The sequence below is a fragment of the Parasphingorhabdus sp. genome, from assembly GCF_036963705.1.
In the GTDB taxonomy this organism is placed as follows: Bacteria; Pseudomonadota; Alphaproteobacteria; order Sphingomonadales; family Sphingomonadaceae; genus Parasphingorhabdus.
In genome coordinates this window covers 8764-63126 of sequence record NZ_JBALUT010000004.1, presented here as the reverse complement: position 1 = coordinate 63126, position 54363 = coordinate 8764, and the positions used below count along the sequence as shown (strand labels likewise).

At 57.0% G+C, this 54363-nt stretch carries 60 protein-coding genes (1 of these 60 only partly in view); 36 read left to right on the top strand and 24 right to left on the bottom strand.

Features of this window, described 5'->3' with window-relative positions; all coding sequences use genetic code 11:
* On the top strand, positions 1-947 hold the 3' portion of the coding sequence (locus V7680_RS01750; protein ID WP_335651560.1) for a GNAT family N-acetyltransferase. 211 nt of this gene lie to the left of the window's left edge; 947 of the gene's 1158 nt are visible here — the last part of the coding sequence; its start codon lies beyond the left edge, outside the window; it ends in the stop codon at positions 945-947.
* On the opposite strand, the gene V7680_RS01745 is transcribed toward V7680_RS01750, so the two are convergent.
* Together V7680_RS01745 and panC are read right to left on the bottom strand one after the other, a co-directional pair.
* A complete protein-coding gene (locus V7680_RS01745) occupies positions 944-1240 on the bottom strand; it encodes an SEL1-like repeat protein (protein WP_335651586.1) in 297 nt (98 codons plus the stop codon). The two genes, V7680_RS01750 and V7680_RS01745, sit on opposite strands and share 4 nt — an antisense overlap.
* A 174-nt stretch (positions 1241-1414) precedes the next feature.
* Positions 1415-2254, bottom strand: a complete 840-nt coding sequence (gene panC / locus V7680_RS01740; protein ID WP_335651559.1) for a pantoate--beta-alanine ligase — start codon at positions 2252-2254, stop codon at positions 1415-1417.
* Positions 2255-2355: 101 nt separating this feature from the next.
* On the opposite strand from panC, the gene V7680_RS01735 reads away from it, so the two are divergent.
* The 4 genes from V7680_RS01735 to V7680_RS01720 all read left to right on the top strand — a co-directional run bounded on the left by V7680_RS01735 (position 2356) and on the right by V7680_RS01720 (position 5594).
* Entirely contained in the window at positions 2356-3180 is an 825-nt protein-coding gene (locus V7680_RS01735; RefSeq protein ID WP_335651558.1) for a division plane positioning ATPase MipZ, read from the top strand.
* Between the two features lie 3 nt (positions 3181-3183).
* Positions 3184-3621, top strand: coding sequence for a J domain-containing protein (locus tag V7680_RS01730; RefSeq protein WP_335651557.1), 438 nt, complete (start codon positions 3184-3186; stop codon positions 3619-3621).
* A gap of 88 nt (positions 3622-3709) precedes the next feature.
* Complete coding sequence (gene pgmG / locus V7680_RS01725; protein ID WP_335651556.1) at positions 3710-5119, top strand: phosphoglucomutase/phosphomannomutase PgmG; 1410 nt, start codon at positions 3710-3712, stop codon at positions 5117-5119.
* 61 nt (positions 5120-5180) lie between these two features.
* The gene (locus V7680_RS01720; RefSeq protein ID WP_335651555.1) at positions 5181-5594 is read left to right on the top strand and encodes a DUF1801 domain-containing protein; all 414 of its coding nucleotides are present in this window, start codon (positions 5181-5183) and stop codon (positions 5592-5594) included.
* 4 nt (positions 5595-5598) lie between these two features.
* Here V7680_RS01720 and V7680_RS01715 read toward each other — a convergent pair whose 3' ends face one another.
* Entirely contained in the window at positions 5599-6690 is a 1092-nt protein-coding gene (locus V7680_RS01715) for an AI-2E family transporter (RefSeq protein ID WP_335651554.1), read from the bottom strand.
* Positions 6691-6877: 187 nt separating this feature from the next.
* On the opposite strand from V7680_RS01715, the gene V7680_RS01710 reads away from it, so the two are divergent.
* From V7680_RS01710 to V7680_RS01695, 4 genes are all read left to right on the top strand, one after another.
* Entirely contained in the window at positions 6878-9490 is a 2613-nt protein-coding gene (locus V7680_RS01710; protein ID WP_335651553.1) for a ligase-associated DNA damage response DEXH box helicase, read from the top strand.
* A gap of 60 nt (positions 9491-9550) precedes the next feature.
* On the top strand, positions 9551-10501 hold the full coding sequence (locus V7680_RS01705) for an aspartyl protease family protein (RefSeq protein ID WP_335651552.1): 951 nt from the start codon (positions 9551-9553) through the stop codon (positions 10499-10501).
* 120 nt (positions 10502-10621) lie between these two features.
* The gene (locus V7680_RS01700) at positions 10622-11551 is read left to right on the top strand and encodes a retroviral-like aspartic protease family protein (protein WP_335651551.1); all 930 of its coding nucleotides are present in this window, start codon (positions 10622-10624) and stop codon (positions 11549-11551) included.
* A 184-nt stretch (positions 11552-11735) separates the two neighbouring features.
* Positions 11736-12545, top strand: coding sequence for a transporter (locus V7680_RS01695; RefSeq protein WP_335651550.1), 810 nt, complete (start codon positions 11736-11738; stop codon positions 12543-12545).
* A 15-nt stretch (positions 12546-12560) separates the two neighbouring features.
* Here V7680_RS01695 and V7680_RS01690 read toward each other — a convergent pair whose 3' ends face one another.
* On the bottom strand, positions 12561-13211 hold the full coding sequence (locus tag V7680_RS01690; RefSeq protein WP_335651549.1) for a glutathione S-transferase: 651 nt from the start codon (positions 13209-13211) through the stop codon (positions 12561-12563).
* A gap of 5 nt (positions 13212-13216) precedes the next feature.
* Positions 13217-14155: an oxygen-dependent tRNA uridine(34) hydroxylase TrhO gene (gene trhO / locus V7680_RS01685; RefSeq protein ID WP_335651548.1), complete on the bottom strand. Its 939-nt coding sequence runs from the start codon at positions 14153-14155 to the stop codon at positions 13217-13219.
* An 80-nt stretch (positions 14156-14235) separates the two neighbouring features.
* On the opposite strand from trhO, the gene pdeM reads away from it, so the two are divergent.
* Genes pdeM through V7680_RS01660 form a run of 5 tightly spaced genes read left to right on the top strand, consistent with a single transcriptional unit; the run spans position 14236 to position 19908 of the window.
* Positions 14236-14964 (top strand): ligase-associated DNA damage response endonuclease PdeM, encoded by a 729-nt coding sequence (gene pdeM / locus V7680_RS01680; RefSeq protein WP_335651547.1) that lies wholly within the window; start codon positions 14236-14238, stop codon positions 14962-14964.
* 17 nt (positions 14965-14981) lie between these two features.
* Positions 14982-16124 carry an 8-amino-7-oxononanoate synthase gene (locus V7680_RS01675; RefSeq protein ID WP_335651546.1) on the top strand — a complete coding sequence of 381 codons (1143 nt, stop codon included), beginning with the start codon at positions 14982-14984 and terminating at the stop codon, positions 16122-16124.
* The gene (bioD, locus tag V7680_RS01670; protein WP_335651545.1) at positions 16121-16750 is read left to right on the top strand and encodes a dethiobiotin synthase; all 630 of its coding nucleotides are present in this window, start codon (positions 16121-16123) and stop codon (positions 16748-16750) included. The genes V7680_RS01675 and bioD overlap by 4 nt, the downstream gene beginning before the upstream one ends.
* Positions 16747-18012 carry an adenosylmethionine--8-amino-7-oxononanoate transaminase gene (locus V7680_RS01665; RefSeq protein WP_335651544.1) on the top strand — a complete coding sequence of 422 codons (1266 nt, stop codon included), beginning with the start codon at positions 16747-16749 and terminating at the stop codon, positions 18010-18012. The genes bioD and V7680_RS01665 overlap by 4 nt, the downstream gene beginning before the upstream one ends.
* Before the next feature lie 57 nt (positions 18013-18069).
* A complete protein-coding gene (locus tag V7680_RS01660; protein ID WP_335651543.1) occupies positions 18070-19908 on the top strand; it encodes a cation:proton antiporter in 1839 nt (612 codons plus the stop codon).
* Here the strand turns inward: V7680_RS01660 and V7680_RS01655 are convergent, their stop codons facing one another.
* Entirely contained in the window at positions 19909-20598 is a 690-nt protein-coding gene (locus V7680_RS01655; RefSeq protein ID WP_335651542.1) for a YggS family pyridoxal phosphate-dependent enzyme, read from the bottom strand. It abuts the gene before it with no gap.
* Positions 20599-20684: 86 nt separating this feature from the next.
* On the opposite strand from V7680_RS01655, the gene V7680_RS01650 reads away from it, so the two are divergent.
* A complete protein-coding gene (locus V7680_RS01650) occupies positions 20685-21209 on the top strand; it encodes a thiamine phosphate synthase (RefSeq protein ID WP_335651541.1) in 525 nt (174 codons plus the stop codon).
* A gap of 7 nt (positions 21210-21216) precedes the next feature.
* Here the strand turns inward: V7680_RS01650 and V7680_RS01645 are convergent, their stop codons facing one another.
* Complete coding sequence (locus tag V7680_RS01645) at positions 21217-21897, bottom strand: hypothetical protein (protein WP_335651540.1); 681 nt, start codon at positions 21895-21897, stop codon at positions 21217-21219.
* A gap of 414 nt (positions 21898-22311) precedes the next feature.
* Between V7680_RS01645 and V7680_RS01640 the strand changes: the two genes are divergently transcribed.
* From V7680_RS01640 to holA, 4 genes are read left to right on the top strand one after another with little or no spacing between them, the layout of a single operon-like run.
* On the top strand, positions 22312-22761 hold the full coding sequence (locus tag V7680_RS01640) for a DUF3576 domain-containing protein (protein ID WP_335651539.1): 450 nt from the start codon (positions 22312-22314) through the stop codon (positions 22759-22761).
* A gap of 27 nt (positions 22762-22788) precedes the next feature.
* Positions 22789-25317: a leucine--tRNA ligase gene (gene leuS / locus V7680_RS01635; protein ID WP_335651538.1), complete on the top strand. Its 2529-nt coding sequence runs from the start codon at positions 22789-22791 to the stop codon at positions 25315-25317.
* Complete coding sequence (gene lptE / locus V7680_RS01630) at positions 25314-25835, top strand: LPS assembly lipoprotein LptE (protein WP_335651537.1); 522 nt, start codon at positions 25314-25316, stop codon at positions 25833-25835. Before leuS ends, lptE begins: the two co-directional genes overlap by 4 nt.
* Positions 25832-26860: a DNA polymerase III subunit delta gene (gene holA, locus V7680_RS01625; RefSeq protein ID WP_335651536.1), complete on the top strand. Its 1029-nt coding sequence runs from the start codon at positions 25832-25834 to the stop codon at positions 26858-26860. Before lptE ends, holA begins: the two co-directional genes overlap by 4 nt.
* Position 26861: 1 nt before the next feature.
* On the opposite strand, the gene V7680_RS01620 is transcribed toward holA, so the two are convergent.
* Positions 26862-27368 (bottom strand): DUF4402 domain-containing protein, encoded by a 507-nt coding sequence (locus V7680_RS01620; RefSeq protein ID WP_335651535.1) that lies wholly within the window; start codon positions 27366-27368, stop codon positions 26862-26864.
* 154 nt (positions 27369-27522) lie between these two features.
* Between V7680_RS01620 and msrB the strand changes: the two genes are divergently transcribed.
* A complete protein-coding gene (msrB, locus tag V7680_RS01615; protein ID WP_335651534.1) occupies positions 27523-27921 on the top strand; it encodes a peptide-methionine (R)-S-oxide reductase MsrB in 399 nt (132 codons plus the stop codon).
* Positions 27922-28010: 89 nt separating this feature from the next.
* The gene (locus V7680_RS01610; protein WP_335651533.1) at positions 28011-30125 is read left to right on the top strand and encodes a transglycosylase domain-containing protein; all 2115 of its coding nucleotides are present in this window, start codon (positions 28011-28013) and stop codon (positions 30123-30125) included.
* A 9-nt stretch (positions 30126-30134) separates the two neighbouring features.
* Here the strand turns inward: V7680_RS01610 and V7680_RS01605 are convergent, their stop codons facing one another.
* Genes V7680_RS01605 through V7680_RS01595 form a run of 3 tightly spaced genes read right to left on the bottom strand, consistent with a single transcriptional unit; the run spans position 30135 to position 31934 of the window.
* Positions 30135-30881, bottom strand: a complete 747-nt coding sequence (locus tag V7680_RS01605; protein ID WP_335651532.1) for a M48 family metallopeptidase — start codon at positions 30879-30881, stop codon at positions 30135-30137.
* Entirely contained in the window at positions 30868-31314 is a 447-nt protein-coding gene (locus V7680_RS01600; RefSeq protein WP_335651531.1) for a YcgN family cysteine cluster protein, read from the bottom strand. Before V7680_RS01600 ends, V7680_RS01605 begins: the two co-directional genes overlap by 14 nt.
* Entirely contained in the window at positions 31302-31934 is a 633-nt protein-coding gene (locus V7680_RS01595) for an SCO family protein (protein WP_442954955.1), read from the bottom strand. Before V7680_RS01595 ends, V7680_RS01600 begins: the two co-directional genes overlap by 13 nt.
* Positions 31935-32029: 95 nt before the next feature.
* On the opposite strand from V7680_RS01595, the gene V7680_RS01590 reads away from it, so the two are divergent.
* Positions 32030-32683 carry an ankyrin repeat domain-containing protein gene (locus V7680_RS01590; protein WP_335651529.1) on the top strand — a complete coding sequence of 218 codons (654 nt, stop codon included), beginning with the start codon at positions 32030-32032 and terminating at the stop codon, positions 32681-32683.
* A 10-nt stretch (positions 32684-32693) separates the two neighbouring features.
* Here the strand turns inward: V7680_RS01590 and V7680_RS01585 are convergent, their stop codons facing one another.
* The 11 genes from V7680_RS01585 to V7680_RS01535 all read right to left on the bottom strand — a co-directional run bounded on the left by V7680_RS01585 (position 32694) and on the right by V7680_RS01535 (position 39849).
* Positions 32694-33209 carry an MmcB family DNA repair protein gene (locus V7680_RS01585; RefSeq protein ID WP_442954954.1) on the bottom strand — a complete coding sequence of 172 codons (516 nt, stop codon included), beginning with the start codon at positions 33207-33209 and terminating at the stop codon, positions 32694-32696.
* Positions 33210-33289: 80 nt separating this feature from the next.
* Positions 33290-33997: a cell wall hydrolase gene (locus tag V7680_RS01580; RefSeq protein WP_335651527.1), complete on the bottom strand. Its 708-nt coding sequence runs from the start codon at positions 33995-33997 to the stop codon at positions 33290-33292.
* 204 nt (positions 33998-34201) lie between these two features.
* On the bottom strand, positions 34202-34540 hold the full coding sequence (locus V7680_RS01575) for a DUF1491 family protein (protein ID WP_335651526.1): 339 nt from the start codon (positions 34538-34540) through the stop codon (positions 34202-34204).
* On the bottom strand, positions 34533-35012 hold the full coding sequence (locus V7680_RS01570; RefSeq protein ID WP_335651525.1) for a PaaI family thioesterase: 480 nt from the start codon (positions 35010-35012) through the stop codon (positions 34533-34535). Before V7680_RS01570 ends, V7680_RS01575 begins: the two co-directional genes overlap by 8 nt.
* A 7-nt stretch (positions 35013-35019) precedes the next feature.
* Positions 35020-35487, bottom strand: coding sequence for a PTS sugar transporter subunit IIA (locus V7680_RS01565; RefSeq protein ID WP_335651524.1), 468 nt, complete (start codon positions 35485-35487; stop codon positions 35020-35022).
* Between the two features lie 124 nt (positions 35488-35611).
* A complete protein-coding gene (hpf, locus tag V7680_RS01560) occupies positions 35612-36184 on the bottom strand; it encodes a ribosome hibernation-promoting factor, HPF/YfiA family (protein WP_335651523.1) in 573 nt (190 codons plus the stop codon).
* Positions 36185-36256: 72 nt separating this feature from the next.
* Positions 36257-36952, bottom strand: coding sequence for a DNA polymerase III subunit epsilon (gene dnaQ, locus V7680_RS01555; RefSeq protein WP_335651522.1), 696 nt, complete (start codon positions 36950-36952; stop codon positions 36257-36259).
* A 27-nt stretch (positions 36953-36979) separates the two neighbouring features.
* A complete protein-coding gene (coaE, locus tag V7680_RS01550; protein ID WP_335651521.1) occupies positions 36980-37594 on the bottom strand; it encodes a dephospho-CoA kinase in 615 nt (204 codons plus the stop codon).
* Positions 37591-38409: a shikimate dehydrogenase gene (gene aroE / locus V7680_RS01545; RefSeq protein ID WP_335651520.1), complete on the bottom strand. Its 819-nt coding sequence runs from the start codon at positions 38407-38409 to the stop codon at positions 37591-37593. The genes coaE and aroE overlap by 4 nt, the downstream gene beginning before the upstream one ends.
* Positions 38406-39002, bottom strand: coding sequence for a Maf family protein (locus tag V7680_RS01540; RefSeq protein ID WP_335651585.1), 597 nt, complete (start codon positions 39000-39002; stop codon positions 38406-38408). Before V7680_RS01540 ends, aroE begins: the two co-directional genes overlap by 4 nt.
* 1 nt (position 39003) lies before the next feature.
* On the bottom strand, positions 39004-39849 hold the full coding sequence (locus V7680_RS01535) for a pyruvate, water dikinase regulatory protein (RefSeq protein WP_335651519.1): 846 nt from the start codon (positions 39847-39849) through the stop codon (positions 39004-39006).
* A 301-nt stretch (positions 39850-40150) separates the two neighbouring features.
* Here V7680_RS01535 and hemE point away from each other — a divergent pair, with 301 nt between their 5' ends.
* From hemE to V7680_RS01505, 6 genes are all read left to right on the top strand, one after another.
* The gene (hemE, locus tag V7680_RS01530) at positions 40151-41185 is read left to right on the top strand and encodes a uroporphyrinogen decarboxylase (protein WP_335651518.1); all 1035 of its coding nucleotides are present in this window, start codon (positions 40151-40153) and stop codon (positions 41183-41185) included.
* Positions 41182-41625 carry a CopD family protein gene (locus tag V7680_RS01525; protein WP_335651517.1) on the top strand — a complete coding sequence of 148 codons (444 nt, stop codon included), beginning with the start codon at positions 41182-41184 and terminating at the stop codon, positions 41623-41625. Before hemE ends, V7680_RS01525 begins: the two co-directional genes overlap by 4 nt.
* Before the next feature lie 145 nt (positions 41626-41770).
* Entirely contained in the window at positions 41771-43027 is a 1257-nt protein-coding gene (rho, locus tag V7680_RS01520; protein ID WP_335651516.1) for a transcription termination factor Rho, read from the top strand.
* Positions 43028-43045: 18 nt separating this feature from the next.
* Positions 43046-43345 (top strand): antibiotic biosynthesis monooxygenase family protein, encoded by a 300-nt coding sequence (locus V7680_RS01515; RefSeq protein ID WP_335651515.1) that lies wholly within the window; start codon positions 43046-43048, stop codon positions 43343-43345.
* On the top strand, positions 43338-44066 hold the full coding sequence (locus V7680_RS01510) for a YjbE family putative metal transport protein (RefSeq protein WP_335651514.1): 729 nt from the start codon (positions 43338-43340) through the stop codon (positions 44064-44066). The genes V7680_RS01515 and V7680_RS01510 overlap by 8 nt, the downstream gene beginning before the upstream one ends.
* Positions 44063-44515, top strand: a complete 453-nt coding sequence (locus tag V7680_RS01505) for an AAA family ATPase (RefSeq protein ID WP_335651513.1) — start codon at positions 44063-44065, stop codon at positions 44513-44515. Before V7680_RS01510 ends, V7680_RS01505 begins: the two co-directional genes overlap by 4 nt.
* Before the next feature lie 80 nt (positions 44516-44595).
* Here the strand turns inward: V7680_RS01505 and V7680_RS01500 are convergent, their stop codons facing one another.
* Both V7680_RS01500 and V7680_RS01495 read right to left on the bottom strand, forming a co-directional pair.
* A complete protein-coding gene (locus tag V7680_RS01500; RefSeq protein WP_335651512.1) occupies positions 44596-44997 on the bottom strand; it encodes a nuclear transport factor 2 family protein in 402 nt (133 codons plus the stop codon).
* Complete coding sequence (locus V7680_RS01495; RefSeq protein WP_335651584.1) at positions 44994-45692, bottom strand: dienelactone hydrolase family protein; 699 nt, start codon at positions 45690-45692, stop codon at positions 44994-44996. Before V7680_RS01495 ends, V7680_RS01500 begins: the two co-directional genes overlap by 4 nt.
* A gap of 132 nt (positions 45693-45824) precedes the next feature.
* Between V7680_RS01495 and V7680_RS01490 the strand changes: the two genes are divergently transcribed.
* The 8 genes from V7680_RS01490 to V7680_RS01455 all read left to right on the top strand — a co-directional run bounded on the left by V7680_RS01490 (position 45825) and on the right by V7680_RS01455 (position 53575).
* Positions 45825-46097, top strand: coding sequence for a DUF6489 family protein (locus tag V7680_RS01490; RefSeq protein ID WP_335651511.1), 273 nt, complete (start codon positions 45825-45827; stop codon positions 46095-46097).
* Positions 46098-46112: 15 nt separating this feature from the next.
* A complete protein-coding gene (gene mnmE / locus V7680_RS01485) occupies positions 46113-47411 on the top strand; it encodes a tRNA uridine-5-carboxymethylaminomethyl(34) synthesis GTPase MnmE (protein ID WP_335651583.1) in 1299 nt (432 codons plus the stop codon).
* Between the two features lie 73 nt (positions 47412-47484).
* On the top strand, positions 47485-49350 hold the full coding sequence (gene mnmG, locus V7680_RS01480) for a tRNA uridine-5-carboxymethylaminomethyl(34) synthesis enzyme MnmG (protein ID WP_335651510.1): 1866 nt from the start codon (positions 47485-47487) through the stop codon (positions 49348-49350).
* The gene (gene rsmG / locus V7680_RS01475; RefSeq protein WP_335651509.1) at positions 49347-49964 is read left to right on the top strand and encodes a 16S rRNA (guanine(527)-N(7))-methyltransferase RsmG; all 618 of its coding nucleotides are present in this window, start codon (positions 49347-49349) and stop codon (positions 49962-49964) included. Before mnmG ends, rsmG begins: the two co-directional genes overlap by 4 nt.
* Positions 49965-49992: 28 nt before the next feature.
* Positions 49993-50775: a ParA family protein gene (locus V7680_RS01470; RefSeq protein ID WP_335651508.1), complete on the top strand. Its 783-nt coding sequence runs from the start codon at positions 49993-49995 to the stop codon at positions 50773-50775.
* A complete protein-coding gene (locus V7680_RS01465; protein ID WP_335651582.1) occupies positions 50775-51740 on the top strand; it encodes a ParB/RepB/Spo0J family partition protein in 966 nt (321 codons plus the stop codon). Before V7680_RS01470 ends, V7680_RS01465 begins: the two co-directional genes overlap by 1 nt.
* A 265-nt stretch (positions 51741-52005) precedes the next feature.
* Entirely contained in the window at positions 52006-52497 is a 492-nt protein-coding gene (locus V7680_RS01460) for a DUF4402 domain-containing protein (RefSeq protein WP_335651507.1), read from the top strand.
* A gap of 301 nt (positions 52498-52798) precedes the next feature.
* Positions 52799-53575: a fimbrial biogenesis chaperone gene (locus tag V7680_RS01455; protein WP_335651506.1), complete on the top strand. Its 777-nt coding sequence runs from the start codon at positions 52799-52801 to the stop codon at positions 53573-53575.
* Positions 53576-54363: the final 788 nt, after the last annotated feature.

Sequence of the window (54363 nt, the reverse complement as noted above, 5' to 3'; positions counted from 1 at the left end):
TCTCCGCTTGCCTGTCCAGCTATCTGAAATCGCACAGCCAGGGCGAATATATATTCGATCAGCAATGGGCCCATGCCTATGAGCAGGCTGGAGGCCAATATTATCCGAAAATCCAGATCGCCGCCCCTTTCTCGCCAGTGCCCGGGCCTCGCTTGCTGCTGCGCGAACCCGCTCTGGCTTTGCCTCTGCTAAAAGCAGCCGAGCAACTCGCCCAAAACAACGGCATTTCGTCGGTTCACGCGACCTTTGTCAACGAAGACCAACTCGACTATTTTCGTGAAGCCGGCTGGATGATCCGTACCGACAGCCAGTTCCACTGGCGCAACGACGGCTATCATAGTTTCGATGATTTTCTCGCCGCACTGTCTTCGCGGAAACGCAAGGCGATCCGGCGGGAACGGGCCAAGGCTCAGGAAGAAGTGGAGATCATCCATCTTTCGGGCGATGAAATCCAGCCTGAACATTGGGACTATTTCTGGGAATTTTATCAGGATACCGGGATGCGCAAATGGGGTCAGCCCTATCTGACCCGCGACGCCTTTGATCTGCTGCACCAGAAAATGGCAGACAAGTTGCTGCTGATTTTTGCGAGGCAGGACGGCATTCCGGTGGCCGGCGCGCTGAATGTCATTGGCGAAGAGACGCTATACGGGCGCTATTGGGGCTGCACGCGCGATATCCCGTTTCTGCATTTCGAGATTTGCTATTATCAGGCGATTGACGCAGCCATCGCACGGGGATTGAAGACGGTAGAAGCAGGAGCGCAAGGCAGCCACAAGCTAGCGCGGGGCTATCAGCCGGTGCCGACCTGGTCAGCCCATTATATCGTCGATCCGGGATTTCGTTCGGCGATTGCCGATTATCTCGAACGAGAGCGGCAGGCGGTTGCTGCCGACATTGAATTTCTGGCCGAAATGGGGCCGTTTAAAAAACCAAATTCAGCTTAGGCGGCGCGGCGGCTATTATCCTGGAGCCAGTTGCGTGCTTCGCGCTGGGCTTCGGCAATTTCACGAGCCGTCATTTCCAGCGATATTTCTGCACGGCAGAGTTTGCTTTCATCATGACCCGACAAAGCGGCCAGATTGAACCATTTATGGGCTTCAACCAGATCAACATCGACGCCCTCTGATCCGGTAGAATAGATCACACCCAGATCAAAATACGCGTTGCTGCTGCCTTGTGCTGCCTCGGAGAGGCGGCTTTCGATCAGAAAGGCGGCGCTTTTCATGCTGTTGCCCATATTGTCAGTCCCTGTTTTTGTTGCCGCGATTACTGGCGACAGGACGACTTTCACCGCAATTTCCTAAAGGAATGGTTAACGCAAGTTGCAGAAAATTAAACATATCTCGGGAAACGGCCATAATATCGGCCAATTTTATACGATAGCATGGTTAACGGACCGGCAGCGCAGCCCCTAGGAAACGGGGATATTGTCAATCAGGCGGGTTCGACCGATATGGGCAGCCGCAAGAAGACGGGCAGGTCTTGTAAATTCATCCAAGAGCACCAACGTATCGGCGTCGCGTAGTTCGAGATAGTCGACTTTGTGAAATCCTGACCCCAGCAATCGGCCCTTTGCATCCGCCAATGTCGCTGCAACCGGTTTGCCCGCAGCTATCGCTGTCGCAGCCTCCTGCATGGCTCGAGGGAGTGCTACGGCATTGCTTCTTTCCTCAGCAGTTAGATAGGCATTGCGCGACGACAAGGCGAGCCCATCGGCGTCGCGAACGGTCGGGACACCGACAATTGCATGGGTAAAATCGAGATCGCGCGCCATCCTTCGGATGACCGCAAGCTGCTGATAGTCTTTCTCGCCAAAAAAGGCAGCATCCGGCCGGACCTGGTTGAACAGTTTCGCGACCACAGTGGCGACACCGTCAAAATGACCGGGGCGCGCCGCGCCACAAAGGCCGTCGCTGATCCCGCTCACGCTGACATTGGTGGCATAGCCTTGCGGATAGACCTGATCCGCGGTCGGTGCCCATAGCAATTTCACGCCCGCTACCTCCAGCAACGCCGCATCGGCGGCTTCCTGACGCGGATAGGCATCGAGATCCTCTCCCTCGCCAAATTGGGTCGGGTTGACGAAAATCGACGCAACTACAGCATCGCATTGTTCTTTCGCCACTTCTACCAGCCGCATATGCCCCGCATGCAGAGCTCCCATGGTCGGGACCAGCCCGATTTTATACCCTGCTTTGCGGAATTCCGCCAAAGCGTCCCGCAGCGGGTCAAGCTGTCGAACAATTTGCATGGATCACTCTTTGCTTTTAGATTTTTCTATCAGGCTCTGATAAGCTATGCGACGGTGAACCGGCCTTCGCAAGGGGCAAGAACAGGGATATAGATCAACACGTGACCAGCAGTGCGCATCATATTGTCTTCGCCAATGAAAAGGGCGGGACCGGAAAGTCTACCACCGCAGTACATGTCGCGGTGGCGCTGGCTTATCAGGGCCACAAGGTCGCGATCATCGATCTCGATCCCCGCCAGCGGACATCTTATCGCTATCTGGAAAACCGCGACGCGACGATGAAGCGGCTGAATATTGATATTCCGCAGCCATTTTACGATGTCTTTGACGGTGACAGTATAAAAGGGCTCGAACTGCTGATCGAGCGGATGTCCGCCGGGGTTGATTTTCTGCTCTATGACACGCCCGGCCGCGATGATAAATTCGCCCGTTATGTCGCGACCCGAGCGAATACGCTGGTGACGCCGATTAACGACAGTTTCGTCGATTTCGATCTGATCGGACAAGTCGATCCGGAAACCTACAAGGTCCGCAAGTTGAGCTTTTATGCCGAACTGATCTGGGACGCGCGCAAGGAACGAGCCAGAGTTGACGGCAATACAATCGACTGGGTCCTGCTGAGAAACCGGACGCAATATGTCGAAGCGCATAATATGAAGCGGATCGTCGCCGCCCTGACCGAATTGTCGCGGCGCGTTGGTTTCCGGATCATTCCGGGCCTCAGCGAACGGGTCATTTATCGCGAGCTTTTCCCATCAGGCCTGACGATGCTCGACAAGAAGCATCTCGGCCGTCTGGCGACCAGCCATCTGGCGGCGCGTCAGGAATTGCGCGAACTGATCAAGCATCTTGCCCTGCCACAATTCCCGGCACAGCTGCCCGACGCCGAAGAATCGGCCCGTGCCAAGCCCCAGCTGGTGGCCTGACCGATGATAGCATTGCTCATATTCGGCGGCGCAATTCTGGCCTGGCTAGTATTGTCGGGCAAGGCAAAGGCGATGACTCCCAACCAGTGGCTGGCTCTGGTCATGGCGCTGGTCGGTGCGAACTTTCTGCGTGGTGGCGGATGGATCATGGGCGGAGCGATGATTGCCGGGGCAGCCTTTCTGAGCGGTTGGCGAATATTGATACCGGCCCGCGACGAGGTTGAAGAACCCAAGCGCAAACCGCGCAATTTCGAACTCGACCGGGCGCGATCCCTACTGGGCGTGAGTCATGACGCCGGATTTATCGAAATCAACGCCGCGTGGAAAGAAAGGCTGGCCGAACATCATCCCGACAATGGCGGAGACGAGCAGCTGGCCAAGATGATCAACCGCGCGCGCGACCTGTTACTGGAAGACTTGGAAGCATCCAGCCGCCGGTAACCATGGTGACGCATATCGACGGTAACACTGGATTTATAAGCATTTGCCTCTTACAAAACGGCAAATCCAACAATCCGGGACTTCCATCATGACTTCACCATCCACCCATGACTTTCACCCCTCTTCGCTCCGCGAATATGATATTCGCGGGATCATCGGAGAGACGCTGGGGGCGGACGATGCTTATGCTATCGGCCGGGGTTTCGGGACTTTGATTGCCCGCGATGGCGGCACTGCAGTGGCAACCGGATTTGACGGCCGGACCAGTTCCCCCATGCTCGAGGAGGCGCTTGTTCGCGGTCTCAATGATGCCGGAATCAATGCCATTTCTGTCGGAATGGGCCCCACTCCGATGCTTTATTATGCCGAAGCTATACTGGATCAGGTCCAGGGCGGCATCATGATTACCGGCAGTCACAATCCGGCCAATTATAACGGTTTCAAAATGGTGTTCCAGGGTCGCCCCTTTTTCGGCGCCGACATTCTCGGCCTCGGAACCATGGCGTCAGACGGTGACTGGGATGTTGGCACCGGCTCGCTCGAGCGGATCGAGATCATCGACGAATATGTCGAGCGCTTGCTGAAAAACTTCTCCGGCAACGCCTATAAGGTCGGCTGGGACTGCGGCAACGGAGCCGCCGGGCCGGTGACCGAGAAACTCACCAAATTGCTAACCGAGCGTGGCGCGGGAGAACATCATCTTCTCTACACCGATGTCGATGGTTCGTTTCCCAATCACCACCCCGATCCCACCGAGGAAAAAAATCTAGAGGACCTGAAGGCTTTGGTCGCCGAAAAAGGCCTTGATTTCGGCGTGGCGTTTGATGGCGACGGCGACCGCATCGGCGCGATTGACGGCCAAGGCCGGGTGATCTGGGGCGACCAGTTGCTGCAGATCTATGCCGAGGATGTGTTGAAAAGCGTGCCCGGCGCTACCGTCATCGCTGACGTCAAAGCGTCGCAGGCCTTATACGACCGGATCGCCGAGCTCGGCGGCAAACCGCTGATGTGGAAGACCGGCCATAGTCTGATCAAATCGAAAATGAAGGAAACCGGTTCGCCGCTGGCCGGCGAGATGAGCGGCCATGTGTTTTTCAAACATGATTATTACGGCTTTGACGACGCGCCTTATGCCGCGATCCGCCTGATCCAGGCGGCAACCAATATTGGCAAGAGCGTAACCCAGCTGCGCAGCGACATGGTCGAGATGATCAACACCCCGGAAATGCGCTTTCAGGTCGATGAAAGCCGCAAATTCGCGGTGATCGACGAAGTGCTCGAACGGCTTTCAGCCAGCGGCGCGGAAGTCAACGACACCGATGGCGCGCGGGTCAATACCGAAGACGGCTGGTGGCTGCTGCGCGCGAGCAATACGCAGGATGTGCTGGTCGCCCGGGCCGAAGCGAAATCGCATGACGGGCTCGACCGGCTGATGGCCCAGATTGACGAGCAGCTGGCCCTGTCGGGTCTGGAGCGGGGCGAGCAGGCGGGGCATTGATTTCCGGCGCGCAAGCTCTGGAGGCGTGACAAAGCCGCACACCTGCTGATAACAGGCGGGGATGATGGATAAAGTTCCTCAACCGACGCTTGCCGCATGGGAAGGCCTTCCCGAGCCCTTGGCGGAAAAGCTGATCGCGCTGCGCAAACTGGTTCTGGAAGTCGCTGGAGACAATCCGGCCATCGGCCCGCTTGAAGAAACGCTGAAATGGGGCGAGCCCGCGTTTCTGACGTCAGCCACCGGAGCAGGGACGACGGTCCGGATCAACCGTCATCAGAAAAATGACGACAAATATGCTTTCTATGTCCACTGCCAGACCGATCTGGTCGAGCGTTATAAGCAGCTATATCATGACAGGCTGGAGTTTGACGGCAATCGCGCGGTGATATTTGATGTGCAGGACGAACTGCCCATTGATGCGGTCAGCAACTGCATCGCCATGGCCCTGACCTATCATTTGCGCGCTTCCCGCTGAAAAGCTATTCCTCAACCTTGACGATCTCGCTGCTATCCTGATTCATTTCCGAAAAAATGCCCCAGATGGCAATGAACAGTGCCGCCACCAGCGGGCCGATCACGATTCCGTTGATCCCGAATAGCTGCAACCCGCCGAGCGTCGAGATCAGCACCACGTAATCGGGCATTCGCGTGTCGCGGCCGACCAGCATTGGCCGGACGAGATTGTCGGCCATGCTGATCAGGAACACACCGCACAGCACCAGCACGATACCCTGCCAGACAGCGCCGGTAACGAACAGAACCAGCGCAACCGGAACCCAGACAAAGCCTGTACCAATTGCCGGAATCAGCGAGAATATCCCCATGAGCACAGCCCATAACAGGGCTCCGCGAATATCGAGCGCCCAGAAAACCAGACCGCCAAGACTGCCCTGGATGATCGCAATGATCAGGCTGCCCTTGATCGTCGCACGGATGACGACAAGGAATTTCTCCATCAGAATTTCGCGTTTTTCCGCGCTCAGCGGAATGATGTCTTCGATCCGGTCGGCCAGCGCTCGCCCGTCACGCAGCAGGAAAAAGGTCAGGTACATCATGACGCCAAGACTCAACAGAAACTGGAAGGCACCCTGCCCGACGCTCAGCAACCGGCTGACCAGAAACTCGAGAATGGCGGAAATCGACTGTTCTATCTCCGCCCTGATGCTCGCAAAATCGCCATAGCCATAAGCGGCGAGCTGGTTCTGTACCCATTGCGGCAGGGAATTTTCAAACGCCTCGAAAACCGCACCGAAGTCTATTTCTCCGTCCTGAATTCGCACATAAATACTCGTCGCTTCCTCAGCCAGCGCCATACCGAGCAAGATCGTCGGGACCACCACCAGCAGTAATATCAGGATCAAGGTGATCGCCGCGACCAGATTGGTCCTGCCCGGCAGATAGTCCAACAGGCGGTCATAGACCGGACGGAAAAGTACCGCGACAACGACGCCCCAGACAATGGCGCCGAAAAACGGTTCGATCAGGACCCCAAATGCCAGCGAGATAATCACAAGAAGCGTGATCAGAAAGCCCCATTCGACACGCTTTTTCGATGTTTCCCGATTGTCCATATCATGTCGCTCTTATTGGGTCTGCTCGCGCAACCGTGTTCAATCTTGTCTGGCCAGCGAATACGGCAAGATTCGAGATCGGGCAAGGATCAGGCGTCATTGCCAGTCGAGATATCTGCACTATCTATAACGGACAGGAAACGCGAAAGCGTATCGACGGGGGGTAAAACGGAGAACGATCAGCGCAATGGCCGACGACAATATTCCGCCAATTCTGGCCAACTGGTTTGCCTCGCGCGGCTGGGCAGTGCGCGAGCACCAGCTGGCAATGCTCGCGGCGGCCCGGGCGGGACGCAATGCCTTGCTGACGGCGCCAACCGGTGCAGGCAAGACTTTGGCGGGGTTTTTGCCGACTCTTGTTGATCTTATTGACGGCGGGGACAAGACATCCGTTGGTGCTGAGTCTGTCGAAAGATCGAGACCCGCGCAACCAGCCCTTCGACAAGCTCAGGACGAACGGATGGGGCTTGGTGCCACGACGAATGAAAGGACCGTTCGTGCTGAGCCTGTCGAAGCATCTGGCCAGACACAAGCTAGCCTTTCAGAAACTCCGGGCAGACGGAGCGCGCTCCACACGCTTTATATCTCGCCGCTCAAGGCCCTCGCGGTGGACGTCCAGCGCAACCTGCTGACGCCGATCGAGGAAATGGGTCTGCCGATCACGGTCGAGACCCGCAGCGGCGACACGCCGGCCAGTCGCAAGGCGCGCCAGCGGGTCAAGCCGCCGCAGATATTGCTGACCACCCCTGAATCGCTCAATCTGCTACTCAGCCAGCCAGAAAGTTTCGCTCTGTTCGCCGGTCTCAGGCGGGTGGTGATCGACGAGGTCCATGCCTTCGCCACCGGCAAGCGCGGTGACCTGCTAGCGCTCTCGCTTGCGCGGTTGCAGAAAATAGCGCCGGAGATGCAGCGGGTCGCCTTGTCGGCGACGGTGGCCGAGCCGGACGATTTTCGCGCATGGCTCGCCCCTTATGGTGATATCGACACGGTGACCCATGTGCTTGGCGCGGAGGGCGCGCCGGCCGACGTATCGATCATGCTGCCCGAAACACCCGAAGGCGAGCCGGTGCGCGTGCCCTGGGCCGGCCATGCCGGGACCTATGCGATACCGCAGGTGATGGAGCAGATACGCAAGAACCGGATGACATTGGTCTTCTGCAACACGCGGTTTCTGGCCGAATATACTTTCCAGAAGCTGTGGGACATCAACGAAGATAATCTCGCGATCGGTGTCCATCACGGCAGTCTGTCCCGGGAAGCGCGACGCAAGGTCGAGAACGCCATGGCGTCAGGCAAGATGCGCGCGCTCGTCTGCACCGCTTCGCTCGACCTCGGGGTCGACTGGGGCGATATAGATTGCGTGATCCAGATGGGCGCGCCGAAAGGATCATCGCGCCTGCTACAACGGATCGGCCGCGCCAATCACCGGCTGGATGTATCGTCCAAGGCTTTGCTGGTGCCCGGAAACCGTTTTGAATATCTCGAGGCGCAGGCGGCGCTTGATGCGGTCAATGAAGGGCGCCGCGATGGCGAGCCGTTTCGTGCTGGTGGTCTTGATGTGCTCGCCCAGCATGTGATGAGCTGCGCCTGCGCCGGACCGTTTCAGGAGGATGATCTGCTCGACGAAGTGCAGTCCGCCCTGCCCTATAGCGCCCTGTCGAAAGAGCAGTTCGGGCGGGTGCTCGATTTCACCCGCGACGGCGGCTATGCGCTCAAGGCCTATGACAAGTTCAAGCGGTTGCGGCGGGATGCGAAGGGCGTATGGAGCCTGACCCATCCGAAATTTGCCGCCCAGCACCGGCTCAACGCCGGGATCATCGTCGACGGGGCGATGATGAATGTCCGGTTCAAGAATGGTCGCAATCTCGGCAAGGTCGAGGAAGGCTTTGCCGCGATGCTGTCGATTGGCGATACGTTTTTCTTTGCCGGGCTGAGCCTCGAGCTGATCAAGATGGATGCCAGCGATGTCATCGTCCGCGCGGCCAAGAAAGCGGCCATGATCCCGAGCTATGGCGGAGCGCGGCTGCCGCTGAGCACCCATTTGTCCGACCGGGTACGCGCTTTTCTGACCGACCGCGCGGGCTGGGCGCGCTTCCCCGACGATGTCCGTGAATGGCTGGAGATGCAGGACCATCGTTCGGTCATGCCCGAGCCGGGGCAATTGCTGGTCGAGACTTTTCCGCACAAGAAGCTGCATTATATGGTCTGTTACAGTTTCGAAGGCTGGAACGCCCACCAGTCGCTCGGCATGTTGCTGACCCGGCGGATGGAGGATCGCGGCCTCAAACCGGTCGGCTTTGTCGCCAATGATTATGCGCTGGCCTGTTACAGCATCGAGCCGGTGACCGATCCCGGCGCTTTGTTCAGCGCCGACATATTGGAGGATGAATTTTTCGACTGGGTCGAGGGCTCCCATCTACTCAAACGCGCCTTCCGCGAGGTCGCGGTGATCAGCGGTCTGGTCGAGCGCCAGCATCCGGGCAAGCGCAAGACCGGCAAGCAGGTCACCTTCTCGACCGATCTGATCTTCGATGTATTGCGCAAATATGAACCGGACCATCTGCTGATGCAGGCGGCCTGGGCGGACGCGCGGGCGCGGATGACTGATGTCGGCCGACTCGGCGATCTGCTCGACCGGGCGGCGGACTCGATCATCCATGTCGAGCTGGAGCGGGTCAGCCCGCTCGCGGTGCCGGTGCTGGTGATGATCGGCCGCGAACATGTCGCGCAAGGGGCAACCGACGATGCGCTGCTGATCGAGGCGGAAACGCTGATCAACGAGGCGATGAAAGTGGATTAGCGCCCGACGTCTCATCGCGCGGGATTAGGAAGGATGCGGTTTTTAGCGTAAGGTGAGCAAATGGCCTGCCCGACAATCCTGCTTCCCCTCTGCGCGTCGCTATTCGCGACCCAGCTTGCAGTGGCCATTCCGGTCGAACCGGAAACCGAAGCCTATATTGCCGATACCATGCCCGGGCAGTTTCTCGATCCCGATGCCGAACAGATAGCGATCGCACAGGACCGGGTCGAACGGATGACCGTATCGGTCAGCATCGCCCAGGACGGTCCTTATCAATTCATCATCGATACCGGCTCGCAGCGTACCATATTGTCCAAGGAGATTGCCGGCGCGCTGGCGCTCGATCTGGAAGACGAGGTCAAGATTGTCGCTCTCGCCGGCACGACTGTCGTGCAGACCGTCTATGTCCCCAGCCTGACTCTGGGCAAGCGCAGCTATGACAGCCTGGTTTCGCCGATATTCCGGTCCGCCAATCTCGGGGCCGACGGCGTCCTCGGGCTCGACAGCCTGCAAGGGCAACGGATATTGTTCGATTTTGTCGGCAAACAAATCTCGGTCGGCGATACCGGCGAAAAACTGCGCAGCCAGTCGCGCCGCGAGATCGTGGTGACGGCAAGACGCCGATCCGGGCAGCTGATCTTCACCAACGCGACGATCGCCGGGGTCAAGACCAGCGTGATTATCGATACCGGCGGCGAGCTGTCGATCGGCAACAAGGCGCTGCAACGGCGATTGCGGCTGAAATCCTCCGCGCTGGAGCAGACCAATTTGATCGATGTCACCGGCCGTTCGGTGGCCGCCGATTATGGCATCGCCGAGGAATTGCTGATCGGCCGCGCCCGCTTTGGCGTAATCCCGATAGCCTTTGCCGATATCGCGCCATTCAAGGCCTTGAAGCTGGACAAGAGGCCGGCGCTGTTTCTGGGCATGGATGCGCTGCGCAAATTTGACCGGGTGGCGATAGATTTCGCCAACCGGAAAATATATTTTCTGCTGCCGGAGGGAGTCTAGCAATGTTGTTGGTCGAGGCCAGACAGCAGTTCATGCCATCCCTGTGGCAAGCCCCAAGCCGGAGCCTAGACTGAAGCTGCCCGGAGCGAACAGATCGGAGATATTATGTCGGCCTTTTTGATGAGCATGCCCGCAATTTTGGCATCGGCCCTGACGTTCGCCTATCCCGTTCCCCTCGGCCAGACGGTAACGCCCGGCAGCTTGACCAATCCCGTGGGCGAAATTGTCGATATCGACGCAGACCGAGCAAAGCGGATGACCGTGCCGGTCAGTATCGAAGGCAACGGGCCCTTCTCCTTCGTTATCGATACCGGCGCCGAACGGACCGTGATATCGCGCAGGATCGCAGATAATCTGGCATTGGAAGGCGAAGAACAGGCGCAGTTGATGAGCATCGCCGGCACCTCGATGGTCGACATGGTGTTTGTGCCGAGCCTGACTCTGGGCCGGAAAAGCTATGGCGGCCTGATTTCCCCTGTCCTGTCGGCGCAGCATATCGGGGCAGATGGTATATTGGGCCTCGACGGTTTGCAGGACCAGCGAATCCTGTTCGATTTCCTCGCCGATCAGATCATCATCGAGGATGCTGAAAATGCCCGCGACCTGCCACGGTCTCGCGAAATCGTGGTCACCGCTAAACGGCGTTCGGGCCAGTTGATTTTCACCGATGCGACGATATCGGGTGTCGAGGTCAACGTCATCATCGATACCGGAGCCCAGGTCTCCATCGGCAATATGGCGCTACAGAAGCGACTGCGCAAACGCGCCAGGGAATTGGGCGATGAAAACCTGTTGATCGCGGTTACCGGAGAAACTTTGGGGGTAGAATTTGGCCGGGTACGCGAATTTCGCATCGGCCGCGCCCGCTTCGCCAGCCTGCTGGTAGCATTCGCCGACGCGCCGCCGTTCGAACGGTTCGGACTGGCCAACAAGCCGACCCTGTTGCTGGGGATGGACGTATTGCGCAAATTTGACCAGGTCGCGATCGATTTTCCAAAACGGAAAATCCATTTTCTCGCGCCGAGGACCGCCCGGTCCTACGCTGACTAGGCGAGCAGTGGCTGGATCGAATTTTGCGCATGCTGAAAGCCATGTTTCCCGCAAACCGTACCGGCTTAAATCGCTTTTTGGAAAATAATATGGATTAAACCAGCTCTCGGCTTCGTTGCCTCCTCACACAGACAAGCATCCGCCTCACGGTCGCGTTGCTTTATCTTCCAGGAGCGAACCAACCATGCGTATCTTTCTTACTCTACCGATAATCCTCGCCGCCGCCAGCCCGGCCCTCGCTCAGGATAGCAGCGATCAACAGAATATCAGCCCGCAAGACAAAACCCAGTTCCGGCTTCTCGCCGGCGTTGACCATGTCGAAGGAGATGTCGGCGAAGGTCTCGAATATCAGACCGTCTTTGCCACCACCGGCGTAGCGATGACCAAAGGCCGGTTCAGCGCGTCAGCCTCGATCCCCTATATTTCCTCGACCGCTCCGCAAGAGGTCATCATCAACCAAGGCGGGCTGTTCGGCACGCCGCTGCTTGGATCGAACGGCACCCAGAGCGGCCAGGTCAAACGCGAGGGCATCGGCGACCTTTCTCTCGCCGCTGCCTATCAGCTGCCCGTCTCTGGTGCCGACGCCAGCATCGGCGCCTCCGTTAAAGTCCCGACCGCATCGCGGGAGAAGGGACTCGGAACCGGCAAGGTCGATTATGGAGTCTCCGGCCAGCTTTCCAAGAAACTTGGTGCGGTCGTGCCGTTCGTGGGCGCAGGCTATACGATCATCGGTGAGCCGGATAATTTCGAAACGCGCAACACATTGTCAGGAACCGCAGGCAGCCATCTGCTGCTCGGCAAGAACAGCGCGCTGACCGCTTCCTATAACTACGAACAGTCCGCGTCCTCCAGCATTGGCGACAGCCAGAGCATCAACATGGGTTTCGGCACCAACCTGACCCGCTCGGTCCGGATCGGCGTCGATGGCGCCCTCGGCTTGTCCGACGCCGCGCCGGATACGCGGGTCGGGCTGAAACTTCATGTCGGGATTTGATAAGGGGCGTGCGGCCTAAGCAGCTGCTTGCAGAGCAAAAACCGGCTCAACATCCCCACTCATCCACTGCGGATATTTCACCATCGTCGTGGCGAATAACGGCGAGGCAAGATGATCGCCGAGCCATTTCTGCAGCGCTGGCAGAGGCAATTGGTCGAACCAGTCGCGGTCATTATTGGCGAACTGGCGGACGAAGGGGAATATCGCGTGATCGGCGAGGCTGGGCTGGGCACCCATTAGCTGGCCGGATGGCTGGATCAGGGCATCGAGCTTCTCCAGAAATTCCAGTCCGCCAGCGCGGTGATCTAGCGGGTCGACATTTTCGTAGCGCGTAGGATATTTATAGCGGTCGAGATGGTCTTTGAACGGGCCGTCGGCTTCGGCGATCAGCGCGGTTTCGGTCTCATTGCCCTGCAACCAGCCTTGCGGATCATTCCGGGCCAGCGCCCAGTGCATGATCGCCAGGCTTTCATCGATCACTTGCCCGTCGGGCAGCACCAGCACCGGCACCGTGGCCTTCGGCGAAGCGGCGATCATTTCTTCGGGTTTGTTGCGCAGCACGACTTCTCGCAAACGAGCCGGAGTTGCGCTGATCAGCAACGCCATCCGCGCGCGCATCGCATAGGGGCAGCGCCGGAAGCTGTAGAGGACCGGCATTTCGGTCATGGCGGTCATGCCGAGCCGAGATGCTGGCGGCCTTCCTCGGCCGCTTGCTCTACCTGACGCTGGCGTTCGCGATAGCGGGCGCGCTGTTCGTCGCTGCGCTGGTCGATACAATGCGGGCAGGCTTCGCCAGGAACATAATCGGGCGAGGCGCGGTCGGCGGGGTTGAGCGGCATCCGGCAGGCATAGCATTGGCCATAGTCCGATTCCTGCAGGCCGTGGCCGACAGCAACACGCTGGTCGAACAGGAAGCAATCGCCCTGCCACAGGCTTTCCGCTTCGGGCACATGTTCGAGATACTTCAATATCCCGCCCTTGAGATGGTGGACATCGTCAAAGCCCTGCGCCTTTACATAAGCGGTCGCCTTTTCGCAGCGGATCCCGCCGGTGCAGAACATCGCGATCTTGGGCTGTTTGCTGTCCTTCTGGCGCAATTGCTCGGAAAATTCGTCGAACCATGCGGGGAAGTCGCGGAAACTCTTGGTGTCCGGATTGATCGCGCCGTCAAAGCTGCCGATCGCCACTTCATAGCCGTTGCGGGTGTCGATCACCACCGTGTCGGGGTCGGCGATCAGGTCATTCCATTCACGGGGGTCGACATAATCGCCCTTGGCTTCGGCGGCATCAATGCCGTCCACGCCCATCGAGACGATTTCTTTCTTCAACCGGACCTTCATCCGCAGGAAGGGCATAGTGCTGGCCTCGGAATATTTCACCTCCAGCCCGGTGAACAGAGGCAGCGACCGCAGATAGGCGATGACCGCATCAATAGCGTCGGGCGTCCCGGCGATGGTGCCGTTAATCCCTTCGTCGGCGAGCAGGATCGTGCCCTTGAGATGATGGGCCTCGCATTGCGCGAGTATATCGAGCCGCAGGGCCGCGGGATCATCCACGCGGGCGAAATGATAGAGCGCGGCGACTTTGCTGGGAGCGTTGGTATCGGTCATGGCAGCGCATATAGGGCGGCTTGACGCAAAATTCCAACCCGGCGACTTGCATCATCTGCATGTTCATCGCATAGCGAGCCATGGTTCCCCTTCTGTTCGCCAATCACCGCTTTGATATTGTCGCTCCCGCTGCGCTGTTCTGGCCTGCGAGGAACGCGCTGCTGGTGGCCGACCTCCATCTGGAAAAAGCGAGCTTTTACGCGCGTCAGGGGCAGATGTTACCGCCTTATGACAGCCAGGCGACGCTGGCGGAACTGGCCGGTCTGGTCGCCGAAACTGGCGCGACGACGGTTTTCTGCCTCGGCGACAATTATCATGATGGCGAGGGCGAGGCGCGGCTCGAACCGGAGGCCGCAAGGCAGCTTGTCACAATGACGGGCGCGCTCGAGTGGATCTGGATCACCGGCAATCACGACCGCGATGTTGCCGGCACATGGGGTGGGCAGGTGGTCGACGAATGGACCGGCGAAGGGCTCGCTCTCCGCCACCAGGCCAGCGCCGACAGCATATTGCCCGAGATTTCCGGCCATTATCATCCCAAATATCGCATCGCAGTGCGCGGCCGCCATGTTTCGCGGCGCTGCTTCGTCAAAGGGTGTCATCATCTGATCATGCCCGCTTTCGGCGCGCTGACGGGTGGTATGGCGGCACAGGATCCAGCCATCGAGGCCTGCGTCGGCGGTCCGGCCGAAGCGATTATCGGTCTTAAGCAGAAACCGGTGAGATTCCCGCTGCCATTTCGGGAAACGGGCATAGAAATGATCGATCAACCGCAGCTTGCATTGCCTCTGGCCACCACCGCCCGCTGACTGCTAACGGCGCGGTCATGGATCGATTCACACCCTATCGCGAGCAACTGGATGCGCTGGAAAAGGCAGGTCGCAAGCGGCATCTGACAGTGCCGTCCGGTAAAGATTTCTCGTCCAATGATTATCTCGGCCTGTCGCGCAGCCCTTACCTCAAAGCAGTCGCGCAGAATGCGATCGCCGACGGCGTTGCGCACGGATCGGGCGGGTCGCGGCTACTCGGTGGCAATCATCCCGAGCATGAAGCGCTCGAAGCCTTCGCCGCTAGCCATTATGGCGCGGAATCCAGCCTTTTCTTCGGGTCCGGCTTTGCTGCCAACACGGCCCTGTTCGCGACCCTGCCGCAGACCGGTGATCTGGTTCTCCATGACGAATATATCCACGCCAGCGTCCATGACGGCATGAGGTTAGGGCGGGCAGAGTTCAGGTCGTTCCGCCACAATGATTGCAATGCGATCGAGCGGGAAATCCGGGCGTGGCGAGCATCCGGTGGCAGCGGAACGGTCTGGATCGCGGTGGAAAGCCTGTACAGCATGGACGGCGACCGCGCGCCGCTGGCCGATCTCGCGCGGATCACTGACATTCATGACGCCATTTTGGTAATCGACGAGGCTCATGCGGTGGGAGTCTATGGCGAGGGCGGTATCGGGCTGTCCGGCGACCTGGGTAGCCGGGAAAATGTCATCATTTTGCGCACCTTCGGCAAGGCATTGGGCGGCGAAGGCGGCTTGCTGACCATGGCGAGCATCTTGCGCGAATTTTTCATCAACCGCGCGCGTCCGTTTATCTTTTCGACCGCACCAAGCCCATTAACCGCGCATCTCGCCCATCATGCCATCGCTCATGTCGCGGGCAACCCGTCTCTACAGGCCGAATTAGCCGACCATATAGGGTTCGCGCGATCCTGTTTCGCAGGGCTTTCGCTTGGCGACCACCAGGACAGCCAGATTTTTCCGGTCATAATCGGCGAAGACCGGATGACGATAGATGTGGCGGCAAGGCTGCAGGCCCAGGGGTTCGACGTTCGCGCCATTCGCCCGCCGACGGTGCCAGCAGGAACCGCCCGCCTGCGCATCTCGCTCACTCTCAATGTCACCCGGGACGATATTCAAGAACTTGCAGCCGCTTTGCACGCAGCGCTGTCCATGGAGAAAGCCGCATGAGCAGAACATTTGTCATCACCGGAACCGACACCGATATCGGCAAAACCGTCTTTGCCGCCGCGCTGACCGCGGCCATGGGCGGATATTACTGGAAACCGGTGCAGGCAGGATTGGCGGACGGCACCGACAGCGAGGCCGTCGCGCGGATTGGCGGCGTTGATCCTGGCAAGATCCTGCCCGAACGCTATCGGCTCAAAATCCCCGCCTCGCCACATTATGCGGCGGCACAGGAGGGTATCGAAATCGCGCTGGATGACTTCGTGATCCCTCAGGTCGACGGCACGCTGGTCATCGAGGGCGCCGGCGGCGCGCTGGTGCCGGTGAATCCGGACCTGCTGTTCGCCGATCTCTTTGCCCACTGGGTCCTGCCAGTGATCATCGTCGCCTCTACCAGGCTTGGAACGATCAATCACAGCCTGCTGACGATCGAGGCGCTGAGTCGCCGCGGTGTGCCGATTTACGGCGTGGCTTTTTCCGGTCCGGAGAATGTGGATAGTGAACAGACCATCTGCCAGATCGGCAATGTCCGGCATCTCGGGCGTCTGCCGATGATCGACAGCCTCACGCCGGATGACGTCAAGGCAGCCTTTGCATCGCACTTCAATCTGGCGGACTTCACAATATGAGCATCAATATCTGGCACCCGTTCACCCAGCACGGTCTCGGCGAGCCGATTCCCGAGATCGCGCGCGCCGAGGGTGCGGTACTCTATCGGGCGGACGGGACGCGAATCATCGACGCGATATCGAGCTGGTGGGTGCAGACCCATGGCCATTGTCATCCGCGGATCGTCGCCGCCATCCAGCAGCAGAGCGCGACGCTGGACCAGATGATTTTTGCCGGGTGGACGCATGAGCCGGCGCGAGAGCTGGCCGCCGGCCTATCGGAATTTCTGCCCGAATCGCTCGAGCATATATTCTTTTCCGACAGCGGGTCGACGGCGGTCGAGGTCGCATTGAAAATGGCGCTCGGTTATTGGCATAATCGCGGGGAAAAGCGTCAGAAAATCCTCGTCATGGAGCATAGCTATCACGGCGACACGATCGGCGCGATGTCGGTCGGCGCGCGCGGCGTGTTCAACCAGGCTTATTCGCCCTTGTTGTTTGATGTTGGTACTATCATTTTCCCGGAGGCGGAAGCCAAACAGCAGACGCTGGACCAACTCGAAGCCTATTGCAGCGACAAGGATCATCCGGCCGCCGCGCTGATCGTAGAGCCGCTGATCCTCGGCGCCGGCGGCATGAAAATATATGGTCCTGAAATATTGAAGCAGATGGCGGAAATCTGCCGCAAACACGATGTCCTGTTCATTGCCGATGAAGTGATGACCGGCTGGGGCCGCACCGGGACCGTCTTTGCCTGCGAACAGGCCGGAGTCGATCCGGATATATTGTGCATGGCCAAGGGCCTGACCGGCGGCGTCATCCCGTTGGCGGTAACCGCCGCCACCGACGCAATCTATCAGGCGCATTATTCGCAAGACCGCGCACAGATGTTTTTTCACTCGAGCAGCTTCACCGCCAACCCGATTGCCTGCGCGGCGGCCAATGCCAATCTCGCGATCTGGCGCGACGAACCGGTTCAGGAGCGGATAAATACCATTATCGCCTCTCATCGCGTCTTTGCAGCCCGGCTGGGAGACAGATCAGCAGTCAGCGGATTGCGCCAGTGCGGCACCATTTTGGCCTTTGAAATTGACGATGGTGCAGGTGACTATATGTCCAGCCTGGGACCGGAACTCCTGCGGTTTTTCCGGGATCGCAACATTTTACTTCGGCCATTGGGCAATACGGTTTACATCATGCCACCATATTGCATCGACGGCGAGGATCTTAAATCCATTTATGGCGTTATTGAACAAGCTGTCGACCATTTCGGCAATCGCTGAGCCGCCGGCTCGGGAAAGTTTTTTGCATAAGCCGGAAAAACCCGCCAAGGATAGATCATGGAAATAGTAGATTCACTCATGGTCAAGATCGCGCTGATCGGCCTCCTCGGCATCGGCGCACAATGGATAGCCTGGCGGACCGGGCGTCCCGCTATCGCTCTGATGCTGATTGTCGGCATTCTAGCCGGTCCTGTTCTGGGCATCATTGATCCCGAACGCGATTTCGGAGCCTTGCAGGAACCGATCATCAAACTGGCGGTTGCCGTCATCCTGTTTGAAGGCGGACTCAGCCTGAACTTCCGCGAGCTGCGACAAGCGGGCGGCGCGGTTACCGCTATGGTGCTGGTTGCCGGACCTATTGCCTGGGTGCTCGGCACCGGCGCGGCGCATTATGGCGCCGGCCTGTCTTGGGAAATATCTGCCTTGCTCGGTGGTATCATGATCGTCACAGGTCCGACCGTGATCGGACCGATGCTGCGCACCTTGCGGGTGCCGTCGCGGGTTCGCAATATCCTGAAATGGGAAGGCATAGTGAATGACCCGATCGGAGCCCTGCTCGCCGTCGGTATCTATGCCTATATTACCTATGAAGGCCCCGACGCCAATATCGCGGTCATCAGCATGGATGTCCTGGCCGCCAGTTTCATCGCCGGACTGATCGGTGCGGGCCTTGGCTTTGCGGTCACCTGGCTGTTTCCCAGAGGCAAGGTGCCCGAATATCTGAAGGCTCCTTTCCTGCTGGTTACCGTGATCGCCGGTTTTGTCATCGCCGATCTGATCAAACATGAAACCGGCCTGATCACCGTCACCGTGATGGGTATCGTCATGGCCAACCGCCAAATATACTCCAGCCAGGCGCTCTACCGGTTCAAGGAAGACCTCGCGGTTCTACTGATTTCCGGCGTGTTCATCATATTGTCCGCTACCCTCGACTGGGAAACGGTGCAGCAATTCCGGCCGCAATTTGTCATTTTCCTGATCCTGTTGTTGTTCGTCGTGCGGCCGATTTCTGTGCTAGTCGCGCTGCTGTTCAGCTCGGTGCCGTGGCGCGAGCGACTGTTTATCGCCTGGATTGCGCCGCGCGGTATTGTCGCGGTCGCGATCACCGGCCTGTTCGCGATTCGGCTCGTCGATTATGGATTTCCCGGTGCGGAGGCGCTGGTTCCGCTGAGCTTCGCCGTCGTTATCGCCACGATCTTCGCCCATGGTTTCTCGGCCTCCTGGGTCGCGGAACGGCTGGGGATTTCAGAAGGAAAAGGCGAGGGCATATTGATTGCCGGCGCCAATCGCTGGTCGATCTCGCTCGGTAAAATGCTGAAATCTCTCGATATCGAAGTGCTGATGACCGACAATAGCAAATTCGCCCTGCGCCGGGCGCGCAGCGAAGGCCTCGACATCCGCCACGGCGATGTGCTCGATGAAGCCCATAATGACAATATCGATATGGGCGAATTTCAGCATCTCATCGCCGCCACCGACAATGATAGCCAGAACCAGCTGATCACCGCCGATCTTGGTCCGGAAATGGGTTATGAACAGATCAGCCGGCTGGCTAATGACGGACAGAGCAAAAGCCGGGTCGGCCACGGCAGATTATTGTTCGAGTCCGGGACGGATTTCGGCACTTTGCTCGACCGTGATCTCGCCGGCTGGCGGTTCAGCAAAACCAATATCACCGAGAAGTTCACCGTCGAAGATTATCGCAAGAATCTCGAAGTCGACGAGGAACCGCTGGCCGTGTTCAAGCCGGACCGGCGGCTGTTGTTTTTCGCGACCGACGCGCGGCCGGTGATTGAAGATGGTGATGTCGTCATCAGCTATGTCGCGCCGGACACACCAGAAGAGCGCAAGGCCGACCGCGCCGCCAAGGACAGTGAAAAGAACGGGGACAGTTGATTAAGCGGCGGGGGTTGCCCGCGGGCCGAACAGCGCCGTGCCGACCCGGATGTGGGTAGAACCCAGCTTGATTGCCTTTTCGAAATCTCCGGACATACCCATGCTGAGACCGTCTAGTTCGTTATCCCGGGCCAGTTTGGCCAGCAGAGCAAAATAAGGCATCGCATTGGTGCCTTCCGGCGGGACGGCCATCAGGCCGGCCACTTCGATGCCGGCGTCGCGGGCTTGCTCGAGCAATTGCGGTACCGCCTTGATATCGCAGCCGCCCTTTTGCGATTCTTCTCCGATATTGACCTGCAGGAAGCAGGGTAGGCGGCGGTCCTGCCGATCCATTTCCTTAGCCAGAGCCTTGACCAGCGACATGCGGTCGACCGAATGGATATAGTCGAAAAGCGCGACAGCCTCTGCCGCCTTATTGGATTGCAACTGCCCGATCATGTGCAGCTCGACGTCGGGATATTCCGCTTTCAAGGCGGGCCATTTCTCTGCTGCTTCCTGAACCCGATTCTCGCCAAAGACGCGATGGCCCGACTCCAGAAGTGGCCGGATCTCGTCGCTGCTACGGGTTTTGGACACCGCAATAAGCGCGATATCAGCGGCCTTGCGGCCCGCTATCCGGGCAGATTTTTCAATCTTGCTGCTTATCTCGTCGAGGGGTGGGTTTGCCAATTTCTTGCCTGTCTCTGTCATTCTCTTTCGCCAAGCATGCGTCTATAGGCATGCTTATGTTGCGAGACCAGCCCTCCTCCGTTTTGGCCGACCCGGCAGGCTCAGCGATGCCGCAGATATGGCTGTTCACCGACCAGCGCAACGACGACCGGCTGGAGCGATCGATCCTGCGTCTGCCGCGCGGTAGCGGAATTATCTTTCGACATTATCATCTGGATGAAGCTTCGCGGCGGAAGAGATTTGAAACCGTGAAAAAGTTCGCGCGGCGGCGCGGGCATATTGTGTTCCTCGCCGGATCACCGGCATTGGCCAGGCTCTGGCGCGCCGATGGCGTTCATGGAAGAGCTTCTCGTCGTTTCCTGACCCGGGGCCTGGTTCACAGCGCGCCGGTCCATAATATAAGGGAAATCCATCAGGCCAATCGCGCTGGCGCCGCGATATATTTTCTGTCGCCCATCTTTGCTACAAGGTCGCACCCCGGCCAGCGTCCGCTTAATCCGCTTGAAGTCCGGCGACTTGCAGCCCTGTGCAACGGCGCGGTGATATTGCTGGGCGGGATGAATCAGAATCGCTATCGGTCGCGCAAAAATCAGCTTACCCATGGTTGGGCAGCGATCGACGCTTTAAACTGAGCTAATATTAGAAGCGGAACTGGGTTCCGACATAGACCGCTTGGCTGTCCTGACGGCTGTCGGTCAGCGGCGCCATCCGGTCACGCTCGTTGTTGATCCGGACACCCGCGGTCACATCGAAATTGCGGGTCAGCGAGTAGCTGCCGCCAACATCAAGCGTATAATCTTTCTGGCTGGCATCCAACGCACGCGGCGCAGCGTTGATCGGCGCGGTCGCATCAAGCGTCATACGCGTATTGAAACGGCTCTTCTTACCAGTATTTTCCTCGCCGAGCGTAGGTGCTGAACCGATTTCCGAAAGGTCAGGCAGATTGCTGGCCAGTTTCTTGACCGGAATGGCAAAGCTCTTCAGGCCCTTCGCAGAACCGAGGCTATAGGAAACGGGCGCAATTTTCGCGGCGCTGGTCATACCCGAACCGGGTGCAGCAGCGAGTAGATTTTCACGAATGGAAACGGCGCTGGCGTTCGACTTCTGCCGAACCACGACGGTGACCGACCGTTCACCATCGAGCGTACCGCCCGCTGGTGTAAATTTGAAGCTCGCATTTCCGCGCAGATAGTTGAGCTCATATTTGGCTGCCAGGTCAGGATCGGCACCGGCTACGGTGAAGGAACCGACCGAACCCAGTGTTTTAAGGGATACCATCCCGTCGTCACCGGAAAGGACGCGCGCCAGAGCAGGGGTCATGGCAAGGCCAGAGATAGCGAGTCCCGTCGCTAACCAACCCAAATGACTGCCCTTTTTCTTCATGACGAAAACTTATTCCCCTTTGAGACTCACGGCTATACCAAAATCTGGCATGCTGCACGAGTCAAGTTATTGCTTTTGTCCGATTTTACCCAACCTTTGCCATTCTGTTGCAGATCGGTAACGCTTTTGTACGGACAATGATGAGGTAGATTAAAGCGACCAAGATGAACCTCGGATGATTTTGCCGCCATTCAACTGGCGTTCACTCCCCGGTGCACAAGAGCAAAACATGCGCTTGTGCTTGCCCCTTGCGGCAAAGCATTTATAGAGAGCGCTAAGATGAATATATGTCCGGAACAAATCTTGCAAAAAAGATTTCGTATCGGTGCAAAATACAACCAGGAGCGCTTCATGTCCCGCCTCAAAACAACCCGTTTAATGCCTTCTGTAACCGCTGGCCTGCTGGCTTTGTCATTATTGTCCGGCTGCGGCGGAAAAGAACGGCCCAAAGCCGATATCGCCGCATCTCAGGTGACAACAATCGGCGTGAACAGCTATTTGTGGCGCGCTTCGCTGGATGCTCTGTCCTTCATGCCGCTGACCCAGACCGACAGCAATGGCGGCGTGATCCTGACCGACTGGTATGTGAATCCGCAGAATCCGGGCGAGCGTATGAAAATCAACGTTTCGATTCTCGATCGTGATTTGCGCGCCGACGCCCTGCGCGTTGCGGCATCCCGCCAGGTCGCCAGCAACGGCACCTGGATCGATGCTCCGGTGAAAGCGGCAACGACGCAAAAACTGGAACAGATCATTCTGACCAAGGCGCGCGATTTGCGACGCGGTATGATCTCCAACTAAATTTTCCTGCCACAGCATGGGGCCGCAATGACCGATCAGCGATTCAATCCACTGGCGGCGGACAAACGCTGGCAAGAGCGCTGGGCGACCGCTGGCACTTTCGAAGCAGATGACGCCAGCAGCAAACCGCGCAGCTATGTGCTCGAGATGTTTCCCTATCCATCGGGCCGCATCCATATGGGCCATGTCCGCAACTATACGATGGGCGACGTGCTCGCCCGCTTCCGGCGGATGCAGGGCTTTGAAGTGCTCCATCCGATGGGTTGGGATGCCTTTGGCATGCCGGCGGAAAATGCCGCGATGGAAAAGAAGGTCCATCCCGGCGAGTGGACCCGAGCCAATATCGCATCGATGCGCAGCCAGCTGAAGACGCTTGGCTTTGCCTTTGACTGGAGCCGCGAACTGGCGACCTGCGAACCGGAATATTATGGCCAGGAACAGGCTTTGTTCATCGACCTGTTCGAGGGCGGGCTGGTCTATCGGAAGGAATCGGCGGTCAACTGGGATCCGGTCGACATGACCGTGCTCGCGAACGAGCAAGTGATCGACGGCAAGGGCTGGCGTTCCGGCGCTCAGGTCGAAAAGCGCAAGCTCAGCCAGTGGTTTCTCAAGATTACCGATTTTGCCGAGGATTTGCTGGCCGGACTGGGCGACCTCAAGGGTTGGCCTGAAAAAGTGCGGCTGATGCAGGAGAATTGGATCGGCAAGTCGCAAGGCCTGCAATTCCATTTCGCTCTGCCCGAAGCGCAAGACGATATCGCTAGCGTCGAAGTATTTTCCACCCGGCCCGATACTATTTTCGGGGCGAGTTTCGTCGCTTTGGCCGCCGACCACCCGCTCAGCCAGCAATTGGCAACAAAGAACGAGGCGCTCGCCGCCTTCGCCAAGGAATGCAAAGCCGGTGGCACGACCGCCGCCGAGCTCGAGACGATGGAAAAAAAGGGCTTTGATACCGGCCTGACCGTCACCCACCCACTCGATCCCGACTGGCAGCTGCCGGTCTATGTCGCGAATTTCGTGCTGATGGATTATGGCACTGGCGCGGTATTCGGCGTGCCGGCGCATGACCAGCGCGATCTCGACTTTGCCCGCAAATATGACCTGCCGGTCAAGCGCGTGGTTTCCGATGGCGACGAAACCGCCGCCGAATATGTCGGCAACGAAGCTTATACCGGCTCCGGCAAGATCGTGAACAGCGCGTTTCTCGATGGGATGACGGTCGAAGCCGCCGGACAAGCAATCATCGAGCGCGCGCAATCGGAAGGCTGGGGAAAGGCACAGACCACCTGGCGGCTGCGCGACTGGGGCGTTTCGCGTCAGCGCTACTGGGGCACACCGATCCCGATTATCCATTGCGATTCTTGCGGCCCGGTTCCGGTGCCAAAGAATCAGCTACCGGTCGTTCTGCCCGAAGACATCGACTTTGAAACACCGGGCAATCCACTCGAGCGCCACGCAACCTGGAAACAGATCGACTGCCCGAAATGCGGTGCAGCGGCGCGGCGCGAAACCGATACGCTCGACACATTTGTCGACAGCAGCTGGTATTTCCTGCGCTTTGCCAGCCAGCCCGATGACCGCCCGTTCGACCCCGAAGTGGTCAAGCAATGGCTGCCGGTGACCCAATATATCGGCGGCGTCGAACATGCGATTCTGCATCTGCTCTATGCCCGTTTCTGGACGCGGGCCCTGGCGAGTATCGGAAAGCTCGATTTTGCCGAGCCGTTCGAGAGTCTGTTTACCCAGGGGATGGTGACGCACGAAACCTATAAACATGGCGATGGCAGCTGGCTGTCTCCCGACGAGGTCGAGAAAAACGGCGCCGACTGGGCTGTGATTACGGATGGTTCACCGGTTACCACCGGCCGGGTCGAGAAAATGTCGAAATCGAAGAAAAATGTCGTCGACCCCGATCCGATCATCGAACAATATGGCGCCGATGCGGTCCGTTTCTTCATGCTGTCCGACAGCCCGCCCGAGCGCGACCTGCCATGGTCCGAGGCCGGTATTGAAGGCAGCTGGCGTTTCGTCCAGCGGCTGTGGCGCCTGTTCATCACGGTGGCCGACAATGATGATGGCGGCGAAGACAAGGCGCTCCGTCGCAAGCTTCACCAAACCGTGGCGGGTGTCGCTGGCGATGTCGAGGCACTCTCGTTCAACAAAGCGGTGGCGAAGATCTTCGAACTGATAAATCTGATCGAGAAATCACAGCCTTCTGCCGACCGGACGACAGCAATCAAGTCGCTCGCCCGAATCGTCGCGCCGATGGTGCCGCATATCGCCGAGGAAGCATGGGCGCTATTTGGCGAAACCGGGCTGATCGCCGACGCGCCATGGCCGGAAGTGGATGAAAGCCTGCTGGTCGAGGATGAAGTGACCATCGCGATTCAGGTGCGCGGCAAGCTGCGTGATACAATTACCGTTGCCAAAGGCAGCAGCAAAGAGCATCTCGAAACACTGGCCCTGGCATCGGAAAAGGTGCAGCGCAGTCTTGACGGGGCCGAGGTAAAGAAGGTGATTGTCGTGCCCGATCGACTGGTCAATATCGTAATATGAAGGCTATGATCGCCCGGATCACCCTATTGGTGGCAATGTCAGCGATGCTGGCTGCCTGCAATTTGCGTCCGCTCTATGCCGGTGGCACCAGCGGCGTTGTCGCCCAGCAACTCGGTCATGTCGAGATCGAACCGATCGCGGGCAAGGCCGGATGGTTGACGCGCAACGCGCTCAAGGACCAGCTCGAAGCGTTCGAGGGGCAAGAGGCAAAATATCGTCTGACGGTCGTGTTGGACGACAAGATTGCCGGATTTGGCGTGCGCAGCGATGACCGGATCACGCGCGAACGCAGAACATTGCGCGCCCGCTACCAGCTCGTTCGTGTAACCGATTCTGTCATCGTTCTCGATGCTACAGCGGGTTCGGACGTCGGTATCGACGTCGTATCCTCGGAATTCGCGACTGTTGCGGCAGAAGATACCGCGCTGGAAAATCTGGCGACCCGCGTTGCCAACCAGATTGTAACCCGGCTGTCCCTATTCGCCCGGACCGAGGCCAACGCGCAACCGCAACCATGAAGGTCAAGCCGGAAGAGATTGTCAGGCGCTTTCATGCGGCCGCCGATCAATGTCGACTGGTCCTGTTATGCGGCCCCAATGTCACCCGCTGCCAGGCGCTTGTCGACGAACTGGTAAAACCATTGGCCCAGTCTTCGGAACGGGTCGATTTGACCATCTCCGATGTCACCGAAAGCGCTGCGCGGCTCAATGACGAGGCCAATTCCGCTTCGTTGTTCGGCGACAAACGCTATATCGTGCTGCGGTTGAACAGCGGCGAAGCGGTGAGAGCGACCAGCGCGATCGAAACCTTGCTGGCAAGCGCGTCGGGCGGCGATCCGGTCTTTGTCATCGCCCCCGGCATGGGTGACAAGACCGCTTTGGCCAAATCGATCATCGCCGCGCCAGATGCGATGATCGCAACCTGCTATGAAACGTCCCCGGAACAGGCGGCTGCGGCTATCGTGACCATGGCGAAAACGGAAGGCCTGCGGCTAAGCCGCGAAATGGCGCAGGAAATTGCTGCGCTGACCAGCAATGATCTGGTGCTGGCACGGCTGGAAGTAGAAAAGATCGCGCTCTATCTCGATGCCACGCCCGAAAGCCCGCAAACTCCGGAATCGGACGTGCTAGCCTTGCTCGGTGCCGAGAATGACGAAGAGGATATCGGCCTGCTGATCCACGCTGCGCTCAATGGTGATGCGCCTCGCCTAGCGCAGGAAATTGCCGCCTCACGCGCACAGGGCATCAGCGAAATTGGTCTGATAAGGATCATGCTCCGCCATCTCACCAAGCTCGCGGAGTTGCGCAGCAAGGTCGACAACGGCGGCAATGTCGATTCCGTCGCTGGCCATCCCAGTGTCTTTTTCAAAGAGCAGAAGCATTTCAAGCGGCAGCTGAGAATTTGGTCCTCGGCCCATATAGCTCGTCTAATCGATCGGATTCTGCAGCTCGAAATCGCGCTGAAAAGCAGCGGTCAGCCGGATCAGGTGTTGTTGGAGGAAGAATTGCTGTTGATCGCGCGGAAAGCAGCGAGAAGCCGATAGGTCATTCATAATCCGCGGTGATCGCAATCCGGCCGCGAAATTGGCCGTTGGCATCGCCGCGCAGCCGCAATTGTCCGCCGAAGGAAAAGACCAGCCGTCCCGCTGGATCCAGTCTCGCCAGAGCCGGTAGATTGGTTTCCAATTTCTCCAGATCCGCTGTCGAACCATTGGGAGCGCTCAGCTGGATCCTGTCTGGCAGCGATACTCTGACATTCCGGCCCGGTTCGCCGGTCAACCGTCCTTCACCGTGGAGCGACATTCCACCGAGATTGGCGATGCTGCCGCTGGTCTGCTTGGCACCGGACACCGGATCGATGCTGACCACCCCGCCATTGCCGCCGATCATCGCAATCCGCGAAAAATCCAGATTGGCAGTAATTTCGATCTGCAACGGGATTTCCCGTTTATCGGCAGCCGCTTCGGAGAGACTATCGGACGTCGGGCTGTCCGCGCACAAGCGACATTGCGCCTGCGCCCTATCCGGCATGATTGCCAGATATGCGGTCATGATTGCTCCTGTCAGAAGAAATTTTATCACCATCGTCATAGCCTCATATTTTGCGCGGATATGGTGAATATCCGGTTAAGAGCGAGTTTGATTCGCGGTGATCTTCCGGGCCAGGTCTCTTGACCGACTGCCCTCTAGGCCCCATTTACGGGAGATGGAAAAAACAAAACTGAGCGATGAACAATGGCGGCAACAGCTGTCACCTGAACAATATCATGTGCTGCGCGAAGCCGGCACCGAGAGGGCGTTTACCGGATCGCTAAATGCCGAATATCGCGACGGGGAATTTTTCTGCGCCGGTTGCGGTAGCAAATTGTTTGAATCGGAAAGCAAATTCGACAGCGGTTGCGGCTGGCCTAGCTTCTCGATACCCGCCGATAGCGAAGCGGTTACCGAGATTGAGGACAATAGTCTCGGCATGCGCCGCGTCGAAGTACGGTGCTCCACCTGCGACGGTCATCTCGGCCATGTTTTTCCCGACGGTCCGACCGAAACAGGCCTCCGATATTGCATGAATAGCGCGGCGATGGCTTTCGAACCAAAGGAAGACTGATTTTTTGCTGTATTTCCCCGTGTTCAGCCTGCAGTAAGGCGGCAACACGCTAGAAAACCTCATATTCAGCGTTTAGTGGGCAGAACAATATGGCGCGTGGCAAAAAACGCAATACAGGGCAGGGGCCGGTGCGCAAATGGTTCTGGCGGCTGGTAAAGACCGGCCTGGTAGCCGGACTTCTGGCGACCATTGCATTGGTGGTTGCGGTATTGGTTGTCCGTTCCTCGCTCCCCGGCTTCGAGGATCTGAAATCCTCCCCCAACGGCCAGATGATCCGGGTACTCGACGTCAACGGCAAAGAATTGTTTTCGATGGGCCCAAGCTACGGCGAGTGGCTGCATTATCCTGACATTCCGGAGGTCATGAAGTCAGCTATGATCTCGGTCGAGGACAGGCGTTACGAGAGTCATCTCGGCGTTGATCCAATCGGTATCGCGCGTTCCCTCCAGGTCAGGGCGCAGCGCGGCTATTGGGCCCAGGGCGGATCGACGATCACCCAGCAACTGGCGCGCAATATATTTCTCAACAACAACCGCACCTTTGGCCGAAAGGGCCGGGAAATATTGCTCGCGCTGGCGATAGAACGGAAATTTTCCAAGGAACAGATTCTCGAACTCTATCTCAACAAGGTCTATTATGGTGGCGGTGCCTATGGCATTGATGCCGCTTCCCGCCGCTTCTTTGCGCATGGCGCCAGAGACCTCAATCTCGCCGAGGCCGCGATCATTGCCGGCCTGGTCAAGGCCCCGTCGCGCTATTCACCGACAGCTGACGCGAAAGCCGCAATCGGGCGCGCAACCGTCGTGCTGGAAGTGATGCAGGATGCCGGAGCGATTACCGCTGCCGAAGCAGCGGAATCCCAGCCGGCCTCGGTCAAGCTGGCGCCCGAACCGCGGCAGAATAGCGTGCGCTACTTTACCGACTGGGCGCTGCCGCAACTGGAATTGCTGATCGATGAAGCGGTCGAGCCGATTGAAGTCTGGACCACGCTGGATCTCGACATGCAACGCGCGGCTGCGACCGCCATCCAGTCGCGGGTGCCGGCCGGTGCCCAGGGTGCGCTGGTGGCGATTGACCGGGACGGTGCGGTCCGCGCCATGGTCGGCGGCACCGATTATGTGACATCCAACTATAACCGTGCCACCCAGGCTGTCCGCCAGCCCGGGTCAGCCTGGAAGGTGTTTGTCTATATGGCGGCGCTGGAAGCAGGCTATTCCCCGGACGATACGGTGACCGATGCGCCGATCACGATAGGCAACTGGACCCCACGTAACAGCGGTGACCGCTATGCCGGTGATATCAACGTCCGGACCGCCTTTGCTTTCTCCAAGAATACGGTCGCGGCAGCGATCGGCAATGATATCGGAACTTCGACAATTGCCAATATGGCTCGCCGCTTTGGCATCACCACCCCGATAGACACCAATCCCTCGATGGTACTCGGTACTTCCGATGTACGACTGCTCGACATGACCCGCGCTTTCGCATCGATCAGCGCCAAGGGCGTGGCGATCACCCCGTTCGGCATCACCAAGGTGCAGACGATGAAGGGTGATATTCTCTATCAAAGCAAATTTGACGGCAGCCGCGTGCTGGTCGACCCGTGGGTCGCTGCAGGGATCACCGATTTGATGCAAACCGCAGTGAACACCGGGACCGGGCGGGCGGCGCAAATCGGCAGGCCGGTTGCCGGCAAGACCGGGACCACCAGCAGCAACAAGGATGGCTGGTTTCTGGGCTTTTCCAGTGGTCTCACCACCGGTGTATGGATGGGCCGCGACGACGCAAAACCGGTTAGCGGATTGCAGGGTGGCCGGGCACCGGCCTCCGCGTTCGCTCAATTCATGAAAATAGCCGTAGCCAAGCGCAAGGTCGAACAGTTTGATACCGAGCTGGTCCTGCCGGAATGGCAATTGGAGCCGGATGAAGATGAACTGTTCGGAGCGCCCGAAGACGGCATTTATGTCGACGAAAATGGCATGCCGCTCGAAACCGGCCGCGGGATTGAATATGATCTGGAAGGCGGGGACGCAGCCGATAACCCGCGCCTGGACCAGGAATGGATCGATTCAGTACTCGGCCGCGGCGGAGATCCTGCTCCGCGGAAACCGGCACCGGCACCGGTCAATAAGCCCAAACCGCTGCCGCCTCAGAAACAGCCGGAATCTTTGCTTCCCGAAGCGGCCCGCCTGGAACCACAATAATATCGCGATTCAATCCGCTACCGGGGCTTGTTGCTCCACGCCAACCATATGCAGACCACGGCCATGCTGTTTGAGCCAGCGGTCCGCCGCTCTCCGGTCCGATTCGTAAATCCGGTCGAGCAGCGTGTAGAAGCGTGAACTATGATCCATATGGGTAAGATGTGCCACTTCATGCGCGACCACCGACCGGCGGACATGAGGCGGGGCCATGATCAGCCGCCAGCTCAGGCGGATCGACTTGCGGCCGGAACAACTGCCCCAGCGCCGCCGCGCATCACCGACCGCCAGTTTCGGTAAATCTGAAGCGGCTCGCTCACAATAATAGACAAGATCATCGGCATAAATCAGCCGCGCCTGAGCCTTGAGCCAGCGCAGGATACGGGGTTCGACATGTTCACTAGGGCCGCCAAGCCGGATTTCGCCTTCCCCGAGCAAGGGCGTTCTTGCAAAATCCGGGGACCAGCGGATGATATGGGGCTCGCCCAAAAACGCGATCTGGCTGCCCTCCTCGATCGCGATCGGGGGCAAGGCTTCGGCAAAACGCGCGTTGAGCCAGTCGGATTTTGACTGGGCAAAGCGTAAAGCCTGATCTTCCGACGCATAGGCCGGCATGGTCAGGCAGACGATCCCCTTGACCGTATCTGCTGAAACGATGATCGATCGCGCTTGCTTTGATCGCCGGATCTGGAGCGGATAGCTTTTGCCATCCAGGTGAATCTCCAGAGGCTCGGAACGTGCTTTGCTAAAGCGGAGCATCAAGAATATGTTGTTCTAGCGGTCCGGCTTTCGATTCGGGAATCACCTTGCCGCGGATCGACTGGCCCGCCTCGTGGATCGATTCACGGTCGCCGGAGACCAGATAATGCCATGCGGGCAGGGGAAAGCCTCTGGCGCGCATTTTATAGGCGCAGCTGTCGGGTAGCCATTCAAATTCTTCCAGCTTGTTGCGGGTCAACCGGACGCAATCGGGAACATGGAATTTGCGGTGACGATAATCGCTGCACTGAGCGCTTTGAAGGTCGAGCAATTTGCAAGCGATGTTGGTCATGTAGATCTGGCCGTCATCCTCGTCTTCCGCTTTCAACAAGCAGCATTTACCGCAGCCGTCGCACAAGGCCTCCCATTGTCCGCGATCCAGCGCCTCGAGCGGTAGTTCCCAGAAGGGCGGTTCGGAGCCTAGCGCACCCATCGGGCTATTTCAGCAGCAACATCCTGCGGCGTTCCGTCATAAGGCAGCAGCGCCAGAGGCTCTCCGTCCGGTCCGAATAAATAGGCCTGACGGCTGTGATCGACGAGATATTCGCTCGCGCTTTCATCATTCCGGATATCATAAATGATCAGATATTTTTTCGCGACATCCGCAATTTCCTCGGGGGTTCCGGTAAGGCCGATAAGCCGCGGGTGGAAGGCGGAAACATATTGCTTCAACACAGCCGGTGTATCGCGCTTGGAATCGACTGATATGAAAATCGGCTGGACCTTGCTGGCTAGTGCCGGGTCTTCTTTTTCAGCCTGCTTGAGACCCAGCATGATGGTGGCAAGGTCGACCGGACATACGTCGGGGCAATAGCTGTAGCCGAAATAGATGATCCGATATTGGCCCTTGAACTCGCTTTCCGAGGTTTTGCCACCATCCTGGTTGGTCAGCGTGAATGTGCCACCGATCTTGGCCCCCGCAAGCGGAGGCTCCATGGTCGCTGACGCACCGCCATCGGCTGTCGGGTTGCAAGCCGCTACGATGGCCAGTAATCCGGCGCTTAGGATCATTTTTGCGATATTTTTGATATTGTTCATTACCGGGCCAGACATGGTCTGCTAGTTGATCAATTTCAACAGATAATTGATAGACAGTGTTTGCAACGGATCGACGCAGAGACTCTCCTATGAATCAAATGGGGCCAATAATGTTAAATGATAATCTTTCAGCCACGCTTTGGGCTGGTAAATTCTCTCTTTTCCTCCGCTTTGCGGGAATCGGCGTTGCCGCGTTGTCTTTGTCAGCCCCCGCTGCAGCACAATTTTCGGAAAGCTATAATTTTTTGAAAGCGGTCAAGGATCGTGACGGCGAGGAAGCGACCAAATATCTCAGCCGGCCTGGATCGGTGATAGTCAATACGCGCGATCTCTCCACCGGCCAGACTGGCTTGCACATCGTGGTCGAACGACGCGACAATATCTGGCTCGGTTTCCTGCTGCAAAAGGGCGCCAACCCCAATATAGCAGACAAAGAGGGCATGACCCCGCTGCTTCTCGCTACCCAGCTTCGGTTTGTGGATGGGGTCAGAACCCTTTTGGCGAAAAAGGCCAAGGTGAATGAAGCCAACCGACAAGGCGAAACTGCGCTCATCCGTGCGGTTCAGCTGCGTGACGGGGAACTGGTCCGCCTGCTTCTCGCAAACGGGGCTGATCCGGACCGGACTGATACTCTGGCTGGCAAATCAGCGCGCGATTATGCCAAGCAGGATCGCCGGACCGCCGCTATTCTGGCCGAGATAGAAAAAGCGGACGCCGAGAAGAAACCCGAAGCGGAAGGCCGGTTCTTTGGACCGGAAGGCTAGTATCTGAGCCTTAACCGTTGAAAGGGTGCATTGCAGAGTCAGGGCTGATCCAGCCGTCGGAGACCGCAGAACGGCGCATCGCTCGACGGGCCAGCCGCATGGTCTCTGTTTTGCGCCGCGCTGGCGCAAGCGCATTGGTCGCAGCCGGTCGTACCATTTCCGCGTCATAGGCATCGGCAATGATCAAACCAGTGCGTTCGGGCAGGAAATCTGCACCATCAACCGGAGATGCATCGAACCCGATCGGTAAGGCCCAGTAGAACCGGTCGCAATAATCCAGATATTCCGTCCATTTGCTGTCGCCCAGCAAATCACTGCGCGCGACCTTGATCTCGACGATGACAATCTGCCCTTTTGCATCAATGCCCATCAGATCCGCCCGGCGTTTGTTCCGCAGACTGACTTCCGGCAACACCATGATATCGTGCCTCAGAAACATTCGGGCCACGCCGCGCGCGACGGCGCGGGCGCCGGTCAGTTCATCGTGGTCGCTCAACAGGCCTAAAGAATCATCGATGATCGTCATAGCTCTGGGCTAGAACATAAAAAGAACAAAATAAAGGCCCCCGTTAGGGAGCCTCTATGATTTTGATATTCTCAACAGGATTAACGATAGAAGATATGATTATCGATCGTTGCCAGCCGTTTGAGCCGCCAGCCCGGGGAAACATAACGGGCGTGAAAGAATAAAGCGCCTTCGACCGAGCTTTCCCAGCCATCATTTACGGCGATTTTGGCAATCGCTACTGCATTCCGCCAGGTCTGGCGTCCGGTTTTTATACGAGGCATCTTGCCGCCGCGAACGAAGGAAAACTGACTGCGTTGATAGACGACACCACAGATGGTGTCGGGAAAGCGAGAGGATTCGACGCGGGCAAGAACGACGCGGGCAACAGCCAGCTGACCCTGCAACGATTCGCCCTTGGATTCAAAATAGACGGTTCCGGCAAGACACTGCATTTCAGCATCGAGCGAACCATCGACCGATTGCTGACGCACCAACTCGCTCAAGGACAAAGCATCTTCGTTTACGAAATCTACGTCCTGGCCAATGCCACGATCCGTATCTTCATTAGCGATCTTGTCTGATTCGATAACATCTTGGGGAATTTCGGCGACAACTTCCTGTTGCTCGCCAAATATAATAGCTTGATCGGATTCGTCAGCTTCCAAAAGGGCAGGATCGACAAAAATCTCTGATTCAGGTGTGTCATCGGTTGCTTCCAACGCGAAGGACACATCGGTGACGGATAATGCCGCGACCGTAGTAATGGCAAGCGACAGAGCGCTTGCAGCACGAAAAATTTTGCTCATAAACCTATTTTATTATGCGGTGAGACCAGAGCAAATAATGACGTCCTAGTCAAAACTGCCACAAACAGACCCGAAAATCACGGCGTAGGTCTATTTCTGTTCCCCCCGTCTGCGTGTTTTCTGCCTGTCATTCACGACCAAGTCAGCAGCAACCTACGCATCAAAGTTGAGCGCCAAATATGGTTTTGGGAAATAAAGTCAAGTTTACTGACCCATTTGGGCGATGAGCCGTTCCGGTTCCGGGATATCCAGTTCAATTAACCACATATCGGGGTCGAACCGAAATCTTTGAGCAATGTAATCGCTTAATTCTTTATTGTTATCAGTATCTTGAGGCCATATTTGCTGCCAGTTGGGTAGGCCGTCAAGAGACGGCATATTCTCTAGGAGCTTAGGGTTTTCGCCCTTTTCCAGGCACTGGATGAGGATAGACCCGGATATCCGGTCGCCCTTTTTCAGCACAGCGCCGAACCCGCCATTTTGACTGACCAGCCTGAGCAGTGACTGGACTTTCATTTCCGCGGACAGCCGCGGTTCAATCATCTTTCTGGTAGCCCGGCAGCGATGCAAGAGGGATATGCGAGCGCATGAATGTTCCGGTTCCGCGCGCTATTTCTTCCCCTTCGCTGTCGACCAGCCGCGCATCGGCGACAAATACGCGGCGTTTACCACTGACCCAACGCCCTTCCGCTATCACCGGCCCGGACTTGAGCGGCTTGGTGAACAGCAGATTGAAGGCGGTGGTCAGGATGAACCGGTCGGAAACCAGACTGTTGGCCGCATAAAAGGCCGCATCGTCGAGCATCTTGAAATAGGCTGTGCCGTGGACCGCCCCGGCTGCGTGATAATAGCGTTCGTCGACATCGAAGAAGATTCTTGCGGTGCCGGCTTCGCCGATTTCCAGACGGGAATTGAACAATCGATTGATCGGCGCTTCGGCATAGAGCCGTTCCAGAGCCCGGAAATGCCCTTGTGCGCCACCTCGGTCCACGATCTTGTCAGGTTCGTCTGCCATGATCAGATCAGGCGGCCTGCTGTTCGCGTTGCTCGCTCAATAAGGCATAAAGGGCATCCCGACCCGATGCACCCCTGAGCTTGGCCACCATATTGTCGTCTCGCAAAAACCGGGAAACCTCGGCGAGGGCCTGCAAATGCTCAACCCCCGCTTTTTCCGGCGACAACAGAGCATATACCAGATCGACCGGCTTGCCATCATGGGAATCAAACGGAACCGGCTCGGCAAAGCGGAGAAAGACGCCGGTGCAACCGTTCAAATCGGCCAATTTGGTGTGCGGTATAGCGATTTCTCTACCAAAGCCGGTCGATCCCAAGTCTTCGCGGGCGATCAATCCGGCCTCTATGGTGTCAGCGTCGAGCCGATAGCATTTCTGCCCGATTTGTCCGATCATGCGCAAAATTTCGTCCTTGCCGCTGGCGCCGGGACAATCCCGAACGGCTGCGATATCCAAACGAACGGACAAGATGGTCATCATATATTCCTTTTGCCCGGCGATATTCGGCCAAACCGAAGAATGATTCAGGATCTGGACGCCGGGCGCTTTGGGCCGACTGGCAGAAACACCATCATCGGCCCCTTAACGAGATGCAGCGCTATCAGCTGTGCGGTTCAACCCAGCCAATGGTGCCGTCGGAACGGCGATAGACCATATTATGGGCACCAGTGCCAGAGTTTTTGAACATCAGGGCGCCTGTGTTGCGCAAATCCATCATCATCACCGCGGTTGATACGCTGGTTTCCGGGATGTCGGTGCTGGTTTCGGCGATGATCGGCGGGGAATCGCCGTTCACTTCGCTCTCTTCTTCCTCTTCCGAAGATTCAAACACTCGATAGGCTGCTTCTTCCTGTTTAGCCGCATATTGCGCCTGAACATGATGATCATTGAGCCGCCGCATATAACGACGCAGCTGCTTCTCAACCTTGTCGGCAGCCTTTTCAAAAGCCTGATGGGCATCACCGGCTTCGGCATCGGCCTTCAGCATCAAGCCCTGCATAACGTGATTCACAATATCGCATTTAAACTGCGAGTGCGGTGCCTTGCTCACGGTGACATTGGCTGAAATAGCCTTGGGAAAATATTTTTTGGCGATCGCGCGCATCCGATCTTCGGCGTGGGTTTGCAGAGCATCGCCAGTATCAACCTGGTGTCCCGAAACACGAACTTCCATATCTATTCTCCTCTTCATTTAGTACCGTTACACGATTGTCGGTACGCCTAAATCTCTTAAACCCTAAATCTCTCAAACCTTTGTCCACAAAGGGCTTTCAATACCCTCGATGAACTTTTTGTGCCGTGCCAGTTCATCCGCAGAAGCATGATGTTCCCGCACCGCCATAAACGGTCTACGCGGCGCTTGCTGAACGATTGGTTTCATATTGGTGGAATCACTACCACTACTGTCGTCGGCCAGACCAAGGCCGATCTGCCGCCCGCCAGTCAATTCGATATAAAGCTGGGTCAGTAATTCCGCGTCGAGCAGCGCCCCGTGCTTCACCCGGTGGCTGCGATCAATACCATAGCGCGAGCACAAGGCATCGAGCGACAATTTGGCGCCGGGATGTTTGGATTTGGCAATGGCCAGTGTGTCGATCATGCGAAACCGCGAAATCTCTTTATAGCCGCACATGACGAGCTCGGCGTTGAGAAAATTGAAATCAAACTGGGCATTATGGGCAACCAGATTTGAATCGCCGAGAAAGGCCAGAAGCTCTTCCGCGCCGTGTGCGAACAGTTTCTTGTCGGATAAAAACACATCGGACAGGCCGTGCACATTCTCTGCCGCCTTTGGCATCGGCCGTTCGGGATTATAATAGCAATGAAAGCTCTGCCCGGTTTCGATCCGGTCGATCATCTCAATGCAGCCGATTTCCACCATCCGGTCACCATTTTGTGGATCAAAGCCGGTGGTTTCAGTGTCGAAAATTATTTCCCGCATGAGCTCAATATCGGACCGAACATTGGGTTACGCAAGGGATGCTTTCAGATTTTGAACAAGTTTCTGAACCTGCTGCCGTGTTTTTTCGAGGGGGAGAGATGTATCGATCACCGAATCCGCTTTTTTACGCTTTTCCGCGTCCGGCATTTGCAATGCTTTTATCTGTTCAAACCGCTCTTCGGTCATGCCTGGACGGTCAAGAACCCGGGCCCGCTGGTCCGCCGTACCGGCCGAAACCACGACAATATGATCGACGCCTTCGCCACCGGATTTTTCAAACAGCAGAGGAATGTCAAACAGTATCATTGGCTGGTCTTCATTGTCTTGCAGAAAAGCTAGCCGCATTTCTCCGACCGCGGGATGAATCAGCTGTTCCAGCCGCTTCAAGGCCGCGGGGTCACCGAGCACTGCAGCGCCCAGTTTCTGCCGGTCGACGCCTTGGCTATTCGTGGTTCCCGGGAACAAAGCTTCGATCGCATCGACCAGAGCGCCTCCGGGTCCTTGCAATTGATGCACGGCGGCATCGGCGTCGAATAAAGGGACATTTTCATCGACAAACATCTGCGCAACCGTTGACTTGCCCATCCCGATCGAGCCGGTCAGACCGATGATATAGGGTCGAGGTCGGGTTCGTGCCGTCATGCGGTCAACAGCTTCCTGAGCTGGGCATCGTCTTCCATTGGCGGGGTGGCACCGAAAAACAGCTCGAAGGCAAGCGCCGCCTGACCGATCAGCATGTCTAGGCCATCGACTACCTCCAGATCGCGCTTTTTCGCAGCTCGCAAAAGATCGGTCTTTAGCGGCGCATAGACAAGGTCATAAACCAATGCATCGCTGGGCAAGGGATCAAGATCCAGTTCGAGCGGCGGCTTTCCGGTCATTCCGAGCGGGCTGGCATTGATCAATATATCCGCTTCGGGCAATCGTGCATCCATCGGCAGGACACCGCCCTTCATCGAGGCCTGCATCAGCAATCCGGTAGCCTTCAATCCGTTGCGGGCGACAAAGGTTATTTCACCAATGCCGACTTGCTTCAGGGCGAACAGAACCGCTCGTGCCGCTCCCCCTGCCCCGATGATCACAGCATGTTTTTTCGACCAGTTGCCGTCGGCAATCGGGGCCATGAAACCGGCCGCATCGGTATTTGTCCCGATCAGACTGCCATCTTCCTGCCGCACGATGGTGTTCATCGCGCCGATCTTGTCGCGGACACCGCCGGGATCGCTCACCAGATCCATGATCTCGATTTTATGCGGCAGCGTCACATTGCAGCCTCGCCAGGCCGGATCGGCGCTGCGTTGCGTTATATAATCCGACAAATCGGCAGGCACGACATGATGGGCGCGATAATCAGCCTCGATCGCCAGCCGTTCGAGCCAGAATTTATGGATGAGCGGAGATTTGCTCTGCGCGATCGGATCGCCGATAACTTCGGCATAGGGAGTGTTAGTGGTCATGACGTCAAAATTCCTCGAATGCGAAGATAGTCCAGCAATTGCAAAAGTGGCAATCCCATGATCGTGAACTGGCTGCCGGTGATAGCGGAGAACAGCTGGGCGCCCCTGCCCTCGATCTCGTAACAGCCGACGCAATGGCGGATATTGTCCCATTCCGCTTTGACATATTGCTCGATGAATGGGTCACTCAAATTTCGTACCGAAAGCGTCGCGATGTCGATATGGCGCCACACCGGACGCCCTTCTTCGGCGATCACCGCGGCACTGAACAGCTTGTGTTTCTTGCCCGACAGCAGTTTCAGGTGGGCAATCGCATCGGCAGGATCAACCGGCTTGTCCAGCATCGTCCCGTCTTCGAGCGCCAGTACCTGGTCGGCACCCAATACCAGTGCGGTTCCCGCTCGCCGCGACAGCCGGACCGCTTTGGCTTCGGCCAGTGCATCTGCAAGATTGCGGGCGGTTATACCCTCGCTTTTCAGCCCGTCCTTGAGCGAATCTTCATCAACATTGGGGGCGATTGCCTCGACCGGCACTCCCGCAGCGGTCAGCATTGCAAGCCGCGCCTGACTCCTTGACGCCAGTATCAGGGGCATATCATTCACCGGGAACCGCCTTCACGCTATCTACGTCGGCAACGTGGCGTTCGTTATATAGGTTGATGATCGCAGCAGCGGATTCCTCAATCGAACGTCGGGTCACATCGATCATCGACCAGCCATTGTCAGCAAACATCCGCTGGGCATATAAAGTCTCGGCCTTGACCTTCTCTTCATTGACATAATCGGTCTCCGGCGCCTGATTGAGCGAAAGCAAGCGATTGCGCCGTACCTGAACCAGCCGGGAGGCACCGGTGATCAGGCCGACAACCAGCGGGTTCTTCAGATGAAACAGGGCATCGGGCGGCGGCGATTCCGGGACAATCGGAATATTGGCGGTCTTGAACCCGCGATTGGCCAGATAGATGGAGGTCGGTGTTTTGGAGGTGCGCGAAACACCGGCGAGCACGATGTCGGCCTCTTCCCAATTTTCCCAGCCAATGCCGTCATCATGGGCAATCGTGAACTGGATCGCCTCGACCCGGGCAAAATAGGCGGCGTCCAGTACATGCTGGCGGCCAGGCCGCGCCTTGGCTTCCTGCCCTAGCATATTGGACAATGCGTCGGTCACCGTATCGAGCGCCGGGACCGATGGCAGACCCAGATGCCGGCATTCGCGTTCGAGCTTGGCTCTGATATCGCGGTTGACGATGGTGAATATGACCAGTCCGGGGTTATCCGCGACTTCGGCCAGTATCCGGTTGAGATGCTTCTCCGAACGGACCATGGGCCAGAAATGCTTGATAATCTCCACGCCATCAAACTGGGCAAGCGCCGCCTTGGCGATATTTTCCAGAGTCTCGCCGGTGGAATCCGATAACAGATGGAGATGGAGCCTATTCATGGACTAAGCTTTGTGATTTCACGGTGGATAAAGCAAGGGATGAAGTTGGGGATAAGTGGTTCCACTATATTCATCCCCGACTCCCGCAAATATATCCACAGCGGGCCAACATTGACAGATTCCATCCACAGACTGTGGATAGCGGGGATGAAAATTAGGAATCGGTTAAATTTTCATTAAGGCCCGCCTGTCAATCTGTTTGTATTTGCGACGCTGGCGGGTTACCGCCTTTTCCACGCCCCATCATCAACAACAATTTTAAATTAAATACTTATATAATATAATGGATGACCGTCTTTCTATGCCGAACGGAACCGACTCTCAAAAAATTCTCCTCCAGACATTGCTCGGCAAGAAGACCGATCAAACGCCAGTCTGGCTCATGCGTCAGGCAGGCCGCTATTTGCCCGAGTATCGCGCATTGCGCGCACAAAAGGGCGGGTTTCTCGAGCTTTGCTATGAAGCCGAGGCGGCTGCGGAGGTCACATTGCAGCCGATCAAGCGGTTCGGCTTTGACGGCGCGATCCTGTTTTCGGACATTTTGATCGTGCCGCATGCGATGGGCCAGAAATTGTGGTTTGAGACCGGAGAGGGACCCCGGCTGGCACCAAGGCTGGTCGATGCAGCTTTGTCGTCTCTAGAGGCCGCTCCTGAGCATTTTGAAGCTATATACGCCACCGTGCGCCGGGTCTCCGAACGGCTCGACGACAAAACCACCTTCATGGGCTTTGCCGGCAGTCCCTGGACCGTCGCGACCTATATGGTCCACGGGCAAGGCAGCAAGGATCAGGGTGTCACACGGCGTTTTGCCTATCAGGACGAAGCGGCTTTTTCCGAATTGATCAACGCGATCATCGAAAATACCGTCGAATATCTGCTCGGCCAGATCGAGGCCGGTGTTGATGCTGTGCAGCTTTTCGACAGCTGGGCGGGATCCTTGTCGCCGGCGCAATTTGAGAAATGGGTAATCGCGCCCAATGCCGAAATCATATCGAGGCTGAAAGTGGTTCATCCCGATCTGCCGATCATCGGTTTTCCCAAGGGTGCCGGCGCCAAATTGGTCGCTTATGCCAATGAAACCGGTGCCAGCGCTATTGGTCTGGATGAAACGGTTGATCCGGTCTGGGCTCATGAAAATCTACCCGCAGATCTTCCGTTGCAAGGCAATCTCGATCCGCTGGCTCTGATTGCCGGGGGCGAAGCGTTGGAAAAATCGGTCCGTCACATCCTGCAAGTGTTTGAAGATCGGCCGCATGTTTTCAATCTCGGCCACGGAATTTTACCGGACACGCCCATTGAACATGTTGAAAAGCTGCTTACACTTGTGAGGCAATGAATGAAATTCTGTCCATGCTCTATCTCTGGTTGAAATCAGCCCATCTTATCTTCGTGATTTTCTGGATGGCGGGGCTGTTCATGATGCCGCGCTTCTTCGTCTATCATCAGGAATCGGCCGTCGGTTCGGACGAAGACGCCAAATGGATCGAGCGCGAGGGCAAGCTCCGCAAAATCATTTTGAATCCGTCACTGATCATCGTCTGGGTGGTCGGATTGGCGCTCGCTTATAATATCGGCGCGTTCAGCCAGGGCTGGTTTCACGCCAAATTGCTGATGGTGCTGGCGCTTTCCGGATATCATGGCTGGATGATGGCCTACTCCAAAAAACTCGCGCGGGGCGAACGGTCGATGACGGATAAAGGCCTGCGTCTGGTCAATGAAGTGCCGGGTATTGCGGCTGCGATCATCGTGATCTTGGTGATTATCAAACCGTTTTGATCGGCCTGAGTTGACACAGAAAAAACAAAGGCGTAATTGAGCGCCAAAGCCCGTCCGGGTTAAATTTTCATGTACATCGTCGACAGCCAATAGCTGCACACATGCAAAACAAGAATAACTCCCTAATTTATTTGGATAAACCTCCATGCATTTAAAAGAATTAAAAGAAAAATCGCCCGCCGGTCTCGTCTCGATGGCAGAAGAGCTGGGCGTCGAAAGCGCGTCGACCCTGCGCAAACAGGATCTGATGTTCGCGATTTTGAAAGAACTCGCGGATCAGGACGAACTGATCATGGGGCTTGGCACAATCGAAGTGCTGACCGACGGGTTTGGTTTCTTGCGCTCACCGGAAGCCAATTATCTTGCTGGTCCCGATGATATTTACGTGTCTCCCAACCAGGTCCGTAAATTCGGTCTGCGCACCGGCGATACGGTTGAAGGCGAAATTCGCGCGCCGCGTGATGGCGAGCGTTATTTTGCGCTGACCAAGCTGACCGCGATCAATTTTGACGAGCCCGACGCCGTCCGTCACCGGGTGAATTTTGACAATCTCACGCCGCTTTATCCGGATGAAAAGCTGACCCTCGACAGTCTCGATCCGACCGACAAAGATAAATCGGCCCGCGTGATCGATATCATCGCACCGCAGGGCAAGGGCCAGCGCGCCTTGATCGTCGCTCCGCCACGGACCGGTAAAACCGTCTTGCTGCAGAATATTGCCAAAGCGATCACCGACAATCATCCGGAAGTCTATCTGCTGGTCTTGCTGATCGACGAACGGCCGGAAGAAGTTACCGACATGCAGCGTTCGGTGAAGGGCGAAGTAATCAGCTCGACCTTTGACGAACCAGCGACCCGCCACGTGCAGGTTGCCGAAATGGTGATCGAAAAAGCCAAGCGTCTGGTTGAGCACAAGCATGATGTTGTCATCCTGCTCGATTCCATCACCCGCCTCGGCCGCGCTTATAACACGGTCGTACCAAGCTCCGGCAAGGTGCTGACCGGTGGTGTTGACGCCAACGCGTTGCAGCGCCCGAAGCGCTTTTTCGGTGCTGCCCGTAATATTGAAGAGGGTGGTTCGCTGTCGATCATTGCTACCGCGCTGATCGATACCGGCAGCCGGATGGACGAAGTGATCTTTGAAGAATTCAAGGGTACCGGCAACTCGGAAATCGTTCTGGATCGCAAGGTTTCCGACAAACGTATCTTCCCGGCTCTCGATGTCGGCAAGTCTGGTACGCGTAAGGAAGAATTGCTGGTCGAGGACGAGAAGCTCAAGAAAATGTGGGTCCTGCGCCGTATCCTCATGCAAATGGGCACGATCGACGCGATGGAATTCCTACTCGACAAGATGAAGGATTCCAAATCCAATGACGATTTCTTCGACAGTATGAATCAGTAAAATCTCCGGATTGCCCTGATGATACTGGAACATGCCATATTGCAGGTTCGGCCAGGGCAATCGGAGAATTTTGAAGCGGCGATGGCGAAGGCCAGACCGCTGGTAGCCCGGCAGCCCGGTTTTCAGTCCATCGAAATAAGGCCGTCATCAGATGATCCGCATCGCTATTTGTTGCTGATTATTTGGGACCGGATTGAATCACATCGGGAACGATTTCGCCAGTCAGACGATTATCAACAATGGCGCATCTTGCTTCACAGATTCTATGACCCTATGCCGGTCGTGAACTATTACGGACCTTCTATTTTCCATGATTGAACTTCTCCCCTTTTTGTCCGCTGTCGCAACCGGCCTTGGTTCTGTTTCAGATATCTGGGCAGCGATTGTCCATGATTTCTCGAACATCGGATCTCCGGCGGCCCTCGCGGCTTTCGGGCAGGTGGTGCTGATCGATCTGGTATTTGCAGCGGACAACGCAATCGTCGTCGGCGCATTGGCTGGCGGCTTGCCGGCAGAACAGCGGCGCAAGGTCATTCTGATCGGTATTGCGGCCGCGCTGATATTGCGCATCCTGTTTGCGCTGATCGTCGTGCAATTGTTGCAGATTGTCGGTCTGGTGCTGGCTGGTGGTTTGTTGCTGCTCTGGGTTGGCTGGAGTTTTTACCGCGAGATTTTCCACGAAGGCGAATCTCCCGGATCGGAAGAGATTGAAGGCGACGAACGCAGCGGTGTAAAGGCGCAGAGAAGCTTCTGGGCGGCCGTATGGGCCGTTACCGCAGCGGACGTATCGATGAGCCTCGACAATGTCCTTGGCGTGGCTGGCGCGGCGCGAGAGCATCCGGGGATATTGGTAATCGGCCTGCTGTTGTCGGTCGCGCTAATGGGTCTGGCTGCCAATGTGATCGCCAAATATATCGAGCGCTACAAGTGGATTGCCTATCTGGGACTGGCGGTTATCGTCTATGTCGCCGGCAAGATGATTTACTCAGGTCTGGTAGGTGACGAGCAAACGATTGGTGTTTTGACGCTGTTCGGGTGACACTGAACAAGGCAAAAATAGCGGTCATCACCGGCGGCCCTGGATCCGGAAAAACTACGCTTTGCGCGAAATTATCGGAGGAAGGAATCGCGATTGGTAGCGAGTCCGGTCGTGAAATTTTGTCGCTAACCAATGGTCATGACTTGCGGATGCATGATCCGCAGTCTTATTCACTGGAAATATTGAAACTGGATCTCGAAAAATTCGGAACGGCCAGTTCATCCAATCGGACATGGCTGTTCGATCGGGGCTTTCCCGACAACGCGGGATTTCTCGATCTGATGGGTTTTGCGAAACCCGAGGAACTGGATCAGGCATGCCGCGAACACCGATATTCCGGCCCGGTGTTTGTCGCCCCGCCGTGGAGAGAAATCTACCACGGCGATCCGGATCGCATTCAGGATTGGCATGAAGCCAAAGCGACTTATCATGCGGTGACGGCTGCGTAGACAGAATATGGCTATGATCTGGTCGAACTGCCGAAAACCAGCGTCGAGGAACGGGCACTGTTCGTGAAGGGGCGGTTAGTCTAACCCTTCTTCGTCTCCAGCATCTTGCCCATTTCTTCCCAGACCTTGTTGATCGCTTTCAGCGGGCGGATCATGACCTTGAAATCCTGGATCTTGCCATCGTCATTCCAGCTGATGATGTCGACGCCGTTGACCTGGATACCATCGAGCTCGAGCGTGAACTCGAGCATCGCCATATTGACACTCTCGTCGACAATTTCGCGGACATAGCGGAAGCTGTCGTTACCGAGCACATTATCAGCGGCCGATAAATAGGCCATGACCAGCGGTTTGCCCGATTGCGGCGTGTGGACGACAGGGGAGTGGAACACCGCATCATCGGCAATCTGCGCGCTTAGCTCTTCCGGGCTTTTGCTTTCCATCCGGTCGTGCCATATTTTCAGATTGTCGTGTGCGCTCATGCCAGATGCTCCTTGAAAAAGGCTTCGGTACGGCTGTCGGCCAATGTCGCGGCAGCTTCGTCGCGGCGCGCGCCAAATTGGGCGGCAAAGCCGTGGTCGAGTCCTTCATAATCGTACAATGTCACCTTTGGATGATCGTCCAGTCCGGCGTGCATTGCTGCTTGCGCATCGGCCGGGACAAAACCGTCGTTGGTGGGTATGTGGAGCATCACTTCGTGCGCAATCGCGTGTTTCTCATCGAGCAATCCGTCGATACCGACACCATAATAGCCGACAGACGCTCTGATATCTGTCCGAGCCGCGGTCATGAAGGCAAGCCGTCCGCCGAGGCAGTAACCGACGCAGCCGACCTTGTGGCTGCCGATTTCGGTCTGGGCAAAATGGATTGCCGCCTCGATATCGCGGATGCCCTGATCCTGATTGAATTTTCCCATCAGATCGAGCGCGGTCTGGAACTCTTCCGGCACATCGGCGTCGAGATCGGTGCCCTCGTTGATCCGCCAGAACAGATCGGGCGCTATTGCGAGATAGCCGAGACTGGCCCAATGATCGCATTTGGCGCGGATGCCTTCATTTACTCCGAAAATTTCCTGAATGACGATGATCGCGGCGCTGGCTTTGCCATCGGGGTTCGCAACATAGCAGGGGAATTCTGCATTTCCGGTCAATGTTTTCACTTGTTCGATCGCGCCCATCTTGTCGTTCCTTTGCATCATGTCTTGATTCTTTGGTTACAATATCCCCATATCAGAGGCAGGCAAGGTCGAACATCAACCTGTTGCATGGAGGGGGAACTTCGCTGCAATGGCCAAACAGAGGAATATATAATGAAAGTCAGCGTTGAACTGGACTGCACACCGGAAGAGGCGCGCCGCTTGATCGGCTTGCCCGACGTCGCGAAACTCAACGAAAGCTATGTTCAGGAAATGTCGAAATTCCTGCAGGGTGCCAATTCGGTCGAGCAATTGCAGAATTTCACCAAGATCATCGCGCCAATGGGCGAGGCGGGTCTGAAGATGTTTTCATCCTTCCTGACCGGGGCCATGGGCGCTGCATCGGGCGGCGGAAAATCCACGTCGACCAAGAAAAAGAACGACTAGCTACCGCTTTCCGTGATGTTGTCCGCTGATGATACAATTTTCGCATTGTCCAGCGGACAACCGCCGGCGGCCATAGGAATCCTGCGGATCAGCGGGCCGCGAGCAGGGCAGGCGCTGAAATCCCTCACCGGTAATTTACCAGAACCGCGTGTTGCTGAGCTACATAATATTACCAATATGGTTAACGGGGAGCTGCTGGATTCAGCTTTATGCCTGTGGTTCCCGGGGCCGAATAGCGCCACGGGTGAAGATCTGGCCGAGATTCACTGCCATGGCGGCCGCGCGGTCATCCGGGCGATAGAAGCGGCGCTGGAACAGATTGATGGTTTGCGCAAGGCAGAGCCGGGGGAATTTACCCGAAGAGCTTTCACCCATGGTAAAATGGATCTGGCGGAAGCCGAAGGCCTGTCCGATCTCTTGTTCGCCGAAACCGAATTGCAGCGCAAGGCGGCGGTCCGCAATGCCGGTGGCGCTTTATCTCGCAAAGTGGATGACTGGCAGCAACAGATCCTCGCGCTGTCGGCCAGGGTCGAAGCAGAGCTGGACTTCTCCGACGAGGATGATGTTGTGCCGGAGCAGGCGGCAGCGGTCCAGAACAGCGCGCGACCACTGGTCGACGAAATGCGAAACCTTCTGGAGCGACCCCGCGCTGAAAAATTACGAGATGGCATCAGAGTGGTGCTCGGCGGTCCACCCAATAGCGGCAAGTCGACATTGCTCAATGCGCTGGTCGAACGCGAAGCGGCCATCGTCTCGGATATCGCCGGAACCACACGCGATGTCATCGAGGTGCCGATTGCACTCGGCGGCATCCCGTTTCTTTTCATCGACACTGCCGGCGTTCGCGAGAGCGGTGCGGAGACCATCGAGCAGATCGGTATCGACCGGGCGCATCAACAATTTGCTGCATCGGATATTATTTTGTGGCTTGGAGACGAAGGGCAGGGACCGGCGCAGGACAATCTGATCGAAATCAGTTCCCGCTGCGACCATCCTGAGCACGAGCCAAAAGCCAGTGCCGCCTTCACCTTGTCGCCGGTTAGCGGTCAGGGCATGGACGCATTGGTCGATCATCTGATCGTACGGGCGAAAGACATTCTCCCCGATGGTGACCAGGTCAGCATCAATGCGCGTCAGGCCAATCTTCTTTCAATGGCCTGGGACAATCTGGCTGGGATCATCAATGAAGCGGACTATCTGATTGTCGCGGAACATCTGCGGATGGCCCGCAAGGCGCTCGATGAAATCACCGGCACCGCTAGCACCGAAGATATGCTCGACGGACTGTTCGGAAAATTCTGCATCGGGAAATGATTGTTCCACGTGGAACAGCAGAGGGCACCGGTAGATTTTGACCTGCAATCCGGCTTGAGCTATGGGCCGCAGCATGAGCCAAGAATTTGACATCATTGTGGTTGGCGGAGGCCATGCCGGTTGCGAGGCTGCCGCTGTTGCGGCGCGCATGGGTGCGTCTACCGCGTTGGTCAGCTTCACCCGCGAAAGCATCGGGGCGATGTCCTGTAACCCGGCGATCGGCGGACTCGGCAAGGGCCATCTGGTGCGGGAAGTCGATGCCTTTGACGGGCTGATCGGACGCGCCGCGGATGCCGCCGCGATCCATTATCGCATGCTCAATCTTTCCAAGGGCACCGCCGTGCAGGGGCCGCGGGTTCAGGCAGATCGCAAGCTCTATAAGGCGGCGATTCACAGGATGCTCGAAGCCCAGGACAATCTGACCATCGTCGAGGGCGAAGTGGCCAGTCTCGTCTTGTCGGAATCGCGGGTCAGCGGAATCGTCATGGCCGACGGATCGACGATCAATGCCAAGGCCGTCATCCTCGCCACCGGTACATTTCTCAACGGGAAATTGTTTCGCGGCGAGGAGCGGCATGAGGGCGGACGTACAGGCGAGGCCGCTTCGGTTTCGCTGGGTCAACAGATCCGTGATGCAGGACTGCCGATAGCGCGTCTGAAAACCGGAACGCCCCCGCGAATTGACGGCCGGACGATCAACTGGGCGGTCTTGCCCGAGCAGCCATCGGACGATGACGGCTGGACGATGTCGCCGCTCTCGAAAGGGCGGACGGTAGCGCAGACATTTTGTGCGGTTAGCCGGACCAATGCCGAGACCCATGAAATCATCCGCGGATCGCTTGATCGCTCCCCCTTGTTCAGCGGCGCGATCGACGCGCAGGGGCCACGCTATTGCCCTTCGATCGAGGACAAGATTCACCGCTTCGCCGATCGCGATTCGCACCAAGTTTTTCTCGAGCCAGAGGGCCTCGATACCAATCTCGTCTATCCGAACGGGATCAGTACCTCATTGCCCGCCGACGTTCAGCTCGCCTTCGTGCGCAGCATGGACGGACTGGAGAATGCCGAGATCATCGTTCCCGGCTATGCGGTGGAATATGATCATATCGATCCACGCGCCCTCGACCGGTCACTGAAGGTCCGTGATCTGGAAGGGCTTTATTGCGCCGGGCAGATCAACGGAACCACCGGTTATGAAGAAGCCGCTGCTCAAGGGCTGATCGCGGGTATTGGTGCCGCATGTCTGCTGCAGGGCAAGGACGCGCCAATGCTCGATCGTGGCACCAGCTACATGGCGGTGATGATCGACGATCTGGTGTTGCAGGGTGTCACGGAACCTTATCGGATGTTGACGGCCAGAGCGGAATATCGATTGCGGTTGCGGGCGGACAATGCGTCGACCAGATTGACCCCGATAGCGATAGCTCTGGGTTGCGTTGATGCGGAACGGACCGCCTGGTTTGGCGACCGTCAGCGAGCGCGTAATAATATTTTTGCAGCGCTCGAAACTGTCTATTCAAGCGAAGATCTCGTGAAGCTCGGGATCAACGTCCGGCGTGACGGCACCAAGCAGGGCCTGTTCCAATGGCTGCGTTTTCCGAATATCAGCATCGCTTCATTGGAAGATTTGGAAGCATGTTTGAAGACCGGCAATCCCGACCTGATGGCCGAGATTGAGGAGGATGCGCGCTATGCGCCCTATCTCGAACGGCAGGAATCGGAGTTGCGCGATCTACGCGCCAATGAGCAAATTCGCCTTGGCGACGATATGGACTATGCCGTCATCGCCGGGCTTTCCAACGAGATGGTTGAAAGGCTGACCACAGCGCGGCCAGATACATTGGCCGCCGCATCACGGATCAGGGGCATTACGCCCGCAGCGCTCGCCGCCATTCTCGTCCACGCCCGTCGCCGGGATTCAAGGAATATCGCCGCATGACGGAAGAAGAGGCGCAGGCCTGGCTTCGCGCAGAATATGATGTTTCACGTGAAACATGGCAACAGCTTGAAACATTCAGCGCGATGTTGCGCGACGAGATGCAGCGGCAGAACCTCATTTCGAAGACCAGCGCTGATAGCTTGTGGGCCCGGCACATTGTCGATAGCGCCCAATTGCTGCGCTACGCACCGGCTCCAGAAGCGGGAAAAATCTGGCTTGATCTCGGTACTGGGGCCGGCTTCCCGGGGATCATCATAGCGATATTGACGCCCTTTCAGGTACAGATGGTCGAGTCCCGGAAACGCCGCGCGGAGTTTCTTTCTCACGTGGTCGAACAGACCGGGATCGGAGGCCGTGCAAAGGTCATTGCTGATCGGTTGGAGAATATGGAAAGCTTTCCGGCAGACGTAATCAGTGCCCGCGCCTTCGCGCCACTTGATCGTCTCATCGCACTTTCGCACCGCTTTTCCACAGAAAATACGATTTGGCTCTTACCGAAAGGCAAAAATGCGGTAAGAGAACTTAAAGGCCTGTCGCCAAAACGACAAAAAATGTTCCACGTGGAACATAGTTTGACGGATCCGAACGCCGGAATCTTGGTGGGAAAGGGCTAGAAACCTATTTTATAGGGCTGAACAGACCATGGTTCGTATCGCGATAGCCAATCAAAAAGGCGGCGTAGGCAAGACAACTACAGCAATTAATATGGCCACAGCGCTGGCAGCTACGGGCTGGAAAGTATTGCTGATCGATCTTGACCCGCAAGGAAATGCATCGACCGGCCTCGGGTTATCGCAAGGTGATCGGGTCAACAGCAGCTATGATTTGCTGATCAATGATGTGCCTCTGGCCGATTGTATCAATCAGACCAAAGTTCCGGGGCTCGAAATTGTACCCGCAACTGTCGATCTTTCCGGCGCCGAAGTCGAACTGGTCGGCTTCGAAGAGCGGACCCACCGTTTGAAAAAAGCTTTGGACAGCGCCGATAATGGCCGTTGGGATATTTGCCTGATCGATTGCCCGCCTTCGCTCGGCCTTCTCACGCTCAACGCCATGGTCGCCGTGGAATCCCTCCTGGTTCCGCTGCAATGCGAGTTTTTCGCTCTGGAGGGGCTGAGTCAATTGCTGCAAACCGTCGAGCGGATTCGCGCGCGTTTCAATCGCCAGCTTTCGGTGATGGGCGTGGTTCTAACGATGTATGACCGGCGCAACAAGCTCACCGAACAAGTGTCCGACGATGTTCGGGCGTGTCTGGGTGATGTGGTGTTCGACACCGTGATCCCGCGCAATGTTCGCCTTTCCGAGGCGCCCAGCCACGGTCTTCCTGCCCTGATCTATGATTATCGTTGCAGCGGCTCGGTCGCCTATATCGACCTTGCTCGCGAACTGATCGGACGCTTGCCGGATAGAAAGGTAGCCGCATGATGGCTGAGGACAAAGCCCAACAAGACACGAACAAGAAAGCACCGAAGCGCGTTACCGGACTGGGCAGGGGACTCAATAGCCTGTTCGGAGATATCCAGCGGGAAGAGCCGATCATAACTTCTCCGCAGTCTGGCGCCGACGGTGGTGGCACGGAGCAAGCGTCCGGCACCGTCATTGACGGGCTGCGCTCGATCGCGGTTTCCGACATCCGGCCCAACCCCGATCAGCCGCGCCAGACGTTCAATACCGACGCGCTCGACGAGCTGGCCGACAGTATGCGGCAACGCGGCGTAATTCAGCCGATTGTCGTGCGTCCTCATGGCAAAACGTTCCAGATTGTTGCCGGCGAACGTCGCTGGAGAGCCGCACAGCGCGCTCGCCTGCACCAGATACCCGCTGTGGTCCGCAGTCTGAGTGACGAAGAGACACTCGAGATCGCTATCGTCGAGAACGTCCAGCGCAAGGACCTCAATGCGATTGAGGAAGCAGAGGCTTATGCCAAGCTGAGTGTTGATTTCGGGCATAGCCAGTCGAGACTGGCAGAGATTGTCGGGAAGTCGCGGAGTCATATCGCCAATCTGATGCGTTTGCTCGAACTGCCGGATAGCGTGAAGACACTCGTCGTCGAAGAGAAATTATCGATGGGCCACGCTCGTGCACTGATCAATGCGCCTAATGCCGGTGAATTGGCACCTCAAATTGTCAAACAGGGGCTGTCAGTCCGGGACGTCGAGCGGTTGGTCCGTAAATCGCTGGCCGGTGACAAACCTGTATCCGCAAAAAAACAGGCTTTGATGTCGGAAGCTGACGCCGATATCCAGGCGCTGGAAACGCATCTCGGTGATCTGCTTGGTTTGAAAGTAAATATCCAGTCGAACGGGCAGGGCGGAGCAATGTCGATCGAATATGCGAATCTCGACCAACTCGACCTGATTTGCCAGCGTCTCACCGGTGAACATATATAATATCAGGCCACTATCACATCGAAATCTCATCGCTGTTGATGCCGAATTGCTAGAATTCCGAAGCATGAAATCTTCAGATTATCTATATTTTTCAGTATTTTAGTAGGTTAGCGAAAATTTAACCATGACTGGCAGCAAAGTCTTATCCTTTCCCTTGGATAAGCGAACTTGAATGTTGGCTCTGGCGACGTTCTGGTCAGTGGGTTTGACCAGGATGCACCGCGTGCGCTCTTTCAATGTTGAAAAAAAATAGGGACCAGAACTTATGTCTAAATTTATGAAAGCCGCTTTGGCTTCTTCCGTGCTTGCTGCATCTGTCATGGGCGCGACTGCTGCCAATGCTGCAACCGATACCGCTGATGCGCGTGCAAACATCCTGCAACAGGTTACCGTTACTTCTGATGGCAGCGATCTTGACTTCGGCACGATCGTTAGTGGCGCAGCGGCTTCTACCGTTTCGGTCAGCGCCGGCGGCCTTGCCTGTGGTGCCGGACTTGTATGTTCGGGTGCCTTTTCTGCTGCAGGTTTTGACGTAACCGGAACCGACGGCCAAACCGTCAGCGTTGCGTCTGATCCAAACGTTACGCTGAACAGCGGCGGGAACAGCATGGTTGCGAATATCGTTTCCAGCGTTTCGACGATGACGTTGACCGGTGGCGTAGGCTCTTTCAACGTTGGCGGTTTGCTCAACGTCGGTGCCAATCAGGCTGATGGTGCTTATGTTGGTACCTTCAATGTTACCGTAAACTACAACTAAAAACTAGACCATCGGCCGAGTGGCCGATGATAGGGACTGATGAAGAGCCCGTTCGTGACACCAGTCGCGAACGGGTTTTTCTGTTGGGTCCCAACTCGCCCGCCATTTCCGCTGATGGTCATCTAAAATCGCCCTTGGTTAGCGCTTTGGTAACCCTCTTTGATCATAAGGGATCTGTGGGGACAGGCGACCAAAACAGGCCTCTCCGAATGACCAGTTAAAGCCGGAGAATATCATGACCATCCAGAGTCTCAAATTGCTGAAAAGTTGTTGCATCGGATTGGGCGCCTTGGCGTCAGCTATGGCAATGCCATCTGTGCCGGCCCACGCAGCGGGCGATCTTTTAGTCGCACCAACTCGGGTCGTCCTTGATGGCCAGCGTGGGACCGAAGTGATACTCAATAATATCGGTTCGGAAACAGCGACGTACCGGATTTCAATAGAATTGCGCAGGATGACCCCGGAAGGTCGTCTGGAGGATGTCAGCGAAGAGCAGGAGAACCAGATCGAACAGGCCGCCAAGGCCATGATCCGCTATGCGCCGCGCAGAGTGACGCTGCCGCCGAACCAGCCCCAGGCGATCCGCCTTGGTGTGCGGGCTCCTGAAGGTCTGCCAGACGGAGAATATCGCGCTCATCTTCTGTTCCGCGCTATTCCCGCCGCTCGTTCGGTCACCGACCAAAAAGTCCCTGACGGGGGCTTCTCAATAGCCCTGACGCCAATTTACGGCGTGACCATTCCTGTGATCATCCGTCAGGGAAATTTGCAGGCCACCGCTGCAATCGCCAATGGCAAGATGGAAAAGGATCCCGATGGTCAGGCGCTGACCTTCGACCTAAATCGATCAGGAGATCGGTCGGTATTTGGCGAAATCCGGGTTACCAAACCGGGATTAAGCGAGCCGGTATTGGTAGCCCGTGGTATTGCGGTCTATCCAGAAGTTAATCAGCGTAAAGTCATCCTGCCGGTACCACCGGAAGTGGCCGCGCAGCTCAAAGGCGCCGTCTCGGTTGAATATTACGAACCCGCCAATGATGGTGGCGGACTTATCGCCAAGACCGACATGGTACTTAGATAAGCATTTTATATCAATAACTTAGTGAGGCTTCACGCCGTCACTAAGTCATGATGGGAATGATGAGACAGCGACATAATATAATCGGCCGGGGCCTTGATGCCCTGGTCAAAGCCGCAGGGATCACCGCGATCTCGGCGGCTTCGCTGTTTCTGGCGCCCCCGGCCCATGCTGCCAGCGACTGGACAGCGAGCGACGACGATGCACTGCTATTCGACTTGCGCTCGGGCAATTATCGCCTCGGAGACGGGGTCAGAGGTTATCAAACCGATGCTGGCGTGTGCGTTGACCTTGCCGATATCATCATGGCGATGGATATTCCGCTCCGTCTTGACAAGAAGTCGCGCCGCGCAACTGGCTGGATCTTTACGGAGAACCAGACGCTCACCATTGATCGTGACAGTAATATAGTACAAAAGGTGAACGAAGAGGCAAAATTGCGATCTGGGCAGATCCATGACGTACCTGAGGGCTGGTGCGTTAATGTGAAGAGCCTGTCGGATTGGTTTGATATCAAATTTGTGCCCGATCTGTCCAATGCGCTGTTGACGATCAAGTCGGATAGCGAACTACCCTTCGAACGGGCGCTGAAGCGCAAGGAACAGGCCGCCAAGATCCGCCCTCGCAATAATTTTGACCTGTCCGCCCTGCCGCAGTCTTCAGAACCTTATAAATTCTGGCGTACCCCCTCGGTGGATGCAGTGGCTTCGGTCGGTGGTCTGAAAGACAAGCGCTCGGGTCAGCAATTCGACCTGCGCTACGAACTATATGCGTCCGGGGAGGTCGGCAAA

What these genes read in the sequence shown, in the direction of transcription:
- V7680_RS01745 (WP_335651586.1), bottom strand. Translation starts at nt 1,240, where the DNA reads ATGGGCAACAGCATGAAAAGCGCCGCCTTTCTGATCGAAAGCCGCCTC.
- panC (WP_335651559.1), bottom strand. Translation starts at nt 2,254, where the DNA reads ATGCAAATTGTTCGACAGCTTGACCCGCTGCGGGACGCTTTGGCGGAA.
- V7680_RS01730 (WP_335651557.1), top strand. Translation starts at nt 3,184, where the DNA reads ATGATAGCATTGCTCATATTCGGCGGCGCAATTCTGGCCTGGCTAGTA.
- pgmG (WP_335651556.1), top strand. Translation starts at nt 3,710, where the DNA reads ATGACTTCACCATCCACCCATGACTTTCACCCCTCTTCGCTCCGCGAA.
- V7680_RS01720 (WP_335651555.1), top strand. Translation starts at nt 5,181, where the DNA reads ATGATGGATAAAGTTCCTCAACCGACGCTTGCCGCATGGGAAGGCCTT.
- V7680_RS01715 (WP_335651554.1), bottom strand. Translation starts at nt 6,690, where the DNA reads ATGGACAATCGGGAAACATCGAAAAAGCGTGTCGAATGGGGCTTTCTG.
- V7680_RS01710 (WP_335651553.1), top strand. Translation starts at nt 6,878, where the DNA reads ATGGCCGACGACAATATTCCGCCAATTCTGGCCAACTGGTTTGCCTCG.
- V7680_RS01705 (WP_335651552.1), top strand. Translation starts at nt 9,551, where the DNA reads ATGGCCTGCCCGACAATCCTGCTTCCCCTCTGCGCGTCGCTATTCGCG.
- V7680_RS01700 (WP_335651551.1), top strand. Translation starts at nt 10,622, where the DNA reads ATGAGCATGCCCGCAATTTTGGCATCGGCCCTGACGTTCGCCTATCCC.
- V7680_RS01695 (WP_335651550.1), top strand. Translation starts at nt 11,736, where the DNA reads ATGCGTATCTTTCTTACTCTACCGATAATCCTCGCCGCCGCCAGCCCG.
- V7680_RS01690 (WP_335651549.1), bottom strand. Translation starts at nt 13,211, where the DNA reads ATGACCGAAATGCCGGTCCTCTACAGCTTCCGGCGCTGCCCCTATGCG.
- trhO (WP_335651548.1), bottom strand. Translation starts at nt 14,155, where the DNA reads ATGACCGATACCAACGCTCCCAGCAAAGTCGCCGCGCTCTATCATTTC.
- pdeM (WP_335651547.1), top strand. Translation starts at nt 14,236, where the DNA reads ATGGTTCCCCTTCTGTTCGCCAATCACCGCTTTGATATTGTCGCTCCC.
- V7680_RS01675 (WP_335651546.1), top strand. Translation starts at nt 14,982, where the DNA reads ATGGATCGATTCACACCCTATCGCGAGCAACTGGATGCGCTGGAAAAG.
- bioD (WP_335651545.1), top strand. Translation starts at nt 16,121, where the DNA reads ATGAGCAGAACATTTGTCATCACCGGAACCGACACCGATATCGGCAAA.
- V7680_RS01665 (WP_335651544.1), top strand. Translation starts at nt 16,747, where the DNA reads ATGAGCATCAATATCTGGCACCCGTTCACCCAGCACGGTCTCGGCGAG.
- V7680_RS01660 (WP_335651543.1), top strand. Translation starts at nt 18,070, where the DNA reads ATGGAAATAGTAGATTCACTCATGGTCAAGATCGCGCTGATCGGCCTC.
- V7680_RS01655 (WP_335651542.1), bottom strand. Translation starts at nt 20,598, where the DNA reads ATGACAGAGACAGGCAAGAAATTGGCAAACCCACCCCTCGACGAGATA.
- V7680_RS01650 (WP_335651541.1), top strand. Translation starts at nt 20,685, where the DNA reads ATGCCGCAGATATGGCTGTTCACCGACCAGCGCAACGACGACCGGCTG.
- V7680_RS01645 (WP_335651540.1), bottom strand. Translation starts at nt 21,897, where the DNA reads ATGACCCCTGCTCTGGCGCGCGTCCTTTCCGGTGACGACGGGATGGTA.
- V7680_RS01640 (WP_335651539.1), top strand. Translation starts at nt 22,312, where the DNA reads ATGTCCCGCCTCAAAACAACCCGTTTAATGCCTTCTGTAACCGCTGGC.
- leuS (WP_335651538.1), top strand. Translation starts at nt 22,789, where the DNA reads ATGACCGATCAGCGATTCAATCCACTGGCGGCGGACAAACGCTGGCAA.
- lptE (WP_335651537.1), top strand. Translation starts at nt 25,314, where the DNA reads ATGAAGGCTATGATCGCCCGGATCACCCTATTGGTGGCAATGTCAGCG.
- holA (WP_335651536.1), top strand. Translation starts at nt 25,832, where the DNA reads ATGAAGGTCAAGCCGGAAGAGATTGTCAGGCGCTTTCATGCGGCCGCC.
- V7680_RS01620 (WP_335651535.1), bottom strand. Translation starts at nt 27,368, where the DNA reads ATGACCGCATATCTGGCAATCATGCCGGATAGGGCGCAGGCGCAATGT.
- msrB (WP_335651534.1), top strand. Translation starts at nt 27,523, where the DNA reads ATGGAAAAAACAAAACTGAGCGATGAACAATGGCGGCAACAGCTGTCA.
- V7680_RS01610 (WP_335651533.1), top strand. Translation starts at nt 28,011, where the DNA reads ATGGCGCGTGGCAAAAAACGCAATACAGGGCAGGGGCCGGTGCGCAAA.
- V7680_RS01605 (WP_335651532.1), bottom strand. Translation starts at nt 30,881, where the DNA reads ATGCTCCGCTTTAGCAAAGCACGTTCCGAGCCTCTGGAGATTCACCTG.
- V7680_RS01600 (WP_335651531.1), bottom strand. Translation starts at nt 31,314, where the DNA reads ATGGGTGCGCTAGGCTCCGAACCGCCCTTCTGGGAACTACCGCTCGAG.
- V7680_RS01595 (WP_442954955.1), bottom strand. Translation starts at nt 31,934, where the DNA reads ATGTCTGGCCCGGTAATGAACAATATCAAAAATATCGCAAAAATGATC.
- V7680_RS01590 (WP_335651529.1), top strand. Translation starts at nt 32,030, where the DNA reads ATGTTAAATGATAATCTTTCAGCCACGCTTTGGGCTGGTAAATTCTCT.
- V7680_RS01585 (WP_442954954.1), bottom strand. Translation starts at nt 33,209, where the DNA reads ATGACGATCATCGATGATTCTTTAGGCCTGTTGAGCGACCACGATGAA.
- V7680_RS01580 (WP_335651527.1), bottom strand. Translation starts at nt 33,997, where the DNA reads ATGAGCAAAATTTTTCGTGCTGCAAGCGCTCTGTCGCTTGCCATTACT.
- V7680_RS01575 (WP_335651526.1), bottom strand. Translation starts at nt 34,540, where the DNA reads ATGATTGAACCGCGGCTGTCCGCGGAAATGAAAGTCCAGTCACTGCTC.
- V7680_RS01570 (WP_335651525.1), bottom strand. Translation starts at nt 35,012, where the DNA reads ATGGCAGACGAACCTGACAAGATCGTGGACCGAGGTGGCGCACAAGGG.
- V7680_RS01565 (WP_335651524.1), bottom strand. Translation starts at nt 35,487, where the DNA reads ATGACCATCTTGTCCGTTCGTTTGGATATCGCAGCCGTTCGGGATTGT.
- hpf (WP_335651523.1), bottom strand. Translation starts at nt 36,184, where the DNA reads ATGGAAGTTCGTGTTTCGGGACACCAGGTTGATACTGGCGATGCTCTG.
- dnaQ (WP_335651522.1), bottom strand. Translation starts at nt 36,952, where the DNA reads ATGCGGGAAATAATTTTCGACACTGAAACCACCGGCTTTGATCCACAA.
- coaE (WP_335651521.1), bottom strand. Translation starts at nt 37,594, where the DNA reads ATGACGGCACGAACCCGACCTCGACCCTATATCATCGGTCTGACCGGC.
- aroE (WP_335651520.1), bottom strand. Translation starts at nt 38,409, where the DNA reads ATGACCACTAACACTCCCTATGCCGAAGTTATCGGCGATCCGATCGCG.
- V7680_RS01540 (WP_335651585.1), bottom strand. Translation starts at nt 39,002, where the DNA reads ATGCCCCTGATACTGGCGTCAAGGAGTCAGGCGCGGCTTGCAATGCTG.
- V7680_RS01535 (WP_335651519.1), bottom strand. Translation starts at nt 39,849, where the DNA reads ATGAATAGGCTCCATCTCCATCTGTTATCGGATTCCACCGGCGAGACT.
- hemE (WP_335651518.1), top strand. Translation starts at nt 40,151, where the DNA reads ATGCCGAACGGAACCGACTCTCAAAAAATTCTCCTCCAGACATTGCTC.
- V7680_RS01525 (WP_335651517.1), top strand. Translation starts at nt 41,182, where the DNA reads ATGAATGAAATTCTGTCCATGCTCTATCTCTGGTTGAAATCAGCCCAT.
- rho (WP_335651516.1), top strand. Translation starts at nt 41,771, where the DNA reads ATGCATTTAAAAGAATTAAAAGAAAAATCGCCCGCCGGTCTCGTCTCG.
- V7680_RS01515 (WP_335651515.1), top strand. Translation starts at nt 43,046, where the DNA reads ATGATACTGGAACATGCCATATTGCAGGTTCGGCCAGGGCAATCGGAG.
- V7680_RS01510 (WP_335651514.1), top strand. Translation starts at nt 43,338, where the DNA reads ATGATTGAACTTCTCCCCTTTTTGTCCGCTGTCGCAACCGGCCTTGGT.
- V7680_RS01500 (WP_335651512.1), bottom strand. Translation starts at nt 44,997, where the DNA reads ATGAGCGCACACGACAATCTGAAAATATGGCACGACCGGATGGAAAGC.
- V7680_RS01495 (WP_335651584.1), bottom strand. Translation starts at nt 45,692, where the DNA reads ATGGGCGCGATCGAACAAGTGAAAACATTGACCGGAAATGCAGAATTC.
- V7680_RS01490 (WP_335651511.1), top strand. Translation starts at nt 45,825, where the DNA reads ATGAAAGTCAGCGTTGAACTGGACTGCACACCGGAAGAGGCGCGCCGC.
- mnmE (WP_335651583.1), top strand. Translation starts at nt 46,113, where the DNA reads ATGTTGTCCGCTGATGATACAATTTTCGCATTGTCCAGCGGACAACCG.
- mnmG (WP_335651510.1), top strand. Translation starts at nt 47,485, where the DNA reads ATGAGCCAAGAATTTGACATCATTGTGGTTGGCGGAGGCCATGCCGGT.
- rsmG (WP_335651509.1), top strand. Translation starts at nt 49,347, where the DNA reads ATGACGGAAGAAGAGGCGCAGGCCTGGCTTCGCGCAGAATATGATGTT.
- V7680_RS01470 (WP_335651508.1), top strand. Translation starts at nt 49,993, where the DNA reads ATGGTTCGTATCGCGATAGCCAATCAAAAAGGCGGCGTAGGCAAGACA.
- V7680_RS01465 (WP_335651582.1), top strand. Translation starts at nt 50,775, where the DNA reads ATGGCTGAGGACAAAGCCCAACAAGACACGAACAAGAAAGCACCGAAG.
- V7680_RS01460 (WP_335651507.1), top strand. Translation starts at nt 52,006, where the DNA reads ATGTCTAAATTTATGAAAGCCGCTTTGGCTTCTTCCGTGCTTGCTGCA.
- V7680_RS01455 (WP_335651506.1), top strand. Translation starts at nt 52,799, where the DNA reads ATGGCAATGCCATCTGTGCCGGCCCACGCAGCGGGCGATCTTTTAGTC.